The 57,671-nt window shown below is 68.9% G+C and carries 44 protein-coding genes (1 of these 44 running past the window's edge); 16 read left to right on the forward strand and 28 right to left on the reverse strand.

From position 1 onward, the window contains the following. From JJL56_RS25880 to JJL56_RS25900, 5 genes are all read left to right on the forward strand, one after another. Nucleotides 1-4,289 (forward strand): beta strand repeat-containing protein (locus JJL56_RS25880; protein ID WP_247891259.1); only part of this gene is annotated, 4,289 nt, incomplete at its 5' end. A gap of 69 nt (nt 4,290-4,358) precedes the next feature. Beyond that, nucleotides 4,359-6,209, forward strand: coding sequence for a TolC family protein (locus JJL56_RS25885; protein WP_145624240.1), 1,851 nt, complete (start codon nt 4,359-4,361; stop codon nt 6,207-6,209). A 139-nt stretch (nt 6,210-6,348) separates the two neighbouring features. Then, nucleotides 6,349-7,137, forward strand: coding sequence for an efflux RND transporter periplasmic adaptor subunit (locus JJL56_RS25890; protein ID WP_247889339.1), 789 nt, complete (start codon nt 6,349-6,351; stop codon nt 7,135-7,137). Continuing rightward, nucleotides 7,127-8,491, forward strand: coding sequence for an efflux RND transporter periplasmic adaptor subunit (locus JJL56_RS25895; RefSeq protein ID WP_247889338.1), 1,365 nt, complete (start codon nt 7,127-7,129; stop codon nt 8,489-8,491). Before JJL56_RS25890 ends, JJL56_RS25895 begins: the two co-directional genes overlap by 11 nt. Before the next feature lie 3 nt (nt 8,492-8,494). After that, nucleotides 8,495-10,696 carry a site-2 protease family protein gene (locus JJL56_RS25900; RefSeq protein WP_200486842.1) on the forward strand — a complete coding sequence of 734 codons (2,202 nt, stop codon included), beginning with the start codon at nt 8,495-8,497 and terminating at the stop codon, nt 10,694-10,696. 68 nt (nt 10,697-10,764) lie between these two features. On the opposite strand, the gene JJL56_RS25905 is transcribed toward JJL56_RS25900, so the two are convergent. Then, the gene (locus tag JJL56_RS25905) at nt 10,765-11,139 is read right to left on the reverse strand and encodes an RT0821/Lpp0805 family surface protein (RefSeq protein ID WP_145624235.1); all 375 of its coding nucleotides are present in this window, start codon (nt 11,137-11,139) and stop codon (nt 10,765-10,767) included. Nucleotides 11,140-11,420: 281 nt separating this feature from the next. On the opposite strand from JJL56_RS25905, the gene JJL56_RS25910 reads away from it, so the two are divergent. Further along, nucleotides 11,421-13,484, forward strand: coding sequence for a mechanosensitive ion channel family protein (locus JJL56_RS25910; protein ID WP_186452848.1), 2,064 nt, complete (start codon nt 11,421-11,423; stop codon nt 13,482-13,484). Nucleotides 13,485-13,490: 6 nt separating this feature from the next. Here the strand turns inward: JJL56_RS25910 and JJL56_RS25915 are convergent, their stop codons facing one another. Next, nucleotides 13,491-13,943 (reverse strand): hypothetical protein, encoded by a 453-nt coding sequence (locus JJL56_RS25915; protein ID WP_145624231.1) that lies wholly within the window; start codon nt 13,941-13,943, stop codon nt 13,491-13,493. Between the two features lie 140 nt (nt 13,944-14,083). Between JJL56_RS25915 and JJL56_RS25920 the strand changes: the two genes are divergently transcribed. Further along, nucleotides 14,084-14,872 (forward strand): DUF3750 domain-containing protein, encoded by a 789-nt coding sequence (locus JJL56_RS25920; protein WP_145624229.1) that lies wholly within the window; start codon nt 14,084-14,086, stop codon nt 14,870-14,872. A 3-nt stretch (nt 14,873-14,875) separates the two neighbouring features. Here JJL56_RS25920 and JJL56_RS25925 read toward each other — a convergent pair whose 3' ends face one another. Next, nucleotides 14,876-15,739 (reverse strand): LOG family protein, encoded by an 864-nt coding sequence (locus JJL56_RS25925; protein WP_145624227.1) that lies wholly within the window; start codon nt 15,737-15,739, stop codon nt 14,876-14,878. A gap of 230 nt (nt 15,740-15,969) precedes the next feature. On the opposite strand from JJL56_RS25925, the gene JJL56_RS25930 reads away from it, so the two are divergent. Together JJL56_RS25930 and JJL56_RS25935 are read left to right on the forward strand one after the other, a co-directional pair. Then, nucleotides 15,970-18,384: a PAS domain S-box protein gene (locus JJL56_RS25930; RefSeq protein WP_200486843.1), complete on the forward strand. Its 2,415-nt coding sequence runs from the start codon at nt 15,970-15,972 to the stop codon at nt 18,382-18,384. A gap of 66 nt (nt 18,385-18,450) precedes the next feature. Beyond that, complete coding sequence (locus JJL56_RS25935) at nt 18,451-18,945, forward strand: substrate-binding domain-containing protein (protein WP_200486844.1); 495 nt, start codon at nt 18,451-18,453, stop codon at nt 18,943-18,945. On the opposite strand, the gene JJL56_RS25940 is transcribed toward JJL56_RS25935, so the two are convergent. Beyond that, on the reverse strand, nt 18,946-19,386 hold the full coding sequence (locus JJL56_RS25940; RefSeq protein WP_247891260.1) for a group III truncated hemoglobin: 441 nt from the start codon (nt 19,384-19,386) through the stop codon (nt 18,946-18,948). A 273-nt stretch (nt 19,387-19,659) separates the two neighbouring features. Beyond that, entirely contained in the window at nt 19,660-20,094 is a 435-nt protein-coding gene (locus JJL56_RS25945) for a transposase (RefSeq protein ID WP_200486845.1), read from the reverse strand. A gap of 216 nt (nt 20,095-20,310) precedes the next feature. Between JJL56_RS25945 and JJL56_RS25950 the strand changes: the two genes are divergently transcribed. Both JJL56_RS25950 and JJL56_RS25955 read left to right on the forward strand, forming a co-directional pair. Next, nucleotides 20,311-22,122, forward strand: coding sequence for a carbon starvation CstA family protein (locus JJL56_RS25950; RefSeq protein WP_200486846.1), 1,812 nt, complete (start codon nt 20,311-20,313; stop codon nt 22,120-22,122). A 228-nt stretch (nt 22,123-22,350) separates the two neighbouring features. After that, complete coding sequence (locus JJL56_RS25955) at nt 22,351-23,604, forward strand: MFS transporter (RefSeq protein ID WP_200486847.1); 1,254 nt, start codon at nt 22,351-22,353, stop codon at nt 23,602-23,604. 6 nt (nt 23,605-23,610) lie between these two features. Here JJL56_RS25955 and JJL56_RS25960 read toward each other — a convergent pair whose 3' ends face one another. The 4 genes from JJL56_RS25960 to pdxR all read right to left on the reverse strand — a co-directional run bounded on the left by JJL56_RS25960 (nt 23,611) and on the right by pdxR (nt 30,095). Then, the gene (locus tag JJL56_RS25960; RefSeq protein WP_345772647.1) at nt 23,611-24,756 is read right to left on the reverse strand and encodes an osmoprotectant NAGGN system M42 family peptidase; all 1,146 of its coding nucleotides are present in this window, start codon (nt 24,754-24,756) and stop codon (nt 23,611-23,613) included. Between the two features lie 31 nt (nt 24,757-24,787). Further along, nucleotides 24,788-26,554, reverse strand: coding sequence for an N-acetylglutaminylglutamine synthetase (ngg, locus tag JJL56_RS25965; protein ID WP_145624212.1), 1,767 nt, complete (start codon nt 26,552-26,554; stop codon nt 24,788-24,790). Nucleotides 26,555-26,563: 9 nt separating this feature from the next. Next, a complete protein-coding gene (locus JJL56_RS25970) occupies nt 26,564-28,339 on the reverse strand; it encodes an N-acetylglutaminylglutamine amidotransferase (RefSeq protein WP_200486848.1) in 1,776 nt (591 codons plus the stop codon). Between the two features lie 313 nt (nt 28,340-28,652). Then, nucleotides 28,653-30,095: a MocR-like pyridoxine biosynthesis transcription factor PdxR gene (gene pdxR / locus JJL56_RS25975; protein WP_200486849.1), complete on the reverse strand. Its 1,443-nt coding sequence runs from the start codon at nt 30,093-30,095 to the stop codon at nt 28,653-28,655. 100 nt (nt 30,096-30,195) lie between these two features. On the opposite strand from pdxR, the gene JJL56_RS25980 reads away from it, so the two are divergent. After that, the gene (locus JJL56_RS25980) at nt 30,196-30,921 is read left to right on the forward strand and encodes a pyridoxamine 5'-phosphate oxidase family protein (protein WP_145624206.1); all 726 of its coding nucleotides are present in this window, start codon (nt 30,196-30,198) and stop codon (nt 30,919-30,921) included. A 9-nt stretch (nt 30,922-30,930) separates the two neighbouring features. Here the strand turns inward: JJL56_RS25980 and JJL56_RS25985 are convergent, their stop codons facing one another. The 3 genes from JJL56_RS25985 to JJL56_RS25995 all read right to left on the reverse strand — a co-directional run bounded on the left by JJL56_RS25985 (nt 30,931) and on the right by JJL56_RS25995 (nt 33,184). Next, nucleotides 30,931-31,398 carry a DUF4112 domain-containing protein gene (locus tag JJL56_RS25985; RefSeq protein ID WP_200486850.1) on the reverse strand — a complete coding sequence of 156 codons (468 nt, stop codon included), beginning with the start codon at nt 31,396-31,398 and terminating at the stop codon, nt 30,931-30,933. Nucleotides 31,399-31,596: 198 nt separating this feature from the next. Further along, nucleotides 31,597-32,157, reverse strand: a complete 561-nt coding sequence (locus JJL56_RS25990; protein WP_145624202.1) for a hypothetical protein — start codon at nt 32,155-32,157, stop codon at nt 31,597-31,599. Nucleotides 32,158-32,236: 79 nt separating this feature from the next. Further along, nucleotides 32,237-33,184, reverse strand: coding sequence for a LysR family transcriptional regulator (locus JJL56_RS25995; protein WP_200486851.1), 948 nt, complete (start codon nt 33,182-33,184; stop codon nt 32,237-32,239). 125 nt (nt 33,185-33,309) lie between these two features. On the opposite strand from JJL56_RS25995, the gene aptA reads away from it, so the two are divergent. Continuing rightward, nucleotides 33,310-34,671 (forward strand): omega-aminotransferase AptA, encoded by a 1,362-nt coding sequence (aptA, locus tag JJL56_RS26000; RefSeq protein WP_200486852.1) that lies wholly within the window; start codon nt 33,310-33,312, stop codon nt 34,669-34,671. 28 nt (nt 34,672-34,699) lie between these two features. Then, entirely contained in the window at nt 34,700-36,199 is a 1,500-nt protein-coding gene (locus JJL56_RS26005; RefSeq protein WP_200486853.1) for a CoA-acylating methylmalonate-semialdehyde dehydrogenase, read from the forward strand. Between the two features lie 154 nt (nt 36,200-36,353). On the opposite strand, the gene JJL56_RS26010 is transcribed toward JJL56_RS26005, so the two are convergent. Together JJL56_RS26010 and JJL56_RS26015 are read right to left on the reverse strand one after the other, a co-directional pair. Further along, nucleotides 36,354-37,112 carry a GntR family transcriptional regulator gene (locus JJL56_RS26010; RefSeq protein WP_145624194.1) on the reverse strand — a complete coding sequence of 253 codons (759 nt, stop codon included), beginning with the start codon at nt 37,110-37,112 and terminating at the stop codon, nt 36,354-36,356. 35 nt (nt 37,113-37,147) lie between these two features. Beyond that, nucleotides 37,148-37,834, reverse strand: coding sequence for a CBS domain-containing protein (locus JJL56_RS26015; protein ID WP_145624192.1), 687 nt, complete (start codon nt 37,832-37,834; stop codon nt 37,148-37,150). Between the two features lie 161 nt (nt 37,835-37,995). Here JJL56_RS26015 and JJL56_RS26020 point away from each other — a divergent pair, with 161 nt between their 5' ends. Beyond that, nucleotides 37,996-38,184 carry a hypothetical protein gene (locus JJL56_RS26020; RefSeq protein ID WP_145624190.1) on the forward strand — a complete coding sequence of 63 codons (189 nt, stop codon included), beginning with the start codon at nt 37,996-37,998 and terminating at the stop codon, nt 38,182-38,184. A gap of 7 nt (nt 38,185-38,191) precedes the next feature. Here the strand turns inward: JJL56_RS26020 and JJL56_RS26025 are convergent, their stop codons facing one another. From JJL56_RS26025 to JJL56_RS26040, 4 genes are all read right to left on the reverse strand, one after another. Continuing rightward, nucleotides 38,192-38,896: a TerC family protein gene (locus JJL56_RS26025; protein WP_200486854.1), complete on the reverse strand. Its 705-nt coding sequence runs from the start codon at nt 38,894-38,896 to the stop codon at nt 38,192-38,194. A 115-nt stretch (nt 38,897-39,011) separates the two neighbouring features. Next, nucleotides 39,012-40,502, reverse strand: a complete 1,491-nt coding sequence (locus tag JJL56_RS26030) for a tripartite tricarboxylate transporter permease (protein WP_247889337.1) — start codon at nt 40,500-40,502, stop codon at nt 39,012-39,014. A 241-nt stretch (nt 40,503-40,743) separates the two neighbouring features. After that, complete coding sequence (locus JJL56_RS26035) at nt 40,744-41,250, reverse strand: tripartite tricarboxylate transporter TctB family protein (RefSeq protein WP_149163878.1); 507 nt, start codon at nt 41,248-41,250, stop codon at nt 40,744-40,746. An 83-nt stretch (nt 41,251-41,333) separates the two neighbouring features. Beyond that, nucleotides 41,334-42,308, reverse strand: a complete 975-nt coding sequence (locus JJL56_RS26040; protein WP_247891261.1) for a Bug family tripartite tricarboxylate transporter substrate binding protein — start codon at nt 42,306-42,308, stop codon at nt 41,334-41,336. Nucleotides 42,309-42,917: 609 nt separating this feature from the next. Between JJL56_RS26040 and JJL56_RS26045 the strand changes: the two genes are divergently transcribed. Next, nucleotides 42,918-44,621, forward strand: coding sequence for a right-handed parallel beta-helix repeat-containing protein (locus JJL56_RS26045; RefSeq protein WP_425599148.1), 1,704 nt, complete (start codon nt 42,918-42,920; stop codon nt 44,619-44,621). Between the two features lie 160 nt (nt 44,622-44,781). Here JJL56_RS26045 and JJL56_RS26050 read toward each other — a convergent pair whose 3' ends face one another. The 10 genes from JJL56_RS26050 to JJL56_RS26095 all read right to left on the reverse strand — a co-directional run. Next, a complete protein-coding gene (locus JJL56_RS26050; RefSeq protein WP_200486856.1) occupies nt 44,782-45,111 on the reverse strand; it encodes a hypothetical protein in 330 nt (109 codons plus the stop codon). A gap of 250 nt (nt 45,112-45,361) precedes the next feature. Further along, complete coding sequence (locus JJL56_RS26055) at nt 45,362-46,135, reverse strand: hypothetical protein (protein ID WP_200486857.1); 774 nt, start codon at nt 46,133-46,135, stop codon at nt 45,362-45,364. Nucleotides 46,136-46,234: 99 nt separating this feature from the next. Beyond that, nucleotides 46,235-47,422: a polysaccharide pyruvyl transferase family protein gene (locus JJL56_RS26060; protein ID WP_145624174.1), complete on the reverse strand. Its 1,188-nt coding sequence runs from the start codon at nt 47,420-47,422 to the stop codon at nt 46,235-46,237. A gap of 63 nt (nt 47,423-47,485) precedes the next feature. Beyond that, nucleotides 47,486-48,511, reverse strand: a complete 1,026-nt coding sequence (locus JJL56_RS26065; protein WP_200486858.1) for a hypothetical protein — start codon at nt 48,509-48,511, stop codon at nt 47,486-47,488. 278 nt (nt 48,512-48,789) lie between these two features. Continuing rightward, nucleotides 48,790-50,103 (reverse strand): glycosyltransferase family 4 protein, encoded by a 1,314-nt coding sequence (locus tag JJL56_RS26070; RefSeq protein WP_119508187.1) that lies wholly within the window; start codon nt 50,101-50,103, stop codon nt 48,790-48,792. 47 nt (nt 50,104-50,150) lie between these two features. Next, nucleotides 50,151-52,325: a hypothetical protein gene (locus JJL56_RS26075; protein ID WP_200486859.1), complete on the reverse strand. Its 2,175-nt coding sequence runs from the start codon at nt 52,323-52,325 to the stop codon at nt 50,151-50,153. Further along, complete coding sequence (locus tag JJL56_RS26080) at nt 52,322-53,623, reverse strand: glycosyltransferase family 4 protein (RefSeq protein WP_200486860.1); 1,302 nt, start codon at nt 53,621-53,623, stop codon at nt 52,322-52,324. The genes JJL56_RS26075 and JJL56_RS26080 overlap by 4 nt, the downstream gene beginning before the upstream one ends. Beyond that, nucleotides 53,620-54,447, reverse strand: a complete 828-nt coding sequence (locus JJL56_RS26085; RefSeq protein WP_200486861.1) for a class I SAM-dependent methyltransferase — start codon at nt 54,445-54,447, stop codon at nt 53,620-53,622. The genes JJL56_RS26080 and JJL56_RS26085 overlap by 4 nt, the downstream gene beginning before the upstream one ends. Before the next feature lie 4 nt (nt 54,448-54,451). Beyond that, the gene (locus JJL56_RS26090) at nt 54,452-56,803 is read right to left on the reverse strand and encodes a glycosyltransferase family 2 protein (RefSeq protein WP_200486862.1); all 2,352 of its coding nucleotides are present in this window, start codon (nt 56,801-56,803) and stop codon (nt 54,452-54,454) included. A gap of 74 nt (nt 56,804-56,877) precedes the next feature. After that, nucleotides 56,878-57,671, reverse strand: the 3' portion of a protein-coding gene (locus JJL56_RS26095) for a calcium-binding protein (RefSeq protein WP_200486863.1). Its footprint extends 28 nt past the window's final position; 794 of the gene's 822 nt are visible here — the last part of the coding sequence; its start codon lies off the right edge, out of view; it ends in the stop codon at nt 56,878-56,880.

The raw sequence follows: 57,671 nt of genomic DNA on the forward strand, positions 1-57,671 counted from the left end.
ACACGCTGACCACGTCGGACGCCCACAAATACTTGCGGGTGGTGGTGACGGCCAACGACGGCCGTGGCGGCACGCAGACGGCGACCTCGACCTACACGGCGATCACCAACAGCGCCCCGGTGCTGAGCACGGACGCGCGCAGCCTGACCGCCATCGACGAGGACGCCACCGGCAACAACGGCGACACCGTGGCGGCCATCCTGGCCTCCGCCGGTTCGGCCACCGACGCCGATGGCAACGCGCTGGGCATCGCGATCACCGCGATCGACAGCAGCAACGGCACGTGGCAGTACAAGACCGGGGCCGGAACCTGGACCACCATCACTGGCGTCTCGGGGGCGTCGGCCCTGCTGCTCGCCAGCACTGACCTTGTGCGCTTCGTGCCGAACGCCGACTACAACGGCTCGGTCGTCAACGGCATCACCTTCAAGGCGTGGGATCAGACCGCCGGGACGGCGGGCACCACGGTCGGCAATGACACCACCGCGAACGGCGGGCTGGGGGCCAACGGCCAGTTCAGCACCGCCAGTGCGACGGCGGGCATCGCCGTGACCGCGGTGAACGACGCCCCGGTGCTGACCGACACCGTCCTGACCCTGCCCAGCGTCGCCCAGGCCACGGGAGCGCCGGACGGAGCGGTCGGCGTTGCCGTGTCGTCCCTGGTGGGGTTCGGCACGAACGTGTCCGATGTGGACAGCGGCGCCGTCACGGGCATCGCGCTGGTCGGCGTGGATACGTCGGAAGGCGGTACTTGGTTCTACAGCACCGACGGCGGTACCAGCTGGACTGCGGTCGGGACGGTGAATGACAGCGGAAACGCGCTGCTGCTGCGGACGACGGACCGGCTCTACTACCAGCCGACGGGCGCCAACGCGGGCATCCTCAGCGCCGCGATCACCTTCCGCGCCTGGGATCAGACCAGCGGCACCGCCGGGACCAAGGTGGCTACCGCGAGCGGTGGCGGGATTTCCGCCTTCTCCGCGGCGACGGACACCGCCAGCCTGTCGATCACCCCGGCTGTCCTGGGGAGCGCCGTGGCCCTCGCGCCCGCGTCGGACACGGGCAACAGCAACACGGACAACATCACCAAGGCGAGCAGCGTCACCTTCAACGGCAGTGGCGCCAACGCCAACGCCAACACGACGGTGCGGCTCTACGCCAACGGCTCGCTCGTGGCGACGACCACGGCCGACGCGTCTGGCGCCTACAGCTTCGCCGGCGTCGATGTGTCCGGCCTCAGCGGTGCGGTCGACTTCACGGTCCGTCAGGTCATCGCCGGGATGGAGAGCGCCGACTCCGCCATCCGGACCGTCACCTTCGACCGCACGGCGCCGACCGTCGCGATCACCATGGTGACCGGCGACAATGTGCTGAACTTGGCGGAAAGCGCCGTGGCCCAGACGGTGGCCGGCACCACGACGGGTGTCGAGGACGGCCAGACGGTCACGGTGACGCTGAATGGCAAGACCTACAGCGCAACGGTGACCAACAACGCCTGGAGCCTGTCCATCCCCTCCGCCGATCTGGGGGCGCTGACGGATGGCGGCCACTATACCATCACCGCCGACCTGGCGGACGTGGCGGGCAACGCGGCGATCCAGGCGACGCGCGACGTCTCGGTCGACCGCAAGCCGCCGACCCTCGCCATCGCCACGGTGGCGGGCGACAATGTGCTGAACGCGGCGGACAGTGCCACGGGGCAGACGGTGTCGGGCGTCACCAACGGCGTCGAGAACGGGCAGACGGTCACAGTGACGCTAAACGGCAAGACCTACAGCACGACGGTGACCAACAACACCTGGAGCCTGACCGTCCCGTCCACCGACCTGCTGGCGTTGACCGACGGCACCAGCTACACCGTCACCGCCAGCCTCACCGACGCGGCGGGCAACCCCACCCAGGCGACCCGCAACCTGTCGGTGGACCGCACGCCGCCCTCGGTGGTCACCGTCACGCCTCCCTCGGCGGGGACCTATCTGCCGGGCGAGACGGTCAGCTTCTTCGTGCAACTCAGCGAAGCGTCGATCATCAGCGGAGGCAGTCCGGTACTGGAACTGGCGGTCGGAAGCGACATCCGGAACGCCGTGTACAACGCGGCGGGCAGCACCGGCACGCTGCTGCGGTTCGACTATGTCGTTACGGTCGGCGACCGCGCGCCGCAGGGCGTTTCCGTCCTGGGGCTGGCGCTGAACGGCTCCATCGTGATGGACGCGGCCCAGGGGCCGCTGGTGACGACCCTGAAGGGCGTTGGCGACACCAGCCAGGTGCATATCGACACCCCGATCCCGGCGAAGCCGGTCGGGACGGCGCTGAGCGGCCTGTCCGACTCCGGTGCCTCGGCAACGGATCGGCTGACCAAAGTGACGAGGCCGACGCTGTCCGGCACCGCGGAGGCGAACGCCACGGTGACCGTGCTGGTGGACGGCACGGCGGTGGGAACCACGGTGGCCGACGAGAACGGCTTCTGGGTCCATCGCCTCCAGACGGCGCTGACCGACGGGACGCACAGCATCACGACCACGGCGACCAACCGGTTCGGCATCGTCAGCGATCCGTCCGACGCGCTGGCCGTGGTGATCGACACCGCGGTGCCGGTCGCGCCCGCGCCATCGGTGACCAGTGCCACCGTCGCCGGCGCCACGGCGGGCGAGCGGATTTCCGGGATTGCCACGCCGTCCCTGGCCGGCACGACGGAGGCCGGCAGCACGGTGAACGTGCTGGTCGACGGCAAGGTCGCCGGAACGGCGGTTGCCGACGCCAACGGCGCCTGGACCTTCCCGTTCACGGCGGCGCTGGCCGACGGCACGCACAGCGTCCAGGTGCAGGCCACCGACAGGGCCGGCAACGTCAGCAGCCTGTCGGCGGTCACCACCCTGACCATCGACACCACGCCGCCGGTCGCCCCGACCGTGACGCTGAACACCACCGCCGGCAGCACGCCGGTCGTGCAGGGCACCGCCGAGGCGAACAGCCTGGTCACCGTGACGGTCAACGGCCAGCCGGTCGGCACGGCGCGCGCCAGCGCGACCGGCATCTGGCAATTGGCCCTGGCCTCCGACCTGAGCGTCGGCAGCTACGTCATCGCGGCCAAGGCGAGCGACGCGGTGGGCAACACCGGCAACGCCGGCACGACGACCTACACGGTGGCTCCGCCTCCGCCACCGCCGGTCGTGGTGGCGGCTGCCTCCACAGGGAACACCACGACGGCGGCGTCCTCGTCCAATTCTGGGGTCGCAACGGCCGCCGGGACCGGGACAACGCAGACGGTCGGGCCGACGCTGGGCACCGCGCCGACCCTGCCCAGCCTGCAGACGAGCAGCGATGCGGGCCGCGTCATCACCAGCTCGTCGATCGGCAACGGCGGCGGCAGCGGCAACGGGAACAGCAGCACGGACGCCGGGCGCTCGATCACCATCGGCAACATCGGCAATTCGACCAGCAGCGACGCCGGGCGCTCGATCACGATCTCCGCCATGGGCGGTGCGCCGTCCGGCGGCGGCACGGCCAGCTCGTCGAGCGGGGTTCTGGGCGGTGGCACCGGCGGGTCCAGTGGCTCCGGGTTGAGCGGTGTCGTCAGTGGCGGCAGCGGCCTGGGCAATGGCGGCCTTGGGAGCGGCGGTCTCGGGAGCGGCGGCCTCGGCGGCGGTGTCGGCGGTGGCTCCGGCTTGGGCGGCGCCGCTTCGGGCGGCATTGGTGCCGGGCTGGGGGCCACGGGCGCCGGCTCCGGTCTCGGCGGCGGTTCAGGCGCTGGCCTCGGCACGGGCGGACCGGCGACGGGTGGGCCGGCAGCCGGCGGACCGACGGCAGGCGCCGGAACGGGCAATGGCGGCCTGAACGGCGTCGTCGGCAGCCCGGTCGGCGCGTCCGGGACGGCGTCCGGCGGCACGCCGGGCGGCAGCGCGGCTCCCGGCGGCCCCGGCACCCCCGCCGGCGGGCTTGTTGGCGCACCGGGCAACCGGCCCGGCGGCCAGACGGGACCCGGTTCCACGATCGAGAGTGCGCCGGCCAATCGGCCTGCGGGTCTAACTGGACCGCAAGGACAGCCGCAGGGGCAAGGACCGTCGCCGACCGGCGACGTGCCCGCGGACGGCGATCCGAGCAACGCTCCGACCGCGCCGGACGGTTCGGGGCAGGCCCCCGGCCCGCGCGCCGATCTCGATGGGTCCGCGCCGGCCCGGCCGGCCTTCTCCCGCCAGGTGGCTCAAATCCATGGCGCGGCCGATGCCCAGACGGCGGCACTGCTCGCCGCACTCACCTCGCATGTCCCGCCGGGAAGCCGGGCGGCCTAGCGCCGCCCGCGCCTTCCGCCGCCGTCTTCCCCGCTTAAGCTTTTCTTTCCAAATGGATTGCCGACGAGAATGACCCGGTTCGCTTCCTCCCCCCGGCCGCGGGGCCACAAGGTCCGCGCGTCCTTCGCCCTGGCCGCCGCCGCGCTGCTCGCCAGCGGATGTTCCGTGAGCCCGAAGCCTCTGACCGATGACGAGAATGTGTCCCGCCTGCGCGAGGACATGTCGGTCATCATGGCGCCGCAGGAGCCGATCACCGGCCCGGTGTCGATGCACGAGGCCATGGCGCGGGCCATCAAGTACAACCTCGACGAACGTGTGAAGCTGATGGAAATGGCGGTCGCCAACCAGCAGCTCGACCTGTCGCGGTTTGACATGCTGCCGCGTCTCGTGGCGGGGGCCGGCTACACCGGGCGCAACAACGAATCCGGGTCGGAGAGCCTCAACCTCGCCACCGGCCGGCGCACCGGCGAGAGCACCACGGCCACGGACCGGCACCGCCGGACCGCCGACCTGGGCTTCACCTGGAACGTTCTCGACTTCGGCGTCAGCTACCTGCGCGCCCGCCAGAACTCCAACCTCGTCCTGATCGCCGACGAACGCCGCCGCCGCGTCGTCCAGGGCATCCTGCAGGACGTGCGCACCTCCTACTGGCGCGCCGTCGCGGCGGAGCGGTTGCTGAAGCGGATCGAACCGCTGGAGAAGCGCATCGAGGCGGCGCGCAAGAACGCGAACGCCATGGAGGCCCAGCGCGTCCAGGCCCCGCTGCAAACCCTGTCCTACCAGCGCGCGCTGGTCGACACGCTGCGCCAGCTCCAGACGCTGCGGCGCGAGCTGGTGGCCGCCAAGTCGCAGCTCGGCGCGCTTATGGGCCTGCCGCCGGGTGAGAACTTCACCATCCAGATGCCGCCGGACGTCACCGGCAAGGACGTCCCGGCGATCACGACCTCGGTCGACTCCCTGGAAACCTACGCGCTCCTCAACCGTCCGGAGTTGCTGGAGGAATCCTACAACGCCCGCATCACCGCCGACGAGACGCGCCGCGCTCTGCTGAAGCTGCTTCCGGGCATCGACCTGAACGCCGGCCTGCATTACGACAGCAACAGCTACCTGCTGAACCAGCGCTGGGCGGATTACGGGGCGCGGGTGTCGTGGAACATCCTGTCCCTGGCCTCGGCCCCGGACACCCACGCCTTCTCGAAGGCGCAGGAGGAACTGGTCGCCTTCCGCCGTCAGGCGCTCAGCGTGGCGGTGCTGAGCCAGGTGCGCGTGGCGATGGTGCAGTTCCGCGAACTGTCGCAGGAATTCTCGCTCAACGCCGATCAGGCGGCGATCGACCGCCGCATCCGGCAGCAGTATGTCAACAGCAGCACGGTCGGCCAGCAGGGCGACATGAGCGTGATCCAGGCCGAGGTGTCGGAACTCGTCTCCGACCTGCGGCGCGATCTCGTCTACGCCGATCTGCAGAACGCCTACGCCCGCGTCATGGTGTCGGCGGGCGTCGATCCGATGCCGGAGGCGGTCCCGTCCCAGGATCTGACGACGCTGCGTCAGGCGGTGTCCGACGGGTTGGGCGCCTGGCAGCAGAAGGCCGGCGGCACGGCACGGCTCCAGGATCTGCTGGTTCCCGCCGCCACGACCTCCGAAAAAGCACCGTCGGAGAAGGCTCCGGTCGAGAAGGCTGCCGATCCGAAGACCGATCCTAAGGCCGCCCCGGTCGCCGCGCGCGGCGAGGAGCCGGCGGAACGCAAGGCCGCGGTGCCGGAGCGCATGACGGTGGCCGAGCTGCCGCAGCAACCGACCGCCTCCATGACCGCACCGATGACGGTGTCCTACAGCCCGTCCACCCGGTCGGAGCCGGTGAAGGTCTACTCGGTGCCGCTGAGCGCGCTGGCTCCGGTGGGGCGCTCCACCGTGCGTTGATACCGACGGGGCGGTGCCGGGTCGCCGCCCCCTTTCAGCTGTGCCGGTCCGCCAGTGCTGAAACAAATAAGCGTACAGGACCGCTCGCCGATCCTGGATCGTTGCGCTTCCGGAGCTAAGGGTGCAGAAAATCTCTGCCATGATGTGCCGCTTTCGCCCCTCACGCTTCCTCGCCGCGCTGTCTATCGCGCTGCTTCCCTTGCCGCTTGCCGCCGCTGACCCGGCGCCGGTCCCCGATGGCGCGGTGCGCGCGCTGATTGAGGCACGGCAGCACGCCGTCCTTTCCAGCGAGATCGCCGGACGCATCGGCCGGATCACCGTGGAGGCGGGCCAGTCCTTCAAGGCGGGGCAGACGCTCATCGCGTTCGATTGCAGCCATTATCAGGCGGCGGTCGACGCGGCCCGCGCCAACCTGCGCGCCGCCGACGTCACGGTGCGGCAGAGCCGCCGGCTGGAGCAGTTGAAGTCCATCGGTGGGGCCGAGGTCGAGATGGCCGAGGTCAAGGCCGAGGCCGCCCGTGCCGATCTGCGCAAGGCGGAGATCGAGGTCCGCCGCTGCGACGTCAAGGCGCCCTTCGACGGCAAGGTGGTGGAGCAGCGGATTCGCGAGCATGAGTCCGTTCCCGCCGGCACGGCTCTGCTTGAAGTGCTTTCGGACCGCGATCTGCGGGTGGAGCTGATCGTCCCGTCTTCCTGGCTGGTCTGGCTGAAGCCCGGCCAGCGGTTCGAGTTGCGCATTGACGAGACGGGTGAGGTTCTGGATGGCGAGGTCACCCTGATCGGTGCCCGCGTCGATCCGGTCAGCCAGTCGCTGAAGGTGACGGGCAAACTGCAGGCCGACAAGCCGGGCAACGCCCCGAATCTGGTCGCCGGCATGAGCGGAACCGCCCGCTTCACCCCGCCGGAGGAGGCCAAAGGTGCCAGATGACGTCAAATCCGTCCGGATGGATGCGGCCAACCCGCTGAACAGCCTCCTGCTTCTCCTGAATCTGCAGCAGGAGGCCCGGCAGGCCCAGAACCCGGAGGCGTTGCGTTTCCTCATCGTCAACCAGACGCGGCGGATGATCGCCTACCAGCAGGCGGTTTTCCTGACCGTCGCGCCGTCGGGCAAGGCCCGGCTGGAAGCCGTGTCCAACGTCGCCGTCCCGGAGCGCGACGCTCCCTTCACCCGCTGGCTGGAGGCCGCAGCCTCGGCCATTGCTGCGGGAGCGGAGGCGCGCAACCTACACGGCATCGCCCCCACGGAGGTGCCGCCCGCGCTGGCCCGCGACTGGGGGCAGTGGGGGCCGGCGCAGGCGCTGTGGGTGCCCTTGCCGGGGCCGGACGACACCGTCACGGCGGTGTTGTGGCTCGCCCGCGACGACGCCTGGACGGACGGCGAGAAGGTGCTTCTCGGGCAGCTCTCCGGCGGCTATGGGCACGCCTGGTGGGCGCTGACCCGGGCCGGGCGCCGCTCCGGTGTGCGGGCGCGCAAAGGGGTTTGGGCGTTGGCGGTGGTGGCGGTCCTGGCGGCGGTTCTGGCTATCCCGGTGCCGCAATCGACGCTGGCCCCGGCGGAGGTGGCGCCGCGCGACCCGCTGATCGTCAGCGCGCCGTTGGAAGGCGTGATCGAACGTTTCCACGTCCAGCCGAACGAGCCGGTCAGCACCGGGCAGCCTTTGTTCAGCTTCGAATCGTCGGTTCTCAAAAGCCGGCTGGAGGTGGCGCGCAAGGCGCTGGCTTCGGCGGAGGCGGAACTGCTGACGGCGTCCCAGGGTGCCTTCACCGATCCGCTGAGCAAGGCGCGCATCGCCCAGTTGAAGACCCAGGTGGAGCTGCGCCGGGCGGAGATGGACTTCGCCCGCGATCTGATGGACCGCGTCACGGTGAAGGCGGAGCGGACGGGAATCGCGGTCTTCACCGACGCCAACGACTGGCTGGGCAAGCCGGTGGCGGTGGGCGAGCGCATCCTGACCCTGGCCGATCCGCAGGCCGCGGAGGTGGACGTGCATGTGCCGGTCAACGACGCGATCGTGCTTCAGGAGGGCGCGCAGGTCAGCCTCTATCTGAACGTCGATCCGCTGCGTCCGCTGCGCGCCACGGTGTCGCACGCCAGTTATGAGCCGGGGCTGACACCGGGCGGGGTCCTGGCCTACCGGGTCCGCGCCGATCTGGCGCCGGACCAGCCGACGCCGCGCATCGGGCTGCGCGGCACCGCCAAGATCCAGGGCGAGCGGGTGCCGCTGGCCTTCTATCTCTTCCGCCGCCCTTTGGCGGCGCTGCGCCAGACCGTGGGGCTCTGAGCCATGGGCGCCGCCGCCATCGGCATGACGACGGGTCCGGCGGTCGTCACCCCGGTGGACCCGCTGGACAGCGTGCGGCTGCCGCCGCTGCGCGAGGAACTTCAACTGCTGCCGGCCCCTCCGGCGGTGGACGGCTCGCCCTGCTGGACGATCCACGATCCGGTGCGCAACCGCTATTTCCGCATCGGCCACGGCGCCTTCGAGGTCATCGCCCGCTGGCATCACGGATCGCCCCGCGCCATCGCCGCCGCGGTGGCCGCCGAAACGGTCCTGGAACCGGATGCGGAGGAGGTCGTCGGCCTCTACAAATTCCTGGCCTCAAGCAATCTGACCCAGGGCGCCGACGTCGACTTCCTGGCGAAGCAGACGGCGGCGCGGCGCACGTCCTGGTGGATGTGGCTGCTGCACAACTACCTGTTCTTCCGCATCCCGCTGGTCCGGCCCGACGCCTTTCTGAACGCCACGGTGCGCTACGTCGCGCCCTTCTACGGCCGCGCCTGGTTGTGGACGGTGATCGGCGCGGGAATTCTGGGGCTCATTCTGGTGATGCGCCAGTGGGACAGCTTCGCCCACACCTTCCTGCACTTCTTCTCGCTGGAGGGCATGGCGCTCTATGGCCTGACACTGCTGGTGACGAAGACGCTGCATGAGCTGGGGCATGCCTACACCGCGAAACGCTTCGGCTGCCGGGTGCCGACCATGGGGGCGGCCTTCCTGGTGATGTGGCCGGTGCTCTACACCGACACCAGCGACGCTTGGCGGCTCGTCTCCCGCCGCGCACGGCTGCACATCGCCGCGGCGGGCATGCTGACGGAGCTGGCGCTGGCCGCCTTCGCCACGCTGGCCTGGAGCTTCCTGCCCGACGGGCCGCTGCGCAGCGCCGCCTTTTTCGTGGCGACGGTGAGCTGGGTGACCACCCTGACCATCAACCTCAGCCCCTTCATGCGCTTCGACGGCTATTACCTGCTCGCCGACGCGCTGGACGTGCCGAATCTGCAGGACCGCGCCTTCGCGCTGGCCCGCTGGCGGCTGCGGGAATGGCTGTTCGGCCTGGGCGACGAGGTGCCGGAGCGGTTCGATCCGTGGCTGCACCGGGTGATGCTGGCCTATGCCTTCGCCACCTGGGTCTACCGGCTGGTGCTGTTCATCGGCATCGCGGTGCTGGTTTATCACGTCTTCATCAAGGTGTTGGGCATCGTGCTGTTCGCGGTGGAAGTCGGCTGGTTCATCCTGCGCCCGCTGGTCAACGAGGCGAAGGAATGGTGGGAGCGGCGGGGCAGCCTGCGGCCCAACCGGAACCTGCTGATGACCCTGGGCGGTCTGGCCGCGCTGGTCTGGCTGGCCTTCGTCCCGGTCACCGGCACCATCGCCGTGCCGGCGGTGTGGCGGGCGGAGGGCTTCTCGACCCTGTTCGCTCCGGTCCCGTCGCGCATCGCGGAGGTGCTGGTCCAGCCCGGCCAGCGCGTGGCGGCGGGTGACCCGCTGTTCCGCCTGGAGGCACCCGAACTGACGAGCAGGCTGCAGCAATCGGAGCTGCGCATCGCCCTGGCCCAGGACCGCATCGACCGCATGCTGGCCGCCCGCGACGGGCTGGACCGGGTGCGCGTGATGGAGGAGGATCTGGCCGCCGGGCTGGCCGACCGGCAGGGCCTGCTCGACGGCCTGGCGCGGCTGGAGATCCGTGCGCCCATCGCCGGAACGGTGGTGGATGTGGCCGACGCGCTGCGCCCCGGCCGCTGGGTGGGGCCGTCGCTGGCGCTCGGCCAGATCGTCGCCGACGGCGGCGGCGAACTGGTCGGCTATGTGGCCGAGAACGACCTCACGCGCGTCATGGTGGGTGCCGGCGCGGTGTTTCATGCCGATGACCCGCTGCGCCCCCGCATGGAAGCACGGGTGACGGCGGTGGACCGGGTGGGGGTGAAGGGGCTGGATGTTCCCGCCCTGGCCTCGATCCATGGTGGCCCGATCGCGGTGGAAAGCCAGACCGGACCGTCGATGGGGCGGACGAACGCCGAGGCCGCGCGTTTCAACCTGAAGCCTGTGGAGGCCGTCTATCGGGTGACCCTGGCGCCGCTGGACCGGACGCAGGCGGGACCCGCCCACCAGATGCGCGGCGTGGCCCGCGTGGACGGCGAGGCGCGCAGCCTGGCCGACCGTTTCTGGCGCACCGCGCTGGCCGTGCTGATCCGCGAAACCGGATTCTGACGCCGAAGGTTCCCCGTCAGGGCGTGATGCTCCCGGCGCCCGTCAGGGCGCGATGGCCCCAGCGCCCGTCAGGGCGCGATGGCCCAACGCCCGTCGGGCATCTTGCAAAAGGTCAGCCTGTAGGGTTGGACGGTGCGCCGGATGAAATTGGCCTGAACGTCCCCGCAGGGCACACCGTCGCGCTCGTGCACCTTCTGCACGACCACATCGCCGCGCACTCCGGTCTTCGGGTTGTTCCATTCGGTGCGCCGCCCCGCCTCCATGGGGGTCAGGGCGTCGCTGAGCGCCTTGCGGAACAGGTCCCAATCCTCGTCCGTCAGATCCACCCCGCCGCGGCCACCGAGGAACAGGCCGAACTGCGCCTGTGCCGGGGAAGCGACGGCCAGCGTCGCGATCAACGTGGCTGCGTGAAGCCCAAGGGACGCGATGGATAACAGGCGCATGCGGCGGTTCCTTATGACCGTTGGCGAAGCCGGGCATTTTAGGAACGATTGAGGAAGTCTGTCCGTGAAGGGAGGTCACGAACCGGCTTCTTACCGTAACATACGCCGCCCGGAACATCCGTTGCGCACCAGCGGGAAACACACCGGGTATCGCTTCCCCCGATAGGCAACCGTAACGTACTGGCCCCATGGTGGGGGTGGGGACGAGCGTCCCAAGGCATGGGCGTGGCCTTTCAGTCCGATGGGCCGCCGCTCCGTCGCACTCCGGCTGGATGGCCCCTATGGACGACGATTCGGGGATGCGCCTCTCCCGTCTGCGGAAGGCGACCCTTCCCTTGCTCGCCACTCTGCTGCTCGCGGCCCTGCTGTTCGCCACATTGCCACTTGGACGCGCAGCGGGACAAACACCGGATGGTCATGCTTCCGCGGCGGGAGCGCCGGCGACGGCACTGGAAGTGTATGCGGCACGGCTGGAGGCGGTCGCCGCCACCTATCCTCAGATTCCCTCCATCCTGTCGGATGCCTTCGCGCGCCCCAACGGGCGGGAGGCGGCGGTGCACCCGTTGCGCCTGCTGCGCGGCCTGCTGATCCTCTTCGCTGCGGGAACGGCGGCCCTGCTGTTGACGAACCGGGTCCTGGCGGGGCCACTCCGGAAGCTGGAGGCGGACGGCGGGGCGCCGCTGCTGACGGGCGCTCTGCGCTTCGTGCTGGGGCTGGTTCCGGTGGGCGCCTTCGCGCTCGGGGTGCTGGTTGTCTATGCGATCGTGCGTCCGGCGCATCCTGCTGCCCCGGCCGTTCTTCTCGCTTTGCTCCAGGCGGCGCTGACCGTTCTGCTGACCGACCGGCTGATCCGCTTCCTCTGCGCGCCGAGGCATCCAGGGCTGCGCCTGATCCCGCTGGAAGACGCCGACGCGCGCGCTCTGCACCGCACGGGCGTGGTCACCGTGACATTGGCCGCGACGGTGCTCGGGCTGGTCGATCTGCTGCTGGCGCTGGGGGTCGGCGGCAACGCGATCGTCGCCATCGGACTGCCGCTGAGCACCGTGCCTTTTCTGTATCTGCTGTACCGCGTGTGGCGCGGGCGTGCTCCGGTGGCGCGGGCCATCGCCCGTCCGCTGGGCGTCGAGGCAAAGGACCACCCGACGCTGGGATTGTGGTCGGTGGTGGCCTCGGTCTATCTCGTCGCCCTGTGGCTGGTCGTCGCGGCGGCGGCGGTGCGGCTGGAGCCGGCGACGGGGCCGCGGATGCTCGCCAGCCTGTTGGTGGCGTTGGCGGTGCCGGCCATCGCCCTGATGGCCCAGCGCCCGCTCGCCCGCTTCTACCGGGGGGAGGAGACGGAGGCGGGGAAGGCTGCGGTGGCGCGGGTGATGCGGGCGCTGTGGTCGGCCCTGTTCGTTGTCGGAGTCTTCGCCACGGCGGCCATCTGGGGCTTCCGGGTGGAGCAGGCCAGCGGGGCAACCGGCATCGCCCTGCGGTTGCTGTTCAACGTGACGGTCGTGCTGCTGCTGGGCTACGTTGCCTGGACGATGGTGGTGCGGGCCATCGACCGGGCGCTGGAAGGGGCGCGGCACGATGGAGTCTCCTCCCGCGGGCAACGGCTGGCGACCCTGCTGCCTCTGCTGCGGAAGTTCCTTCAGGTCGTGCTGGTCGTCATCCTGGTCATGATCGTGCTGTCCTCGCTGGGCATCGAGATCGGGCCGTTGCTGGCCGGGGCAGGGGTGGTTGGCATCGCCATCGGTCTGGGCGCGCAGTCGACCATCGCCGACATCCTGGCCGGCGTCTTTTTCCTGCTGGAGGACGCCTTCCACATGGGAGACTATGTGGAGGTGGGCAACCTGCGCGGCACGGTGGAGGGCATTTCCCTGCGCTCGCTGAAGCTGCGCCATCACCGCGGCGCGGTGCACACGCTGCCGTTCGGCCAGATCAAGGCGCTGACCAACTACAGCCGCGACTGGGCGCTGATGCGCCTGGAGTTTCGTGTCCCGCCGGAGACCGACATGGGGCTGGTCAAGAAGCTGGTGAAGGAGGTCGGCAAGGACCTGTCCGCCGACCCGGAGATGGGGCCGAGCTTCATCGAACCGCTGAAGTCGCAGGGCGTGCGGCGGGTGGAGGACGACGCGGTGATCATCGGCGTCAAGTTCATCACCAAGCCCAACGAGCAATTCGTCATCAGGCGCGAGGCCTACCACCGCCTGATCCACGCCTTCCAGGCCCACGGCATCCATCTGGTCGGGCGCGGCGTGGTCGTGCGGGTGGACGACCCGGAGGCGGCCAACCGGATCATCGGCTTCGCCGCCGCCCAGGCCATGAACGGTGGGCCGAAGGAAACCGGGACGGGGGGCTGAAACCCGTCAATCCGGCGTTTCGGAATCCGTCTTCACGGACAGCCATGCGGCGACGACGAAAGCCGGCAGGCGGCCGAGCGCCGCGTCGTTCCGCCCCGTTTCCTCCTGCCATGCCCGGTGACGGTCCAGCGCGCCCCGCAGGGTGGCCGAGCGCTCCGCCGCGGGGACGGCGGACAGGGCGGTGTCCAGGCTGGTCAGGTAGGGCGGAAACTCCGCGTTGGGGCCGGCCAGACCGCGTTCCGTCCCCTCGGGGTCGAACCACACCTCCGCGGCGGCGGTGTCGGCGCTCGGCGGGATGACCATGCCGCCGACATAGCCGGTTGGCTGGACCACCTTCCACCCCTTGCGGCTCGGCCCCGTGGTCCAGCCAAGCGCACGGGCGACCTCCATCGTCGCGGCGCGGGTCGGCGCCTGCCGGGTGATGCGGTCCAGAAGGGCTATCAGATCGGCGGCGGGCATCGGTGCGCTCCTTCGGTGAGCAGCCATCCGGCGATGAACCAGCCGGACGGTCCTCAACGTACAACATCGGTGGTGGGCGGGACGATGATAGCCTATCTGGGGAACGGCCCACGAGGCGAGAGGGAGCGGTGCGGAAAAGAATGGCGGCCACCATCCTGGTGATTTTGATGACGCTGGTCCTGCTGCTGGCCGGTCCGGCCTTCGTGATCGCGTCGGGCACGGCGACGCTGGGCGTGGACTGGAGCCGGGCGGACCGTACGTCCGTCGGTCTCGCCCCCGATCCCGCGATGACGCCGGAGGCGGTGGTGCAGGTCTATGCCGCCCGTGCCCTGTCCTGGCGCGGCGCCTTCGGCACGCACCCGTGGTTCGCGGTGAAGCCGGCGGGGGCGTCGGCCTACACCGTCTACGAAGTGATCGGCTGGCGGGTCTACCGCGGCCTGCCGGCGGTGGCGGTCAGCAACCGCGATCCGGACGGGCGCTGGTTCGGCTCCGCCCCCGCCGTGCTGGCCGAGTTGCGCGGCCCCGCCGCCGAGGCCGCCATCCCCAAGATCGCCGAGGCCGCCCGGAGCTATCCCTACGCCGGGGAATACCGCATCTGGCCCGGTCCCAACAGCAACACCTTCGCCGCCTGGGTGGGGCGGGCGGTGCCGGACCTGCGGCTCGACCTGCCCTCCACGGCGCTGGGCAAGGACTATCTGGGCACCGGCCTGATCGCGCGGGCGCCCAGCGGCACCGGCTGGCAGGTCAGCCTGTTCGGCCTCGCCGGTCTGCTCCTGGCCAAGGAGGAGGGGTTCGAGGTGAACCTGCTGGGCATGACCTTCGGGGTCGATCCCTTCGATCTCGCGGTCAAGATTCCGGGCGTCGGGCGGGTGGCGCTGAACGCCCCCGCGCCGACGGCTCCGGCTGTCGACAGTCCGCCGCCGGGCTGAGCCTCAGGCCTCCTCGTCGGCCGCCGACAGGCCGGTGCCGGCGGGACCCAGCGGCGGGTTGCCGCGCTTGAGGCCGAGCCGGGTCATGCAGTCCCACGCCTCCTCCGCCGTGTCGGCGATGTCGAACAGCTCCAGATCGGCGGCGCTGACCATGCCGTGGTCGGCGAGCGCCCGGAAATTCACCACCTCGTTCCAGTAGTCGCGCCCGACGAAGACGATGGGCAGGCGGGACGCCTTGTTGGTGTTGAGCAGGTTCAGGATCTCGAACGCCTCGTCGAAGGTGCCGAAGCCGCCGGGGAAGATGGCCAGCCCGTTGGCGCGCATCGCCAGATGCATTTTCCGGATGGCGAAATAATGGAAACGGAAGGTCAGCTCCGGCGTGCTGTAGGGGTTGGGGTGCGGCTCCTGGGGCAGGCTGATGTTGAATCCGATGCTCGGCGCCCCGGCCTCCTGCGCGCCGCGGTTGGCGGCCTCCATCAGGCCGGGACCGCCGCCGGTGGCGATCACGTTGTCCCGCTGCCCGTCCTCGGTCGGCGCCAGGGCGCCGCCGCGCTCCGACACGATGCGCCCGAAGGTCCGCGCCTCCTCGTACCAGGCCGCCTGCTTGGCCCGCCGCTCGGCCAGCTGCCGCTCCTCCGGCGTCCGGGCGTCGCTGAGAAGCCGCTCCGCCCGCTCCGGCGAGGGCACCCGCGCGCTGCCGTAGACCACGATGGTGGACCGGATGCCCCAGGCCTTCAGCTCCGCTTCCGGCTTGGCGTATTCGAGCATGAAGCGCACCCCGCGCATCGGCTCGCTCAACAGGAAATCGCGGTCCTCGAAAGCGATGCGGTAGGCGGCGGATTCGTGGTTCGGCCTGCTGTCCTTCATGCTGTGCTCCGAGTGGGGACGGGGAACGGCTTCTGGTCATGTGGGGTCGCGGGCGGCTCTCTGCCCGGGCTCAAAGGGTTTGCATTCAAAGCAATTGTGCCGAAGACCGGAGGGGGGCGGAAGGGAAACCTGCTCCGCGTCTTTCCATAAGCCTCGGCCCTGCCCACATCATGGTTCAGGCGCGTCTGCGCCCGACCATCAGCGTCTTGTCCGCGTCTTGTTCGTAAGGGGTGACGTTGAGCAGCATCGAGCCGACATGGCCATCGGATGAGCGCGCCCGGCTCGACCGGCTGAAGAGCTACGGCGTGCTGGACACGCCGCCGGAAGCAGCCTTCGACCGGCTGGCCCGGCTGGGTGCGCGCCATTTCCGCATGCCCATCGTGATGGTCAATCTGGTGGACGAGACGCGGCAATGGTCCAAGGCTGGCTATGGCCTGGAGACGATGGTCCTTGAGCGGCGGCTGTCCTTCTGCGCCCACACCATCCTCGGCGACGCGGTGCTGGTCGCGCGCGACACGCGGGAGGACGAGCGCTTCGCCGACCATGACATGGTGGTCGGGCCGCCGCACCTGCGTTTCTACGCCGGGGCGCCGCTGATCGCGCCGGACGGGCTGCGGATCGGAACCTTTTCCCTGCTCGATCACCAGCCCCATCCGGAATTTAGTGCGGAGGACGAGCGGGATCTGGAGGAGTTCGCCCGCCTCGCCATGCACGAGATGGAAACCCAGGCCGCCCACCGCGCCGCCCAGGCGGCGGAGACGCTGCTGCGGGACAAGAACGCCCTGTTGGAGAGCCTTCTGGAGAGCGTCACCGACCCGATCTTCGCCAAGGACCGGGAACGCCGCTTCACCCTGGTCAACTCGGCGACCGCGCGCCTGTTCGGACGGACGCGGGAGGCGGTGGTCGGCCTGACCGACGAGGACCTGTTCCCGCCGGAAGAGGCCGAGCGGCTCGACGACCTGTGCGGGCGTGTGATCGCCACCGGGCGGGAGGAGACGGTGGAGGACGAGCTGCCTTTCCCCATCGAGGAGGGCACGCGCGTCCTGATGATCAGCGTCATGCCTCTGCGCGACGCCTGGGGAGCCGCCATCGGCGTCGTCGGGGTGGCCCGCGACATCACCGCCCGCAAGCGCGCGGAGGAGGCGCTGCGGTCGAGCGAGGCGCGGTTCCGCACATTGGTGGACAACACGCCGCTGCTGATGTGGATCAACCGCCCGGACGGCACCCCCGAATATTACAATGTCGAGCTGCGCGCCTACACCGGCCAGGACGTGGAAACCATGTCCAACTGGAAGGCCATCCATCCGGACGACCGTTCCGCCTTCATCGAGCTGAGGACGCGCTCGATCGCCGCCGGTTCGCCTTATCAGAGCAACATCCGGGTTCGGCGCGCCGACGGGGCGTGGCGCTGGCACCAGTGCCGCGTGGTGCCGGTGCGGGAAAGAAGCGCCATCGTTTCCTGGATCGGCACCGCGGTGGACATCCATGACATCCGGCGCGCCCAGCAGGCGGCGGAGGAGGCCGACCGCTCGAAGGGCCGCTTCCTGGCGGCGGCCAGCCACGACCTGCGCCAGCCCATGCAGTCGATCCTGCTGTTCGCCGGGGCGCTGGGCCCCCATGTCGCCGGCGAGGCCGGAAAGCGGGCGCTCGACCGGCTCCAGCAAGGGTTGGATACGCTGAAGGACCTGCTGGACAGCCTGCTCGACGTGTCGCGCCTCGACGCCGGGGTGGTGGCGCCGCAAATCGAGGAATTCCCGGTCGCCGACCTGCTCGGCCCGCTGTCCGCCGCCTACGCCCCGCTGGCCGAGGCCAAGGGGCTGGACTGGCGGGTGGTTCCCTTCACCGGGACGGTGCGCAGCGACCGCGTCCTGCTGGGGCGGATGCTGCGCAATCTGGTCGACAACGCCATCCGCTACACCGACCGGGGCCGCGTGATGGTCGACTGCCGTCCCCAGGGAACGCGCCTGTGCGTCGAGGTGCATGACACCGGCCTGGGCATCCCGCCCGAGCAGCGGGAGCGTATTTTCGAGGAGTTCCACCAGATCGGCAATCCAGAGCGCGACCGTGACCAGGGCCTCGGCCTCGGCCTCGCCATCGTACGCCGGCTGTCGCGGCTGCTCGACCATCCGGTGGATCTGGTGTCGCGTCCGGGGCGCGGCTCGATCTTCTCGGTCAGTGTTCCTCTGATCCGTCAGGACGCGCCGCGTCCCCCGACGAGCGCCACCCGGACGGAACGGGCCGATGCCATGACCGCGACCGGGGGCGGACGGCTGGCCGTGGTCGTGGAGGACGACGCCATCGTTTTGATGGGGCTGACGGCGATGTTGGGCGAGTGGGGGTTCGAGGTGCTGTCCGCCGGGAGCACTGGCGAAGCGCTGGACCGCCTGCGCACCAACGGGCGGCGGCCCGACATCGTGCTGGCCGACTACCGGCTGCGCCAGGGCCGCGTCGGCACCGAGGCCATCCTGCGCGTCCGCGACCTGTTCGGCGCCGACGTGCCGGGCCTCATCGTCACCGGAGAAATCGGACCGGAACCGCAGCGCGATGCCGCCCGGCACGGTCTTGGCCTGATGCACAAGCCGGTGACCCCGCGCCTTCTCGAAGCCGCTCTCGCGCGTCATCTTGGAGCCATCGGGCCGGCTTGAGCGTTGCTATCACCAGCGGCGTCTGAGGGCGTCGCGCCGTGCAAGGGTTAAGGAGGAGACAACAGCGTGCCATCCCTGTCGAAAGGCCTTGCCATGGTCGCCGTCGCGGCGGCGCTGGCCGGTTGCCAGTTCCCCGGATTCCAACCGCCGCAGCAGACGGCCACCCTGCCGCCCCCGACCGTGCCGAAGCCACCGCCGGAGGAGCGCGGAATCTGGATCGTCGGCAGCCCGTCGATGCGGGGGGCGGTCGGCACTGCGGCCAGCCGATTCAACAGCACGCCCGACACCCAGCCGCGCCTCGTCGCCGAGGGCACCAACAGCGGTTTCCGCAGCTTCTGCGCCGGGGTCGGGCTGGAGCATCCCGACATGGTGGTCTCCGACCGCCGCATCGGGGCCGAGGAGCAGAAGCGCTGCCGGGCCAAGGGCATCACGATGATGGAGTACGAGCTTGGCCCCAAGCAGTTCATCTACGTCAAGGACGCCCATATGATGACCATCCCCGGCGTGCGCGACTTCACGGACAGTTGGGGCGTGAAGGGCAAACCGGTGCGCGGGGCCTGATCAGCGGCCGGCGTCGGCGGCGGCCTGCTTGCGAAAGAAATCCACTCCCATCTGGATGCTGCGCCCGATGTTGGCCGCGCGGTCCTCGAAGAAGGCGGCGGCCTCGGGCGTGCAGACCTCGGCCGTCGTCTCGCGGAAAAGCTCCAGCCAGCGCTCGAAATGCGCCGGCCCGATGTCGAAGCGGACATGGGCGGGCAGGGGGCGCCCGTCGTAGCGGTGGGTCAGCAGGGCGACGGAGGACCAGAAGTCGATCATCTTCACAAGATGCGGCTCCCAGTCGGTGATCGCCGCGCCGAACACGGGACCGAGCAGGGCATCGTCGCGGATCTTGCCGTAGAAGGTGCGGACGAGGGCTTCGATCATCGCCTCGTCAATGCCGGTCTTGGCGACCCGCTCGGCGATGGTGGCGGACTGGGGGGTGGGAACGGCGGTCTGGTCCAAGGCGGTGGGGTCCTGAAAAAGCATGAGGCGAACAAGACCCCACACTATACCCGTCCCGGCGGCACACCGCCACCCATGCGGGGCTGTAAATTCCCTCTCCCCTCCTGAGAGCTTTTTGATAGAGCCGAAAATTGGGTGTTATGAGCGTATTCCGCGGCGAAGCAGGATCACATTCCTGTTTGGCCGCGGATTTCCCGTGCCAAAGCGGCCCAATGGCGCCCGAAGTCGGGGTTTTTTTCCGCCGCTCGGCGGCCTGCGGGCGGATCTCGCCCATCAGTCCGCCCCGACGCCGGCGGCCCGGCGCAGGGTGTAGGCGCAGCAGGCGAGCAGGACCTGCACGTGATTGCGCGCTTGGGTGAAAAGGCGCAGGCGGCGCAAGCCGTACCGCTCCTTGAACACGGCGAACGGCTGCTCCACGGCGAAGCGGACCTGGGCAAGACGGCGGTTGCGTCGCTTGGGCCGGGGCGCCAAGACCGGATGGTGCGTCCGACAGCCCGCCGTGCCACAGCCCCAGCAGCAGGCAGCGCAGCAGCACCGGCGGTTATCGCGGAGCCCCCCGGCGTGCGAGCGTCGGTTGCGCAGGGACCGCGGCACCACCTCCAGCGCCGCCCAGTCCACCGCACCGGCGATCTGGTCCAGAACCCCGTTCTCCGGAGCCCGGACCAGACCGTCCGCCAACCTCAGCTGACCGCACACCCCAACACGCATGATCGCCCCCGTCCCGAGAAGCAAGGAAGGGAATCACGACTGAAGGCGTTCGGCGATTTCGCAAAGCCCTCCAGAGGGGAGAGGGATTATAACCCCCCACCGCTCATCCCCGCATTCCGACCGCTCGCCACGCCATGGCGCCGCTCCGGGGAGCGCACCACACGAGCGGCGCAACCGCTCCTACAGTGACGGCAGTTCCTTCCAAGGAGAGCTGTCATGGATCACGCCCTAACATTTGTGATCGCGACACTCTGCATCCTCGCCCTCTGCTACCGCTTCTACGGCGTGTTCTTTGTGCGCAAGGTGCTCCGTGCCGATGATTCCGAGGTGACGCCGTCCCACATCCTGGCCGACGGGCGAAACTATGTTCCCACCAAGAAGTGGGTGAACGCCGGCCAGCATTTCGCGGCGATCGCCGCCGCCGGCCCGCTGGTCGGCCCCGTGCTGGCCGCGCAGTTCGGCTATCTGCCGAGCTTCCTGTGGCTGCTGATCGGCTGCGTCATCGGCGGCGCGGTGCACGACACGGTCGTGCTGTTCGCCTCGATGAAGCACAAGGGCCAGTCCCTGTCGGAGGTCGCGAAGGCCGAACTCGGCCCGGTCGCCGGCTGGTGCACCGGTCTGGCGATGCTGTTCATCATCACCATCACCATGGCCGGCCTGTCGATGGTCGTCGTCCATGCGCTGGAGCGCAACGCCTGGGGCGCCTTCGCGGTCTTCATGACGATCCCGATCGCCGTGGCGCTCGGCCTCTACGAGAAGATCACCGGCTCGTCCAAGGGCGCCACGCAGGTCGGCATCGCCGCCATCGCCGCCTCCGTCTTCGCCGGCCCCTACATCCAGGGCACGGTGCTGGGCAACTGGCTGACGCTGCACGCCGAGACGGTCGCGCTGATCCTGCCGATCTACGCCTTCTTCGCCACCGCGCTGCCGGTGTGGATGCTGCTGACCCCGCGCGGCTACCTGTCGAGCTTCATGAAGATCGGCGTGTTCGGCGCGCTCGTCGTCGGCGTCGTCTTCATCAACCCGGAAATCCGTTTCCCGGCGCTCACCGACTTCATCCATGGCGGCGGCCCGGTGCTGGCCGGCCCGGTGTGGCCGTTCATCTCGATCACCATCGCCTGCGGCGCCATCTCCGGCTTCCACGCCTTCATCGGCTCGGGCACCACGCCGAAGCTGATCGACAAATGGAGCGACATCCGCACCGTGGCCTTCGGCGGCATGCTGGCGGAATGCGTGGTCGGCGTCATGGCGCTGATCGCCGCCACCTCCCTGCACCCGGCCGACTATTTCGCCATCAACTCCACGCCCGCCGCCTTCCAGGCCCTGAACATGCAGGTCGTCGATCTGCCGCGGCTCAGCCAGGAAATCGGCCTCGACCTCTACGGACGGACCGGCGGTGCGGTGACGCTTGCGGTCGGCATGACGGAAATCTTCACCCGCATCCCGTGGTTCGGCACGCTGGCCTCCTATTTCTTCCAGTTCGTCGTGATGTTCGAGGCGGTGTTCATCCTGACCGCCGTTGACAGCGGCACCCGCGTGGCCCGCTACCTGATCCAGGACCTGGGCGGCGACCTCTATGCCCCGCTGAAGCGTCTCGACTGGGTGCCCGGTTCGATCGCCGCGAGCGTGCTGGCCTGCGTGGCCTGGGGCTACCTGCTGACATCGGGCGACATCAACTCGGTGTGGGCGCTGTTTGGGGTGTCGAACCAGCTCATGGCCTCGGTCGGCCTGATCATCGGCGCCACGATCATCCTGCGCCTGGGCCAGAAGCGGGTCTACATGCTGACCTGCCTCGTCCCGCTGGCCTACCTGTTCGTGACGGTGAACTACGCCGGCTACTGGATGGTCACCAACGTCTACCTGAACCCGCTGGCCAAGGGCTACAACGTCTTCAACGCCGGCATCTCGATCATCATGCTGTCGCTCGGCTTCGTGATCCTGATCGCCGCGCTCAAGAAGTGGAAGGAACTCCTGCGCATCCGCAAGGACACCCTGCCTGAGACGCTGATCGCCACCCCGGCGGAATAGCCGGACACCGGGCAAGCCGCCCGGAGACGATCGGACGCTCAACCGGAAGAGGTATCGCTGCTCCCCCAGCGGTACCTCTTCTGTTATTCTGTGGAATGGCTGGGACGCCATCGAATCCGCGAATTACAAGGGTTGATTCGCCATTCGGCGGGTGCCATCCAAGTGCCGGCGCCGTGGCCTCCGGGCTGCGGCGCCGGTTTTTCGTGAAAGGAACAGGTGGTCGGACACATGCCGCAGGTTGCACGGTCGGTACTCTCGCTCCTGCTCGGGGTCGCATTCCTGATGCTGGGCAACGGCGCGCTCAGCACGCTCATCGGCCTGCGGCTGGCCGGCACGGACTCCGGCGCGGTCGCGGTGGGCCTGATCACCGCGGCCTTCTACACCGGGCTGACCGGCGGCTCCCTGTTCGCCCACCGGGTCATCACGCGGGTCGGCCACATCCGCGCCTTCGCCGCCTTCGCCTCCGTCCTGTCGGCGGCGGCGCTGTCGCACGCCCTGTTCGCCGCCGTGCCGCTGTGGACCCTGCTGCGGCTGGTCGAGGGCTTCTGCATGGCCGGCCTCTACATCTGCATCGAAAGCTGGCTGAACGGCACGGCCAACAACGAGACGCGCGGGCAGATCCTGTCGCTCTACATGGTCACCCTTTATGCCGCCTCGGCGGTGGGCCAGCAGCTTCTGCAGCTGGACGACGAGGCGGGCGTGCGCATCTTCATGATGATCGCCATCCTGCTGACGCTCGCCCTGGTGCCGGTGGCGCTGACCCGGACCACGCCGCCGACCCTGCCCAACGTCGAATCCTACGGCCTGCGGCGGCTGTACGAGGCGTCGCCGCTCGGCGTCGTCGGCGTCTTCATCAGCGGGACGGTGACCGGTTCCATCTACGGCCTCGCCCCGGTGTTCGGCGCGACCTCCGGCTTCGGGGTGTCGGGGACGGCGCTGTTCATGACGACCCTCATTCTGGGCGGCGTGGCGCTGCAATGGCCGCTGGGGCGGCTGTCGGACCGCTTCGACCGGCGCGCCGTCATCATCGGCCTGTCGGCGGCGCTGGCGCTCGTCAGCGTCGGCATGATCCTGGCGGAAGGAAGCGGGCGGCAGGAGACGCTGCTTCTGGTGGCGCCGCTGTTCGGCGGGCTGGCCTTCACGCTCTATCCGGTCTGCGCCGCCCACACCAACGACCACGCCGGGCCGGACAATGTGGTGTCGGTCAGCGGCGGCCTGATCCTCGCCAATTCGGTGGGGGCGATCATCGGGCCGCCGCTGGCCTCGGCCGCGATGAGTTTTGCCGGTCCGGAGGCGCTGTTCGGCTTCATCGCGGCGGGGTCGGGGTCGGCGACGCTCTACGGCCTGTGGCGCACGCGGATGCGTCCGCCGCCGCCCGCCGAGGCGCAGGCCAGCTTCCGCCCGCTGCCCCAAACGACGCCGACCGTCACCCCGCTCGACCCGCTGGGGCCGCCCCGGCCGGAGCCGGCGCCGGGGGATTGAGGCAGCTTACTCTTCGACCTTCGCCGGTGCGGTGGGTTGCCAGGGGAAGGCGCCCATCGGTCCCATGCCGACGCGGTCGCGCGGGATCGCCACGTCGCTCTGCATGTAGAGCGCGATCAACTCGGCCAGCGAGCGCAGCGAGTCCGCGTGGATGCGCTCATAGCCGTGGGAGCTGTCGATGCCGAAACAGACCAGCGCCGTACGGATGTCGTTGCCCGCCTCGATGGCGGCGGCGCTGTCGCAGCGGTAATAGCGGAAGACGTCGCGCTGGTGCTCGATGTCGTGCTGCTGGCACAGCGACAGCAGCTTGTGCGTCAGGTGATAGTCGAAGGGGCCGGTGCTGTCGGCCATGGCGACGGTCACGCCGAACTCGCGGCTGTTCTGTCCCATGGCGGTGGTGCCGTTGTCGATGGTCACCATCTCCGCCACGTCCTTGTGCAGGACCGACGAGGCGCCGGACCCGACCTCCTCCGAGATGGTCAGCAGCAGGTGGCAGTCCACCGGCAGCGGCAGCTTGGCGTCCAGGACCGCCTTGGCGGCGGCGAAGATCACCGCCACGCCCGCCTTGTCGTCGAGATGGCGGGAGTTGATGAAGCCGCTGGCGTCGAACTCCGCCTGCGGGTCGATCGCCACGAAGTCGCCGACGTTGAAGCCGTGGACCTGCAATTCCGCCAGGGTTTCGCAGCGGGCGTCCACCCGGATCTCCAGGTTGGTCCAGGCCACCGGCTGGGTGTCGATCTCCTCGTTGAAGGTGTGGCCGGACGCCTTCAGCGGCAGGATGGTGCCGCGGTAGCTGCCCTTGTCGGTGTAGACGGTGCAGCGCGCCCCTTCGGCGAAGCGCGCCGACCATGTGCCGATGGGAACGACCTCCAGCCGGCCGTTCGCCTTCAGCATCTTCACCTGGGCGCCCAGCGTGTCGAGATGGGCGACCACGGCGCGGTCGGGGCTGTACTGCCGCCCCGCCAGATCGGCGCGGATCGCGCCGCGCCGGGTCAGCTCGAAGGGAATGCCCAGACGGTGCAACTCGTCGCCGCAGAAATGCACGATCTGGTCGGTGTATCCGGTCGGGCTCGGGATCTCCAGCAGGCGGCGGAGAAGGCCCGTCAGATAGTCCATGTCGATGACCGGCCGGACGATTCCGGTCCGCGTCAAGGCTGCCTGCTCCATACCACCTCCTGAACGGTCACGCCCGCGGATCGACCGCGGAGTAGGGGAAGAGAAGATCGAGGAAGCGTTCGGCGGTCGGTTGCGGTTCGTGGTTGGCAAGGCCGGGCCGCTCGTTCGCCTCGATGATCGCGTAGTCGGACCCCAGCAGGTCGGGGATCAGAAGATCCAGGCCGACCACCGGAATGTCGAGCGCGCGCGCCGCCTCCACCGCCGCCTCCACCACGCGGTGGTGCAGGCGGTCTGTGATGTCGTGCAGCGTGCCGCCCGTGTGCAGGTTGGCCGTCTTGCGAACGGCCAGCGTCTGCCCCTCCGGAAGGACCGAGTCCATGGAGAAACCGGCGTCCCGCACGCAGCGTTCCGTCTCCTCGTCCATCGGAATGCGGCTTTCCCCGCCGGTGGCGGCGGCGCGGCGGCGGCTCTGCGCCTCGATCAGCTGTGAGATCTTGCGGTCGCCGGTGCCGACGATCTCCGCCGGGCGGCGCACCGCGGCGGCGACGACGCGGTAGTCGATGACCAGGATGCGCACATCCTGGCCCTGCACGAACTGCTCCAGCAGCACCGTGTCGCAGATCTTCTTGGCCTTGCCGATGGCCCAGGCCAGAGTCTCCGCGTCGCGCACGTCCACGGTGATGCCCTGGCCCTGCTCGCCGCGGGCGGGCTTCACCACGACGCTGCCGTGGCGCTCCAGGAAGGCGGCGTTGTCGTCCATGCCGTCAGCGGTCATCTGGTCCGGCACCGACAGGCCGGCCCGCAGCAGCGTGCGCCGGGTCACCGCCTTGTCGTCGCAGCGGAACAGCGCCACGGCCGAGGTCAGCTCGCTGAGGCTTTCGCGGCACAGGATGCTGCGCCCGCCGAAGCTGAGGCGGAACAGGTTGGACTCCGCGTCCACCACCTCCACCGCGATGCCGCGGCGCCGGGCCTCGTTGATGATGATCATGGCGTAGGGGTTGAGGCTGGCCTCCACCGCCGGGCCGGCGAACAGCTTCTCGTTGATCGGGTTCTTGGTCTTCAGCGCGAAGACCGGCACCCGCCGGAAGCCCAGCTTCTCGTACAGCGCGATGGCGTTCGCGTTGTCGTGCAGGACCGACAGGTCCATGAAGCTGCGCCCGCGCTCCTTGAAATGCTCGGCCAGCGCGCGGACCAGCGCCTCGCCGATGCCGGGATAGGCCGCCTGCGGATCGACCGCCAGGCACCACAGGGAGGAACCGTTCTGCGGGTCCTTGAAGGCGCGGGCGTGGTCTACCCCGGTGACCGATCCGATCACCGCCCCGCTGACCGGATCGGTGGCGATCAGGTGGGTCAACACGCGGCTGTCACGCTCTCCCCACCAGAATTCCGGGTCCATCGTGACCATGCCACGCGCGCCGTAGATGCGGTTCACGGCGTCGGCGTCCTGGCGGCCGCGTGGCGGCTCGATGGTGAAGCCGCGGGTCTCCATGCCGGGCCGGAAGCCGGCCAGCCGCAGACGGTAGGTGTGCGAGGGGTCGAGGAACAGCTCGTTCGGCGCCTGGGAGAGCGCGACATGCGGGTCCTCCAGGTACAGCGCGATGTCGCGCCGTCCCGGTCCCTCCTGCCGCATGGCCTCGATCAGCTTTCCGACATCGGGAAAGGTGTTGGCGAACAGCAGGCGTCCCCAGCCGCAATTCACCACTGCGCACGGTATCGGCCCGGTTCCCGCCCCCGTCCGGCGGCTCGGGCGCGGCGCGTCCTCGTCCATCAGGGCGGACACCAGGGCGCGTTCGATGCGGAAGGCCGTTTCGTTGCGGTTCTGTATCATCGTCATCTTGCTGTGTCAGATCCCGTGGGTTTGCAGCCAGAATTCCAGCAGGGCGGCCTGCCAGAGCTTCGAGCCGCGAAGCGGCGTGATGTGGGTTTCCGGATCGCTGAAAAGGCGATCCAGATAAGCCGGCTGGAACAGCGCACGTTCCCGCGCGGCGGGCTGGTTCAGCACGTCGCGCACCAGCTCCAGATAAGGGCCGCGGAGATACTTCAGCGCCGGAACCGGGAAATAGCCCTTGGGCCGGTCGATGACCTCGGAGGGGACCACCCGGCGGGCCGACTCCTTCAGCACGTATTTGCCGCCGTCACGCAGCTTCAGCTCCGGTGGGACGCGGGCGGCGAGTTCGACCAGATCGTGGTCGAGGAAGGGCACGCGCCCCTCCAACCCCCAGGCCATGGTCATGTTGTCCACCCGCTTCACCGGGTCGTCCACCAGCATGACCGTGGTGTCGAGGCGCAGCGCCTTGTCCACCGGGCGGTCGGCACCGGGCCGGGCGAAGTGGGCGGCGACAAAAGCGCTGGCCGCGTCCTCGTCGGTGAGATATTGCGGGTTCAGCGCCTCGGCCATTTCCGCGCGGTTGCGGTCGAAGAAGACGCGGGCGTAGGTGGACAGCGGATCGATCGCCTCCATCATTGGCGGGTACCAATGGTAGCCCGCGAAGATCTCGTCGGCGCCCTGGCCGCTCTGTACCACCTTCACATGCTTGGACACCTCCTGCGACAGCAGGAAGAAGCCGATGGCGTCGTGGCTGACCATCGGCTCCGACATCGCCCGCACGCAGTCCTGAAGGGCGGGCAGGGCGCGGCTGCTGTCGATGAACAGCTTGTGATGGTCGGTCTGGAAGCGCTGGGCGATCAGGTCTGAATACTGGAACTCGTCGCCCTTCTCCTGCCCCACCGTCTCGAAGCCGATGGAGAAGGTCTGCAGGCCGGTCTGTCCGGCTTCCGCCAGCAGGGCGACGATGACGGAGCTGTCCAGCCCGCCCGAGAGCAGCACGCCGACCGGCACGTCGGCGACCAGACGCCGCTCCACCGCCTTGCGCAGCGTGGACAGAACGGCGTCCTGCCAGTCGTTCTCCGACATGCGCTCGTCGCCGGGCTGCGGGCCGAAGACCGGCTCCCAATAGGTTTCCTCGGTGCGGCGCCCGTCCGGCTCCAGCGTCAGCAGCGTGGCCGGCGGCAGCTTGCGCACGCCCTTCAGGATGGTCCCCGGCGCCGGAACGACGGCGTGGAAACTCATGTATTGGTAGAGCCCCACCGGATCGATCGCGGTGTCGATGTCGCCGCCGGCCAGCAGGGCGGGCAGGGTGGAGGCGAAGCGCAGCCGCCCCGCCGTCTCCGACAGGTAGAGCGGCTTGATGCCCAGCCGGTCGCGGCCCAGCGTGACGCGCCCGCTGTCGCGCTCCCAGATGGCGAAGGCGAACATGCCGTAGAGCCGCTCGACGAAGCGGCGACCCCAGGCGTGATAGGCTTTCAGCAGGACTTCGGTGTCGCCGTGCGAGAAGAAGCGGTAGCCCTTGGCTTCCAGCTCCGCCCGCAGTTCCGGGTAATTGTAGATGCAGCCGTTGAAGACGATGCCGAGGCCCAGTTCGGGGTCGGTCATCGGCTGCTGCGCCGCTTCGGACAGGTCGATGATGCTCAGCCGCCGGTGGCCGAAGGCCATCCGGCCATGGGCGAAGACGCCTTGCCCGTCGGGGCCGCGCAACGCCAGGGCTTCGGTCATCGAGCCGACCGCGGACGCGGAGGCCGGGCGAGAATCGAAGCGGATTTCCCCGCTGATGCCGCACATTGTAAGAAAAATCTCCGTATTCGAATGGACTGGACGCCGGCAAAAAACGCCTGGAGACGGCGAAGGACCGGCGCCACCCCTCAACAGGCGTGCAGCTTGATCGTCGCAAGGTTGGGGCCTGCCTTGCACAGGGTATCGGGAGTAGGGCGCGCCGAACGACGGGAGGGGAGTGGGCCGAAAACGGGGTATCCGGGTTACCCCATAGGGACGGGATTGCCGCGCGGCCGGGGAAAGCCAGGGGGTGTGGCGCCGGGCGGCGCATTGGCGGATGTAGGCTTTTCGGGATTAACTCGTCTGCGTCCGAAAATGAGGATTAGACGTCTAATCGTGCAGCCGCCAACGCGGCGGCCAGTTCGCGGGCGGCGTGGCGCAGGGCTCCCGGCTCGTGGCCGGTGAATCCCAGCATCAGCGCCTGCAACGGTGGGACGGCGATGTGCATCGGGCTGACCGGGCGGACGGCAATGCCGCGCCGGGCCGCCACCGCCTCGACGTCGCGGTCCGACAGGCCGGGGCGCAGCCTCGCGATCAGCTTCATACCTTGCTCCGGCACCTCCGCCTCCATCCAGGGAGAGAGGTGGCCGCGGATGGCGTCGGCCAGCGCGTCCCGCGCGGTCGTGTAGCGGCGGCGCATGCGCCGCAGGTGCGGACCGAAGTGCCCTTCCTCCAGGAAATCCGTCACCACACCCGTATAGAGCGTTGCCGGGTGCCAGTCGGTCAGGCGGCGCATCGTGAGCACCGGGTCCAGCAGTTCGGGCGGCAGGACGGCGTAGCCCAGCCTGAGACCGGGAAACAGGACCTTGCTGAAGGTGCCGACGTAGATGACCCGCCCGCCGCCGTCGATCCCCTGGAGCGAGGCGAGCGGGCGGCCCGCGTAGCGGAACTCGCTGTCGTAATCGTCCTCCAGCACCCAGGCGCCGGCCGCGCGCGCCCAGGCCAGAAGCTCCATCCGCCGGGCCATCGACAGCACGACCCCCAGCGGGTAGTGGGAGGACGGGGTGACATAGGCCAGCCGGGCGTCCGGCGCCGCGGCGACGCCCGCCGCCACCTCCAGCCCCTGCCCATCGACGGGCACCGGCACGACGCGCGCCCGCGCGGCCTCCAGGGCGGCGCGCACCGCGGGGTAGCAGGGGTCCTCCAGCCACACCGGATCGCCGGGCCGCAGCAGAACGCGCAGCACGAGGTCGATGGCCTGTTGGGCGCCGGCGGTGATCACCACCTGCTCCGGCTCGCAGCGAACCGCCCGCGCGGTTTTCAGATAGCGGGCAATGGCCTGCCGCAGCGCCGCCGGGCCGCCGGGCTCGCCGTAGCCGAGCATCTCCGGGTCTGGCCGTTGCAGGTGCCGCAGGGTCAGGCTGCGCCAGATTCGCAAACTGCGCTCGTCCAGCGCGCAGCGCCCCGTGCTGAAGGGAAGGGTGCCGAAGGGGTTGGCCGGTGGCGGCGGGGAGGGCATTTGGCGGGGCGGTTCCGGCGGCGAAATCTCCAGCCCGTCCGGCAGGTCGCAGGACACGAAGCTGCCCGCCCCGACGCGCCCTTCGATGAAGCCCTCGGCCAGAAGCTGCTCATAGGCGGCGACCACCGTGTTGCGGGCGACGCCGAGCCGTTCGGCCAGGGCGCGCGTCGGTGGCAACTTCCCGCCGGGCGGCAGGGCGCCGGACAGGATGGCCCGGCGCAGCTCCCGGTAGACTTGCCGCAGCAGCGGCTCGCCGCCCGTCCGGTCAATGGGCAGGAGCATGAGGTCGGACAGATCGGCGGGCATCGGATTGGTCCGGTCGACAAGGTCGCAATTGGCTCTCACGCCGGACCAATGGCTAGGCTCTAATGGTGCCGTTGTCCACCGCCGCGAAGAGAGTTCCGCGATGTCCGAGGCCGTTCCGTCCGACAGCTATCCCGTCACCGACCGCAACCGGGTGAAGCGCCTGCACGAGCGGGGGCGCTATGATCGGGAGTCCGTTCACGCTATCCTCGACGCCGCGATGATCGCGCACATCGCCTACGTCGTCGACGGCCAGCCCTACTGCACTCCCACGGCCTTCTGGCGGGAGGGCGAACATCTCTATTGGCACGGCTCCTCGGCCAGCCGGATGCTGCGGTCGCAGCGCGACGGCCTGCCGGTCTGCCTGACCGTGACGCATCTCGACAGCCTCGTGTTGGCCCGCTGCGGGTTCAACCATTCGGCGGATTACCGGTCGGCCATGTGCTTCGGCACCGCGCGCATCGTGGAGGAGCCGGAGGCCAAGGCCCGCGCGCTCGACGCCATGGTCGACCGCTTCTATCCGGGGCGCAGCGCCGAGTTGCGGGCCAGCACGGTGCAGGAAATCAAGGCGACCATGGTCGTCGGCATGGAGATCGAGGAGGCGAGCGCCAAGGTCCGGAGCAAAGGCCTGTCCGACGAGGGGGAGGACATGCGTCTGCCCGTCTACACCGCCCGCTACCCGGTGGTTCAGGTGATCGGCGCTGCCGAGCCCTGCCCGCGGCTTCCCGCCGATACGCCGGTCCCGCCGGGGCTGGCGGGATTCACCGCCGGCCGCCGGCTGGACGAGTTGATGGTGGAGAACCACCGCATCAGGTTCGGCGGGGAGTAGCGCGCTCCGTCACCGCGTCCGGCGCCACTCGCCATCGATGGTGTAGGGCGCCGAGCGGCGGCGATGATGGGGCCGGTCGCCCTGCGGGGGCTGGCGGTCCAGATGTTCGGCCAGGATCGCCATGTTCTTGCGGTTGGCCTTCCAGAACACGTCGGCGATGTTGCCGGCGACCGGGACGGCGCTGATCAGGCTGTCCATCGCCACGTTGCCGACCATGCGCAGCAGCTTGCCGCGCGGCACGCCGAGCCTCCAGGCCTCGCGGATGAGATAGCCGGACACCGCCGTGGTGGCGAGATTGCCGAAGCCGGGCACCAGACCCAGCATCGCGTCGGCGCCGAAGGTGATGTTGGTGCCCGGCACGCGGACGGCGCTGTCCATCATCCGCGCCAGCCATTCCAACCGCCGGCGCGCCGCAAAATGCGCCGTCTCACCGTAAGCGGAACCGTACTGGAAAGAGGAAAAAGACGTATCGGTCATACGGACCCTCCAGAAGGGGACGGCTGCACCGTCCGCTCAAGTGAAGGGCTCCGACATCGCGGTCCGTACCATGTGGACCGCCAGAGGGGCCCGGAGCCAGTCCCGCACAGATGGCCCGGTTCTTCCGCCCGCGCAAGACCCGCCCGGTATATTTTCGTATGAGTACGATGGAATCATCCCCAATTTATCGGGGCTCCGTCACAGCAGCATTAGGAACGCCGGCAGGCCGCCCAGAACCGCCCCTTGGGAGCCACCCCACAAAACGTCGCCCTGCTCCACCGACCGGCGCAGCGCCGGGTTGGTGCCGCGCAACTGGCACAGGGCGAAGATGGCGGCGTTCATCGCTCCGGCCAGCGCGAACCACAAGATCCAGGGCGGCATGCCGCCGAGCCAAACGGCGGGGGCGAGCATCAGGGCGGTGCGCCCGGTCCAGGACAGACCGCGGAAGACCAGCGCGTCCCATGACCAGCAGCCGGCTTGGCCGACCGGACCGAAGGGGAGGAGATGCTGCCCGATGAGCGTCGCTCCGGCGGTGGCGGCACCGACGACCAGCGCCCGGTCTATCGGCATGGCCAGCGACCACAGGGCGGTGCTGAGCAGGGTCGCCGGAACGCCCCAAAGCAGCAGGCGGGACAGGGCTCCCGTCTGGCGGCTGAGCGCGCTGAGAAAGAAGCTGCCGAGCAGGGAACAGGTGACGGTGAGAAGGACGGCGGCGAACAGCAGGTAGTCGATGATGAACTGTTCGGTCAGCATCACCATGGCCGCGCTCCCCCATCGGTTCTTTGTTCGTATTCCCCTCAATTACGGTGGGGCGTGAGGGGGCCGGCGTCAATGAAAATCACCCTTGTTTTTGGGGTCCGCCTTCTCCCTCCAGCCCCGTCCGTCTCAGCAGGTCGAGAAACCGTTCCAGCACCAGATTGGGCTGCGCGCCCTTCTTGGTGACCGCCTGGAACTCCTGGGCGTAATGGAAGCGCTCCGGCAGCAGGGCGCGCATCGCGCCGCGCTCGACCCATTGCCGCGCGTAATGGGTGGGCAGGAAGCCGACGTAGCAGCCGGTCAGGATCAGGAAGGCCACGCCCTCGCGGTCGGTCGCGGTGGCGGTGGCGGTCAGCGCCTGCTGCACCCCCGCCGCCTCCGGCACCTGCTGCGCCTCGGTCGGGGCCACGGCGTCGGCGGCCTCCACCGCGGCGTCAGGCACCGTCTGCGCATCGAACAGCGAATGGCCGCGCCCGCAGTAAAGGTGTGACTCCTCCTGGTACAGCGGCAGACGGTCCAAGCCGGGCAGGGCGCGGCGCGCGGGCACGACGCCGACATGCAGGCGCCCGTCCAGCACGCCGCGCTCGATCTCGTTGGGCGGGATCATGCGGATGTTCACCCGCACCTCCGGCCCCTGCTGCTTCAGGCCGCGCAGCGCGTCGGTAACGCGCATCTTCGGCATGGTGACGAGGTTGTCGGTGATGCCGATGTTCAATTCGCCGCGCAGCCGCCCGTGCGCCGCGTTGATCTCGCTGCGGAAGCTCTCCAGCCCGGCGAACAGGCGCAGCGCCGCCTCGTAGGCCATGCGCCCATCGTCGGTCAGCAGGAAGCCCGCCCGCCCGCGCCGGCACAGCCGCAGCCCCAGCCGCCGTTCCAGATCGGCCATGTGCAGGCTGATGGCGGCGCGGCTGATGTTCAGCTCCACCTCCGCCGCGGAAAAGCCGCCGCACTCCACCACCGTCTTGAAGACGCGCAGCAGGCGCAGGTCGGCGTCGTTGAGGCCGCTCAAGGGGCGGGCGGGCTTGGTCATGGATAGGTAAGTGGATGTTTGCGTAAGGTTTGAATGGTTTGGATTTAACCGCAACCAAGCCTCCGCGCACACTGTTTTCCGGAACGATCCCCGACGCCCACCCGAACCAGCAGGAGTGCCGCCCGATGCCGCCGTTGGACGAGAGCCAGAAAGCCGGAACCGCCCCGACCGTCGGGCTGACGCGCGAGGAGCTGGACGCCCACTGGATGCCCTTCACGGCGAACCGCGAGTTCAAGGCGAACCCGCGCCTGATCGCCCGCGCCGAGGGGGCTTGGTATTGGGACGCCGAGGGGCGGAAGATCTACGACAGCCTCTCCGGCCTGTGGTGCTGCGGCGCCGGGCACAGCCGCCGCGAGATCAGCGAGGCGGTGGCCCGCCAGATCGGAGAGCTGGACTACAGCCCGGCCTTCCAGTTCGGCCACCCCGCCGCCTTCAAGCTGGCGCACAAGCTGGCCTCGATGACGCCGGCCGGGCTCGACCATGTGTTCTTCGTCAATTCGGGGTCGGAAGCGACCGATACGTCGCTGAAGATGGCGCGGGCCTATTGGCGGCTGAAGGGCCAGCCGACCAAGACCAAGCTGATCGGCCGGTCGAAGGGCTATCACGGCGTCAATTTCGGCGGCATCAGCCTGGGCGGCATCGGCGGCAACCGCAAACTGTTCGGCTCGGGCGTCGAGGCCGACCATCTGCCGCACACGCTGCTGCCGCAGAACGCCTTCACCAAGGGCCTGCCGGAGCAGGGCGCCGAACTGGCCGACGCGCTGGAGGAGCTGGTTGCCCTGCACGACGCCTCCAACATCGCCGCGGTGATCGTGGAGCCGCTGGCCGGCTCGGCGGGCGTGCTGCCGCCGCCCAAGGGCTATCTGAAGCGGCTGCGGGAGCTGTGCGACAAGCACAACATCCTGCTGATCTTCGACGAGGTGATCACCGGCTTCGGCCGCATGGGGGCCGCCTTCGGCGCCGACGCCTTCGGCGTGGTCCCCGACATCATGAACGTCGCCAAGGGCCTGACCAACGGCGCGGTGCCGATGGGGGCGGTCGTCGCCAGCCAGGAGATCTACCGGACCTTCATGGACAACGGCGGCGCCGACTACATGGTCGAGTTCCCGCACGGCTACACCTACTCCGCCCACCCCGTTGCCTGCGCCGCCGGCCTCGCCGCGCTGGAGCTGTTCGAACGGGACCGGCTGGCCGAGAAGGCGGCGGCGCTCGCCCCGCATTTCGAGACGGTGCTGCACGGGCTGAAGGGGCTGAAACACGTCACCGACATCCGCAACTACGGGCTATGCGGCGCGGTGCAGATCGCGGCCCTGCCGGGCGAGCCCGCCCGCCGCCCCTACGAAATCGCCATGCAGTGCTGGAAGGCGGGCTTCTACGTCCGCTTCGGCGGCGACACGCTGCAGTTCGGCCCGCATTTCATCAGCGAGCGCGAAGACCTCGACCGGCTGATGAACGCCGTTTCCGACGCCATCCAGGCGACCGCCTGAGCCATCGACGGAGGACAATGGAAGAGCCATGACTCTCGTTCCGCACCTCATCGGCGGCAGGGCCGACGCCCCCGCCGAGACCCGCAGCGCCGCCATCGTGAACCCGGCGACGGGCGAGACCGTCGGCCGCGTCCCGCTGGCCAGCCGCGCCACCGTGGAATCGGCCATTGCCGCCGCAGAGGCCGCATTCCCGGCGTGGCGGGCAACGCCGCCGGCCAAGCGGGCGCGGGTGATGTTCCGCTTCCGCCAATTGCTGGAGGACAACGCCGACCGCATCTGCGCGGCGATCACGCGGGAGCACGGCAAGACGTTGGAGGACGCCCGCGGCGAGCTGACCCGCGGCATCGAGAACGTCGAATATGCCTGCGGCATCGCCGATCTGCTGAAGGGTAAGCATTCCAAGAATGTCGGACCGGGCATCGACAGCTGGTCGGAGTTCCAGCCGCTGGGCGTCGTGGCGGGCATCACGCCCTTCAACTTCCCGGCGATGGTCCCGCTGTGGATGTTTCCGGTCGCCGTGGCCTGCGGCAACAGCTTCATCCTGAAGCCGTCGGAGCGCGACCCCAGCGCCTCCCTGCTCGTCGCGCAACTTGCCCAGGAGGCGGGCCTGCCGCCGGGAGTGCTGAACGTCGTCCACGGCGACAAGGAGGCGGTCGACACGCTGCTGACCGACCCGCGCGTCCAGGCGGTCAGCTTTGTCGGCTCCACCCCGGTCGCCGAGTATGTCTACGCCACCGGCACCGCCCATGGGAAACGGGTGCAGGCATTGGGCGGGGCCAAGAACCACGCCATCGTCATGCCCGACGCCGACCTCGACAACGCGGTCAGCGCGATCATGGGGGCGGCCTACGGCTCCTGCGGGGAGCGTTGCATGGCGATCTCCGTGGTCGTCGCGGTGGGCGATGAAACCGCCGACCGCGTGGTGGTGATGCTGGCGGAGCAGGTGCGCGCCCTCAAAGTCGGGGCGGGGACCGGCGCCGGCTGCGACATGGGTCCTCTGGTCACCCGCGCCCATTTTGAGAAGGTGAAGGGCTTTGTCGACCAGGGCGTCGCCGAAGGGGCGGAGTTGGTGGTCGACGGCCGCGGGCTGGTGGTGCCGGGGAACGAGGGCGGCTTCTTCCTCGGCGGCTGCCTGTTCGACCGGGTGACGCCGGACATGAGAATCTACCGGGAGGAGATCTTCGGCCCGGTCCTCTGCGTCGTGCGCGTGGCGACGATGCAGGAGGGCATGGATCTGATCGACGCCCACGAGTACGGCAACGGCACCTGCCTGTTCACCCGCGACGGCGAGGCCGCGCGCTACTTCACCGACGCGATCAAGGTCGGCATGGTCGGGGTGAATGTGCCGTTGCCGGTGCCGGTGTCCTACCACAGCTTCGGCGGCTGGAAGCGGTCGCTGTTCGGCGATCTGGCGGCCTACGGGCCGGACGGCGTGCGCTTCTACACCCGGCGCAAGACGATCACCCAGCGCTGGCCGGCGGGCGGCGTGCGCGAAGGTGCGCAGTTTTCCTTCCCGTCGATGAAGTGAGCGGAGCGTGTTTCCCCTCTCCCCTCTGGGGAGAGGGGCAGGGTGAGGGGGTGCGCGTGTCGGGGCGTTCGGCACAAGCGCAACCCCCTCACCGGCCCTCCGGGCCACCCTCTCCCCAAAGGGGAGAGGATTAAAGCACGGTCTTTCAGCCGCTCTACATCAACGGCAAACCATCCTTGAACGCGGCCTTGACATCGGCGCCCCGGACCTCGGCCAGCCGCAGCCAGTCGAGGAAATCGCCGTGCCGCTCGACATGGGCGGCCAGACCCAGCGTGTGCTCGCGCGCCAGACGCTCGGCCAGTTCGCCGTCGCGCCGCTCCAGCGCCCGGATGATGTCGCGGTGCTCGTGCATCGACTGTTCGGCCCGGTTGTCCTGCCGGATCGACAGCTTGCGGATGGCCCGCATGTGGATGAACAGGTTGTCGGTCAGCGTTTCCAGGATGCGCGCCCGGCTGAGGCGGATGATCGCCTTGTGGAACTCGATGTTGGCGTCGGAATATTCCTGGATGTTGTCGGAGGGCGCCTGCTCCTCGAAGCTGCGGAAGATGTCCCACAGCGTGCCGATGTCCTCCTCGGTGGCGCGTTCGGCGGCGAGGCGGGTCGCCATGCTCTCCAGCGCCGCCCAGGCGATGATCATCTCGATGATCTCGGTCTTGGTCTTGCGGACGATGTAGATCCCCCGCCGCGGCTCCAGCCGCACCAGCCCCTCCTGCTCCAGCAGGGTCAGGGCCTCGCGGATCGGGGTCCGGCTGACGCCCAGCAGGCCGCTTAGCTGGCGTTCGTCCAGCCGGACGTCGCCGGGGTGGTCGTAGATGTCCATCTGGATGATGGCTTGCTTCAATCGTCGATAAACCTGGTTGCGAAAGGTGGCGCCGGAATCCAGGGGCTGGACGGACAGTTCGGGTGGCGGCATCGGGCTGCTCCTTCGATGGGGCGGGTGGGCGGGGATCACCCGACGAAGCGGTTCCGGTTCAAATGCTCCTCCACGCGCTTCACGCCGCTCACGCCGCTCGCCGCGGTGTGGAGGGCGCGGCGCTGCTCCTCGCTATCCACCACACCCCAGAGCTGCACGACCCCGTCGTTGACGACGATGTTGACCTGATTGAGGTCCACCCAGGACTGGCTGCCCAGTTCCTCCAGCAGGGCGGCGCGGATCGCCTCGTCGCCGGACGCGCCGACACCGGCGGCACCCCGCCGGTTGCGGAGCAGCCCGTGCAGCAGGTTGGCCCGGCTGATGATGCCGACCGGGCGCCCGTCCACCAGGACGGGGGCGCGCTTGATCCGCTTGTCCTCCATCAGGTCAGCGATCTCCGCGATCTCGGTGTCGGGCGAGACGGCCTGGACCGGGCGCGACATGACGTCGCGCGCGCAGCGCCCATGGGTCTTCAGGAAGTCGGCGGCCTGCACGTTGCGGCCCACCAGCATCTCCAGCCAGCGGGCGCGCGGACGGTCGGTTCCCGTCTCCACCCGGCGCAGAAGGTCCCCCTCGCTTATGATGCCGACGGCGCGGCCGTCCTGGTCGACGACCGGCAAGCCGCTGATCCGATGGGTCAAAAGCAGTTCGGCGATGTCCGGCACGGGGGTGTCCAGCGCCACCGTGATGACCGGCGATGTCATGACATCCTTCGCTTGCATCTCGACGTTCCTCCCTGAACTGGCGGTGCGGAGCCTGTGTCCGGCTCCTGCTGCGTGTCTGGTATACGAAATGCTCGTTTTCTTATCCCTTGCTCCCCAACGGACTTTGCGTCATCTCTGCTGCAACGCAGCATGAGTGTGGTCAGAGTCCGGAGTTCCCCATGTTGGAGAGCCTTGCCGTCGTGTTCGCCCTGGCCGGCTTGGCCGCCGTGGTGACGGAGATTTTGCGGAACGATCCGGGGCTCATCTCCGAGATCACCACCGATGTGCGCGCCATGGCCCTGCCGAGCCGTTTCCGGGCGGTCCGGGGCGGTCGCTGCCGCGAGCCCCGTCGCCCGTCCTCCTGCTGAGAAGTTCTCAGGCCGGATCGGTTTCCACCACGGCGCGGCGGCGATTGATGTTGCGGGCCATCAGGAAACCGGCCGTCATCACCCCCAGCGCCGCGACGAAGGGCGCCGTCCCGGTCAGCACCGGCAGGCTTTCCGTCACGTGGGAATGGATGCTCGGGTCGGTGAGGATGACCTCCGCCGCGATGTAGCCGAGCAGCCCGGCGCCGGCATAGACCAGGGCCGGCAGCCGTTCGATGGCCTTCAGGATCAGGGTGCTGCCGAACACGATCAGCGGAATGCTGATGGCGAGCCCCAGGATCAGAAGCACCGTGTTGCCGTGCGAGGCGGCGGCGATGGCGATGACGTTGTCCAGGCTCATCACCGCGTCGGCGATCACGATGGTGCGGACCACCCCCCACAGCCCGGCGGAGGTGCCGGCATGCTCCGCCTGCTCCTCCTCCTCGGTCGGCAGCATCAGCTTGATGGCGATCCAGAACAGCAGCGCCCCGCCGATGATCTTCAGATACGGAATGGCCAGCAGATAGGCGATGATGACGGCGAACAGCACGCGCAGCACGATGGCGGCGGCGGTGCCGAGGAAGACGCCGATCTTCTGTTGCTTCGGCGGCAGCGAGCGGCAGGCCAGCGCGATGACGAGCGCGTTGTCGCCGCTCAGCAGGATGTCGATCCAGATGATCTGGAGCAGAGCGATCATGAAATCGGACGTGTCCATCGTCCCGAACCCCCCGATGTGAGAAGAAGGTCCCCCGCCGGGCTTCCCGTCCCGGACGCCGGCGGAGGATTGGGTGGAGCTATGTCACGGGGATGACCTATTTCACGGGGATGACCTATTTCACGGGGATGACCTGGGTCCCGCCGTCCTGCCGGGACTGGCGCTTGCGCAGCAGGGCGGAGAACACCGGCCAGAACAGCATGACCAGCGCCAGCGTGACGATGCTGCCGACCAGCGGGTTGGACCAGAAGATCGCCAGATCGCCCTGCGACACCAGCATGGCCTGCCGGAAGGAGCTTTCGGCCATGTCGCCCAGCACCAGGGCCAGCACCAGCGGGGCCAGCGGGTAGGACAGCTTCTTGAAGACGTAGCCGACGACGCCGAACACCAGCATCATGACGATGTCGAGGAAGGCGTTGTGCACCGTGTAGGCACCGACCGCGCAGATCACCACGATCACCGGCGCGATGATGCTGAAGGGAATGCGCAGGATCGAGGCGAAGACCGGAACCGTGGTCAGCACCACGATCAGGCCGGCGATGTTGCCCAGATACATGCTGGCGATCAGGCCCCAGACGAACTCCTTCTGCTCCACGAAGAGCAGCGGGCCGGGCTGGAGCCCCCAGATCAGCAGGCCGCCCAGCAGCACCGCCGCGGTGGGCGAGCCGGGGATGCCCAGAGTCAGCATGGGCAGAAGCGCGCTGGTGCCGGCGGCGTGGGCCGCGGTTTCCGGAGCGACCACCCCCTCCATCTCGCCGTTGCCGAAATTCTGGCGGTTCTTGGAGAAGCGCTTGGCGAGGCCGTAGCTCATGAAGGAGGCCGGCGTGGCGCCGCCGGGTGTGATGCCCATCCAGCAGCCGACGATGGAGCCGCGGATGGCGGTCATCCAGTAGCGGGGCAGGCTCTTCCAGGTCTCCCACACGACCTTGGCGTTGATTTTGGCGCTCTTGCCCTTGAAGGCCAGACCTTCCTCCATGGTCAGGAGGATCTCGCCGATGCCGAACAGGCCGATGACCGCGATCAGGAAGTCGAAGCCGCGCAGCAGTTCCACCGAGCCGAAGGTCATGCGCAACTCGCCGGTCACGCTGTCCAGGCCGACCGCGGCCAAGGCGAAGCCCAGCATCATGGCGCACAGCACCTTGAAGGGGGATTCGCTGCCCATGCCGACGAAACTGCAGAATGTCAGGAGCTGGACCGCGAAGAACTCCGCCGGGCCGAAGCGCAGGGCGAAGCCGGCGATCACCGGGGCCAGGAAGGTGATGAGCAGGACCGCGACGAACGCCCCGAAGAAGGACGAGGTGAAGGCCGCTGTCAGCGCCTCGCCCGCATGGCCCTTCTGCGCCATGGGGTGACCGTCGAAGGTGGTCGCCACCGACCACGGCTCGCCCGGTATGTTGAAGAGGACCGAGGTGATGGCCCCGCCGAACAACGCCCCCCAGTAGATGCAGGAGAGCATGATGATGGCCGAGGTCGGCGACATGCTGAAGGTCAGGGGCAGCAGGATCGCCACCCCGTTCGCCCCGCCCAGCCCCGGCAGCACGCCGATCAGGACGCCCAGCGTGATGCCGATGAACATGTAGGCGATGTTCATGGGATCGGCGAGCACGCCGAACCCCTGTATGAGTGACCCGAGCGCTTCCAAGTTTCCCTCCCTTTCCGGCATCCGCGCCCGTTCCATCTGGAAACGTCGCGTCTTGAGCGCGCAGGACAGGGTTCGTCCCTGCCGCATGGGCTGGTTCGTCGCGGATGCCCGCCGCTGCTTCGGTGTGCGCGGCCGTTCCCGCGGCCGCCCCGGCTTTTAAAAAACTGGATTGGTAAAAACTGGACCCGTCAGAACCCGAACCCCGTTAGAACCCGAACATCGTCTCCACCGGCCCCTTGGGAAGCGGAACCAGGAACCAGATCTCGAACATCACGAAGAGGCCCGCGGGCACGAGGATGGCGACGGGCAGGATCGTCTTGAGCGGATACTTGCCCACCCAATGCATGAAGAAGGCGATGAACAGCACCGCCGACAGATAGATGCCCAGGAAGGCGGTCAGGATCACGAAGACGGCGCTGGGGACCAGCACCTTGAGAACCAGGGCGAGCTGGTGTTTCTCGACGAAGGCGGTGCGTTCGCCGCTGTGGCGCCAGATGTTGACGGCCAGCGTGGCCAGACTGCTGACCAGCATGATGAGGCCGACATAGAAGGGGAAATAGCCGGCCTTCGGTCCGTCGGACCCCCAGCCGTTGCCGACGCGGACGCTGTCGGCCATCACCACGAGGGCGACCAGGGCGAACAGACCGGCGACGACGATTTCCATGGTCCGGTTCGAGACGACCGGATCACTGTTCTGCGTTCCATGCTCCATGGCTCACTCCCACAAGAAACCTGAACGGTGGGGGAGGGCGCCCGGGGCGCGATGCCCCGGGGGCCGCGCGTCGGACGGGAGGGCTATTGTTTGGTGAAGCCCGCCTTGTCCATCAGGGTCTTGTGCTGGGTTTCCGCCGCGGTCAACCAGGTCTTGAAGTCGTCGCCGGTCTTGAAGCTGACGTTGAAGGCCCCCTTCGCCATGAAGTCCTTCCACTCCTCCGTCTCGCGGACCTTCTTGAAGAGATCCACGTAATAGGCGATCTGGTCCGGCGTGACGCCCGGTCCCATGAAGATGCCGCGCAGCATGGTGTATTCGACGTCCAGCCCGGATTCCTTGCAGGTCGGGATGCTGTTCCACGACTTGCCGTCGGCCACCGGCTCTTTCAGCGGGATGCGCTCCTTGTCGAAAACGCACAAGGGCCGCAGCGCGCCGGCCCGCCATTGCGACACCGCCTCGATCGGGTTGTTGACGCTGGCGTTGATGTGGTTGCCGACGAGCTGGGCCGCCACGTCGCCGCCGCCCTTGTAGGGGACGTAGGTGAAGGTTACGCCCGCCGACTGCTCGATGGCGGCGGTGATGATCTGGTCCTCCTGCTTGGACCCGGTGCCGCCCATCTTGAAGCGGTTGGCGCCGCCCTCTTTGGCGGCCTCGACGAACTCCTTGGGCGATTTCTGCGGAGCCTCGCTGTTCACCCACAGGACGAAGTTGTCCAGCGCCAGCATCGCCACCGGGGTCATGTCCTTCCAGGAGAAGGGAACGCCGGTCGCCAGGGGCGTGGTGAACAGGTTGGACAGGGTGATGATGATCTTGTGCGGGTTGCGGTTCGACGATTTGACATCGAGGAAGCCTTCCGCACCGGCGCCGCCCGACTTGTTGATGACGACGATGGGCTGGCCCATCAGGTTGTTCTTCTGAATGATGCCCTGGATCATCCGCGCCATCTGGTCGGCGCCGCCGCCGGTTCCCGCCGGGACGACGAATTCGACCGATTTGGTCGGTTCCCAAGCGGCCTGGGCCGCGTTCGGAATCAGCAGAAGGCCGAGCGCGCCGGCCAAGGCCGTGCCGCTTGCGAGCGATCTTCCATAGGGCTTTTTAAAAGCGAAGGAGTCAAAAGGGGTCTTCCGCGCGCAACGCGGGCGCTGTACGTCCTTCATGCCTCATTCCTTCCCTTTATGGGTGGCCGGGCTTCCGTCGGCACGGCTCATCATTTTTGGATTGTCTGGCGAGACGGATTGTTCGTTCATCGAACTGTCCGTGTGGCGTATGGTATGTGGCATCCCAGCTTTCTTCAACAGGAATGTCACAAGACGACGGGGCCAATCACTGGGTGCAGCGCAGGAATCCATCGGAAATCGGCGGCTAAATTCTTGTAGTTCGCTGCAATTTCAAGAATTTGCCGAAAGCGTTACCTCGTTCGTGTTAGCGCTTAAATTCGAGGAACTACCTCCTTCGTTAGGGAAGTTCCTGTGATGGATTTGGCGCATTTCAAAAACTAATTATCCTAAAATCGAACCATTTAAGGCCACACGGGGCTGGTTAGGCTCCGGTCCTGTCGAAAACGATTGAGCGCACAGCAAGCGGGACGGCGCGATCCGCGCACATTCCCGCCCACCGCCACAAACGTGGCGCTGTAAAAAAGGAAAGAGTGAAAGACCATGGAACATATGGCCATTGAGCTTGATCATCAGAACCACGCCGACACGACCGGTTTTGTCGGTGATTCTGCTGCCGATCCGTTCCAGGCTGTTGTCGACAGCATCACCCCGGTGACCGCCGACAGCACCGCAACGCCGGACTCAATTCTCCATCTCCAGGCACTCCAGACCACCGCACAGCCTCTGGCGCTGGCCGACGCCACGGCCGCTGCCGCCGCCACTGCCAAGATCGTCGTGAACGCCTCCGGCACAGCCGCGGGCGGCGTGTCGCCCCATTTCAAGCTGCTGGTGGACGGCGCCGTGGTCGGCGAAGGCACCGCGGGCGGCGATGCCAAGGATTTTTCCTTCGACGCCAACGTGACCGCCGATCAGGCGCACAAGATTCAGATCCAGTACGACAACGACGGCGCCGTCGATGGGCAGGACCGCAACCTGACGGTCAACGCCATCTCCATCAACGGCCACAAGGTCGCCCCGACCGATCCGTCCGTCACCTATGACAAGGGCGCGCTCGACGGCAAGGACGTCGTTCCGGGTCAGGCCAACATGTGGTGGAACGGCACGCTGGCCGTCGCCGCTCCCAAGGAGTTCTTCGCGACGACCGCCGCCGCGGCCCCGGCCGCCCCCACGGCGCCATCCTCGGGCACGTCGGACTACCCGTCCACCCCGGCCTCGCAGATCTACTACGTCGATGCGACCAACGGCAGCGACAGCAACTCCGGCCATGACGCGAACCAGGCCTGGAAGTCGCTGGACAAGGTGAACGCCACCAACTTCGCCGCCGGCTCGCTGGTCCTGTTCGAGCGTGGCGAGACCTGGCACGACAGCCTGCTGGCCTCGACCTCCGGCACCTCCGACAAGCCGATCATCTACGGCGCCTACGGCACCGGCGCCAACCCGGTGATCGAGGCGGCCAGCGGCTCCAGCTACGCCGTCAGCCTGAACAACAAGGACAACATCACCTTCGACAGCCTGACCATGAAGGGCTCGGGCGATGCCGGCCTGCTGCTCAACGGCGGCGCCGACAACGTGAAGGTCACCAACTCGCAGATCGTCGACAACCAGGGCTCGGGCGTCGTCATCAGCGGCACGTCCCACGGGTTGCGGATCGACCATTCCACCATCGACGGCAACGGCGCCTACGGCATCGTGCATTACTCCGCCGACAACACCGACCAGTACTTCACCAACAACACCATCAGCGACAACGGCTGGCGGACCGACGGTGTGTATTCGGGCTGGAACGGCCGCATCCTGAGCGGAGAGATCGCCGACAACACGATCTTCAACAACGGCGCCGGCGGCGGCGACGGCCGGTCGCACGGGCTGTACCACGACCACAGCCAGGCCAACAGCACGCTGAAGATCCACGGCAACACCATCTACGACAACCCGCGCGGCGCCGGCATCCTCGCCAAGTCGAGCACCGAGATCTACGACAACACGATCTACGGCAACGCCAACGTCGGCATCTCGGTCGGCCAGAACCAGGGCACCAGCGTCACCTACAAGATCTACGGCAACGAGATCTTCAACAACAACGGCGGCATCATGGAGCACCTGAAGGGCGCCGGGTCGATCACGCTCGACGTGCACGACAACATCTTCAACAACAACAACGGCCGCTCCGCCGTGTCCATCGCCGACAGCATCAGCCAGAACGTCGCCAACAACACCATCTCCTCGGCTAACAAGGCCAGCCCGACCGCGTAAGGATGGGGTATCTCTCCACATTTTCGGCGACGACCGCGCCCGGCCATTCCTTGGCCGGGCGTCGGTGCGTTCGGATGCCGGCGATCACCAGTGCAGGAAGACGCCGACATCGCCCGCAACTGTCGTAGACCTCCCGCACGAAGCCGGTGAGGCTGTCCGGCTAGGTCGGGCTCGACATATTGTTGATCGCCCGGCCGCCGTCGCTGCAATAGCCGCTGGGAAAGCGCACGATCTCGATTTCGGTCTCCCCGCGTTCCGCCGCCGCGCGGACGGCACGGGTGAAGCGCTCCTTGGCGTCCGGGCGGACGTGCTGGTGCATGAAGGCGTCGTGGATCGCGCTCTGCTCCTCCTGCCTTTTCTTCTCAAGCTCCTGGGCCTCCTTCCGCCGCGCCATCTCCTGAGCTTCGGTGATCGCGTGGAGATCCTTGGGCGTGATGAGGTCGCCGCCAAGCGGGGAGGTCGGAGGGATGGAAGGACCATCTGCGGGCATGTCGCATGTCTCCCGGTAAAGGCCGCCGGCCTTGTCGGTCTGGAATGCGGATCGCTTCAGGGGCATTCTGGACGCCGCCGCGGCCCGCAATCCCGCCGGGACGCGGTCATACAGGGTGGCACCCGGAACGGCGGCGCGTCCACCACCAGCGCACGGCAAAGCCGCCGCCGGTTTCGGCGGCGGCTGAAGCGCCTGGAAAGACGAGGAAACGGAGTCTGGGTGTAGGAGCCGGGAGGGCGGCGGGCCGCCGTTACCCGAAGATCGCCAGCCCGATCACCGTCGCGGCGAAGGCCCCGACGGCCGAGGCCAGGGCGGCTATGATCGTGGGGGCGTGCGACTTGGCCGACTTCACCTTCAGCGCGTCGTCGAAGCCGCGCAGCGTCGTGTCCATGCGGACGAGGAAGACCTCCAGCCCGGCGACCCGCTCCTGAAGGCTGTTGAGCGCGTCCGACAGGGCGGCCTGCTGCGCCGCGGCGGCACCACCGGCTCCGGCCTGGCCGGTGGCGATGCGCTCCTGCGTCTCGCGCAGCAGCCGGGCGATGCCCTGCTGGCCGGCGGCGATCTGCTGGTGGTCGCGGCGGGCGGCGTCCAGCCCGGCGCCGATGCGCACGAGATGCGGGGCGAGTGTGCGCTCTAGCAGCTTCTCCTCGGCGCTCGGCTGGGCGAAGGTGGCGATGGTGCCGGTGCTTGGGGCGACGACCACGGCGACGACGCGCGTGGGGTCGAGCCCGTCCGGAATTGCGAGGTCGGCCTCGAAGGCGTGGTGCCCGTCGCCGAAATTGCCGCCGACCAGATCCTCGCGCGGGCGGTCGGCCAGCGTGCGCCCCAGGACGACGCTGCGGCCGTCCGGCATCTCGGCGCGGAACTCGACTTGCAACCGGTCGGTAGGGTAGGAGCGGTCCCAGGCCCAGCCGTAGATCCGTCCGGCCTGGACGGCGTCCACCCGGCCTTCGATGACGGACGCCGCAGGCTCCGCCGCGACGGGAGTGGAGGACATGGAGTCGGGCGTGGCGACATCGGGCATGGCGGGCACTCGCGAGTAAGCGGAAGAAAGAACGGGAACGGGGCGCCGGCCCCGGAGAACGCCCTCCGGGACCGGCGCCCCTCTTTGCGGCAACCGCCGTCAGGCCGCCTTGCGCTGCGGGGACTTGCGCGCGGTCGGGCTGGGCATGCGGTGCGGGATGTAGTTCTCGTCCAGGAACTCCCGCATGTCGCGGTAGCGCTGGTAGAAGGTGCGGTTGAACTTCTCGAACAGGCTCTGGTCCCAGTATTCCTCAAGGACGAAGGGCTTGTCGGAATAGACGTCGTAGCAGGGGATCGCGAAGGTCTCCGCGAACTCCGCCGTACGGCTGTCATAGCTGAAATAGACCGACGGCGTGCCGTTCGACAGCGCCATCAGGTTGCCGTGCAGGCGGTAGCCCAGCACGAGGTCCTTCGAGCGCACGATGTTCTCGTAGTCGGCAACGACGTCCGAGTACCACAGGCGCGAGCGGTACAGCTCGTCCAACTCCTCGTCGAAGTACCAGTTCTTCAGCCAGTTGTTGTTGTGCAGCTCGTCCCAGGCCTCGGCCTTCTGCTCGTCGGTGCCCCAGAGCAGCTTCTTCTCCTCGACCTCGCCCTGCATCATCAGGACGGTGTCGAAGCGGCGGCTCATGTCCTTGACGAAGTCGCGGTGGCGGGTGAGGTAGGTCTTCACGTCCGGCGAATAGTGGCTGGACACCTCGCGACGCATGGTGATGCCGACGTTGCGCACGCTGTCCAGCGACGGCAGGTCGATGCGCAGCTCCGGATCGCGGTTGCGGAAGGCGGTCGGGCAGCCGACGATGCGCACGTTCTTGATGCCGAGGTCCCACAGCACTTCGGCGGTGTAGGTGCCGCGCACGCCGAGCGTCGTCGACTTGTCGGCGAACATCTGCCAGATGCGCTTGCTCTCGTCCGACAGCGTCAGCTTGCCGGTGGCCGGGGCCTGGGCGCCGACGCCGAAGGCGATGACCGGGATGCGCAGCTTGGACAGCACCTGCTCGGTGCCTTCCGGCCAGGTCATGTGGTCGTGGATGTAGTTCGACCCGCGCAGGAACACGTAATCGTATTCGGCGTTGGCCCGGTCCACCACCTCCTGCTTGAACTCGCGGATCTCCACGACGTCGAGACGGTCAAAGGTCAGCAGCTTCAGCGAGGAATCATAGACGAAGGCGTCGCCGATGTTGTGGTAATGATTGATGCTACGCTGAATGTTCTGGTAGCTGTACCACCGCACGCAGTCATGGTCATAGACTTCGCCGGAGGGAATCATGACTAGGATGTTAGCCAATTTAATTCTCCTGGGGTCGGGGTGGTGGAAGGTTGCGGGGTTCGGGTTTTATCTTGATTAATTTTAGCCGCCTTGGGACGGCTCAACCCGGATCATTATTCGGACCAGATCGCGATCCCTGGTCGGCTTGCAATTTTTCTGGGCAAGCCGGGTCAGATAGAGCTGGGCGTTTCCATCCGTGTCCTCGAAATTCCGGCTTCTGGCGTCCGGATCGAGAATGGCCGGGTAGTAGAAGGTCTCGTCCACGGCGCAATTCTTGTCGGTGAGCAGCGGTGCCGCCCAGGCGAGGCGGGGGGCGGACCAGCCGATCAGGTCGGCGGAGGTCGATACCCACACGCCGGACACCGGCTCCGCCCCTTTGCGTTCCGCCCGCCGCCCGGCCATCACCGCGACGTAGAGGCCGCTCGGCGTGTGGCGGACGAGGCTGGTGACCGTGAAGGGCAGCCGGTCGGGCGGCAGCGGCGCGCAGACCGACGCCTCGGGATCGGCCTCGCCCTGGGTGTAGGGATCGCGGAAGCGGACGGTGAAGTCCCGCCCGTCCCACGCCCGCCAGGACGCCGGATCGGCGAGGTCGCGGGTGCGCATCAGGCAGACGCCGCGCTTCTGCGCGCCGATGCCCTCGGCGAAGGCCATGGCGTAGTACCAGCCGTCGCGCTCGACGATGTTGCTCGGCGCGAACAACCCGGCCCGCTTCCCCAGATCGCCGCGGAAGCGGTAGGGCACCCCGGCGACGTAGCGCGCCGGCCCGAAGCTCTGCCCGCCGTCGTGCGAGACGGTGAGGGTCAGCGTGTTCCACCAGCAGGCCATGTAGTCGCCCGTCGGGCAGAGGTCGCGGCGCTTGTGGCCGTGGTACTCGTTGTGAACCAGCCCGTAGACGGTCGTGCCGTCGAGCGTGTAGGGCGAGGTCAGCCAGCCCATGTCGTCGAAGCGCGCCGGGTCGTCGCGCTTGGCCGATTGGAAGACGATGCTGCAGGCGTGGTGCAGCTCGTTCAGCGACGGGCCACTCAAGGTCCGCGCGCGGGTGTGCGCGGCGAGCAGCCGGACGCTGCCGTCCGCCGCCTTCCAGGCGCGCGCCGGGGCGTCCGGCACGTCCCAATCCTCACAGGCCTGGGTGCGATGGTCGTAGACGGTCTCCAGCGTAGCGCCCTGGGGGACGCTGACGCGGAGGTCCGCGGCGTGCGAGGGGGTGGCGAGGAGGAGGGTGGTGAGGAGGATGCCGGCGTATTGCCCCCACCCTAACCCTCCCCCGCTGGGCGGGGGAGGGGATTGAAGGGCATGCGGCGGAGTTCCCTCCCCTGCGCAGCGGGGGAGGGTTAGGGTGGGGGCCCGTGTGCCGGACGTGGGGCCCCGTCTCCCGAACATCCCCATCACGGCTTCTGCGCCACCGCCCGCTCGGGCATCGACACGGCACCACCACCCACATTCGCGATCAGCGCGTCGAACACGTCGGCGTGACGGCGTGCGCATTCCGCGCGGTCGATGGGACGGCGGATGCGCATGCGCAGCCGGTCCCACAGGTCCGGCGTGGTCAGCGCCTCGGTCAGGCGGTCCACCAGATCCTCGACGCTGGCGTTGCGGAAATGCAGGCCGTCCACGCCGTGGGTCACCTTCTCGCCCATGCCGCCTATGTTGCTGGAGATGATCGGGCGGCCGTGCAGGAACGCCTCCTGGATCACCACCGGCGAATTCTCCCACCAGATGGACGGCATCACCACCCAGTCCACGTCCTTCATCAGGCCGGGCAGCTCGGCGGAGCGGTAGCTGCCGTAGAAGCGCACGCGGTCGCCGGCGCGCTCCACCGCCTCGTTGAACTTCTTCTGGTAGGCCTCGGGCTGGCGCTCCAGGTTGCCGCCGAAGATCATCAGCGCGCCGTCCTCGCCCCACGCCTTTTCGGAGACCCGGCCGATCGCCTCGACCAGCACATGGGCGCCCTTGAACTCGGTCAGCTGGCCGAAGAAGGCGAAGCGGTTGCGCTTGCCGCCGCGGGCGAGCGGGCGGGGCGGGGCGATGCCTTCGACGGTCAGGCCGTTCTCGATCATCCGGAACTTCTCGCGGGGCAGGCCCCAGTCGACGTAGCGGTCGATCAGGAAGTTCGACGGGCTGACGTAGAAGTCCGCCTGCTCCAGGAAGGTCTTCAGGAACAGCTCGCGCTTGAAGAACTGGGCCTCGCCGATGTGCGGGAAGCAGCCGGCGCAGTCCGCCGGGCTGGCGCGGTAGCACAGTGTGTTGCGGCTGGTCTTCACCATCTGGCCGTGGTGGTGGCAGATGGACAGATACTCGTGGAAGGTCACCACGATTGGCACGCGGGGCAGCGCCTGCCGGATCGCCTGGATCGTCTCGATACCCAGCCCCAGGAAATGGTGAAAGTTCACCACGTCCGGCTGGAGGTCGCGGACGTAGCGCACGAAATCCTTCTCCAGCCCCGGCAGGTTGCGGTTCGACAGCCGGAAATGGTCGTAGTCGTTTGCGTGGTAGAGGACCTCCCGCTCTTTCTGGCGCAGCGCCATCAGGGCGGAGCTGCCGTGCGGCGTGACCGGCGGGGAGGTGCGGGCCAGGTAATGGCTTTCCCAACCGGGCAGGTCGTGAAGCCCCTGGTGCAGGTTGTAGGAGGCCACCTCCGCGCCGCCCAGCGAGAAGGCGGGATGGCCGTGGCTGATGATCAGGACGCGCTTGTTGCTCATGGTCGGGCCGATCTCGAATGGGGCTGCTGGGGGAGGCTTCAGGGGACTCAGGCGGCGGCGCGGGCGGACCAGATGTCCTCGAAGCTCCAGCGGTCCACCATGGAGCCGGCGCGGCGCCAGCGGTCGGCGTGCGCGTCGCGCGGCTGCTCGTCCAGCGCCACCAGCGTGACGCGGGGCAGCCAGACGCAGGCCCCGCCCAGCGCGCGCAGGCGCAGGCAGAGATCCAGCCCCTTGTGGTCGGCCCCCATGTAGGACCCCATGGTGGCCAGCGCCCGGATCAGCGCGTCCTTGGGCAGCAGCGCGCATTCCGGGGCGGCGGCGTCCACCGTCGCCGCGTCCTGCTCCTTCAGCCAGTCACGCGGATAGCCGGCGAAGCGGCGCTCGAAGGTCTTGGTGCCGTCAGTACCCTCCACCGCCATGATGCCGGCGAAGCGGATCGAATGGTCCTCGTAGAGCAGGGTCGGGCTGACCATCACCGGCCCGCCGGACTTGCGCGACACCCGCTCCAGCGCCGACAGCCAGCCCTTCTCGGTCGGCAGGACCGAGGGGGAGAGCGTCAGCACCCTCTCGCCGCGGGCGTGGGGCAGGGCGGCGGCCATCGCCTCGAACGCGTCGGTGGCGTCCGGAGCGGCCACGAAGGTGACGGCCATGCGGTAGAAGGCGGCGGCCTGACGGACCGCCCCGCCCAGCCGCTCGTGCGTGCCGGCGGCGGCGACCACCAGCAGCTCGGTCTCGGCGAAGTCCGGGTCGATGGCGAGGCGGGCGATGTTGAGGTCCACGTCCTCCCGCGCGTCGGTCACCGGCAGGATCACCGAGACGCGCGGCGCCTTCACCGGGCGGCCCATCGGGTGCACGCCCGCCGACGGCGCGACACCGGAGCGGGCGCGGGCGGTGCGCAGCATCGGCCCGACATGGCGGGCGATCAGCGTGTCGATGGACGGGCTGTCCAGATTGACCAGCGACAGCATCCGACGCAGCGCTTCCGGCGCGGGGGGCAGGCAGCTCAGCGGCAGGAAGGCGAAGCGGTCGTCGGCCAGTTCCAGTTCCAGATGGAACTCGGCGCCCGGGGGCAGGCCCGACGGTTCGGCGGCGAAAGCGGTGAAGCCGTGCTGGTCCTGGCCGGGGATCATGCGCCCGGCGAACAGGCCGTCATGCTGGAAGGCCTCCGTCACGTCGCGGCGGGCGAGCCGCGACCAGCCCTCGTCCAGCCGGACGGCGACGCCCGGTCCCTTCAGCGTGACGGCGCGGACCTGCCGCGTCGGGTCGAGCAGCCAGCCGGCGACGAACAGCCCGGCCCCCGGCACGCGCAGCGCCATGTCCAGCCCGGTCCGCACCGGGATGTCGAGCCGCGACACCGTTTCCGCACCGTCGTAGCGCGACGCGGCGATGCGCGTCATCCGCTGGCGCGTCTCGGCGTCCTGGATGTTGCCCAGCATGTCGCGCACATGGGCGGAGGCCACACCGTCGGGTAGGATGGTGCGGTGCTCGAAGATCTCCAGATGACGCCAGCCTTCGGCGGCGCGGTAGTGGATGCGGCGGATGGAGGTGGGGAGCGGAGTCTGGTCGGTCAGCACCGCCATCACGCCCGACGCCTCCGGCGGCAGGTCGGGACGGGCGAAGGCCCCGGCGGTGGCGCGGTAGGCGGCGGTCTCCTCGGCCTCGATCAGGATCTTCTGTGCGCCGTTGCGGAAGCTGCGCGCCCAGCCCTGGAGCATCAGGCTGCCGTCGCGGAAGCGGCCGAACACCTCGGCGAAGCCGTCCGGCTGCGACACCTCCTGGGCGAGGCCCGAGAGCAGGCGCCCGATGCGGTCGGACTCGTTGTCCGCCCCCTCCTTCGAGGAGGCGGCGAGCTGGATTGCGAAGTCCAGCGCCAGGGCCAGCGCGCCGGGCTGGAAGCCCTTCAGCGCCGAGACGAGGTGCGACGGGTTGGTGCGGACGTTGGACAGGCGGGGCAGAACGAGACGTTCCCCCTTCTCGTCCGCCAGTTCGACGCGCGACGGGCGCATCTGGGCCAGCCCCGGCACGCGGATGCCGCCGAGGAACCAACGCTCGCCCTCCGCGTCGGCCCAGGAGCGTCCGGCGTAGCGGCCCTCCACCGACCCGTCGAGATGAACGGCGCCCTGCGCGGGCAGCGCCCGGTCGATGGCGCCGAACAGGACGAGCGTGTCGTCGTCAAGAAGAATGGCCGCCGTGATGTCGGCCTTGGTGATCGGTTCCTTCATACCGCGATGCTCCCCGCAATCGAGCCCTGCCCATGCGTTCCCCCCGGACCGTTCATTATGTCGTCATAGAGAATGACGTGTCTTTCAGCGGACTCCTCGGTCGTCGGAACCGCCGGCATGTTGGAGACGAGCCGGTCCCAGAGCCCCGGCTCGGTCATCGCGCGCGTCATCACGCGCGCCAGATCCGCGGCGTCCCCCGCCCGGAAATGCAGCCCGTCCACCCCGTCGGTCACCGATTCCGCCATGCCGCCGATGCCGCTGCAGATGACCGGGCGGCGGTGCTGGAAGGCTTCGCGGATGACCAGCGGGGCGTTCTCCCACCAGATCGACGGCATCACCACCCAATCGGCGGCGGCCATCAGTTCGGGCATCTCCTCGCGCCGGTAGGGACCGTGACGGACGGCGGTGCCGCGAGCGCCCTTGAAGCCCTGCTCGACCTTGTCCTTGAAGGCGTCGGTCTGGAACGGCGCGCCGCCATGGACGGCCAGAGTCAGGTCCTGCCCCTGCTTCTCCAGCCGGGCGGCGGCGTCCAGCGCGACCGTGATTCCCTTGAAGGGATTCAGGTTGCCGAAATAGGCGAAGGCGTTGCGCGGCGCACCCGTGGGCAGCGGCCGGTGCGGCGCCGGACGGACCGCCGGGCGCCCGTTCTCCATGACGGAGATGCTGTCCGGGTCGATGCCCCAGGCGATGTAGCGGTCGCGCAGGAAGGCGCTGGGCGCCAGGAAATGGTCGACCAGCCCGAACATTGCCTTGATGTGCTTCTCGCGCAGGACGAACTGGTCGGCCGGCCGGTCGGGGAAGCAGCGGTGGCAGGCGTCGGGCGAGGCCATGCGGCACAGGGCGTGGCCGTTCGTCGTCACCATCTGCCCGTCGTTGGCGCAGATCGGGTAGTAGTCGTGCAGCGTGTAGACGATCCGCGCCCGCGGGCAGACGTGGCGGATCAGGAACAGCATCTCCACACCCAGCAGCAGCGTGTGGTGGATGTGCACGATGTCCGGCTGAAAGGCGCGCAGCAGGTTCGACAGGTCCGGCACGATGCCGTGCAGGTCGATCTGGCTCTGGAAGAAGTGATCGAAATGCCCGGCCCACAGCACCACCTCGTCGGCGCTGCGGCCCAGCGTCTGGAGGTTGGTGCCGGGCTTGCGGTCGCGGTGGACGCCGTTGGTGCAGGCGAGGAACAGGGACTCCGCCCCCTTGGCCTTCAGGCTGCCGAACAGCTCGTGCGCGAAGATCTCCGTGCCGCCGGGGTGCAGGCTGGGGTGGTTGTGGGCGACGACGAGGACGCGGGGCAGGCTCATCGCGCGCCCTCCTTTTCCAGAACCAGGAGATCCTGGAAATTCTCGGCGTTGCGCTGCCCGCTCCAGTGGCCGCGCAGAATTGGGCGCGCCGGGCGCAGCCCCTGCGCCGCGAAGGTGTCCAGCAGGAAGGACTCGCTGTAGGCGACGGCGGCGTTCGGGTTGGCCTCGTCGGCGATGAACTCCGGCCCGGCGGCCTCAAGGAAGGCCGGGCGGGCGGTCTTCTTGGCGATGCCATCCCGCGCACGGGCGTCCACCAGGAACAGGCTGAGGAAGCAGCGCCCTCCCGGCTTCAGCACGCGGGCGATCTCCGCCGCGTAGCGCACCGTCTCCGCCGTCCGCAGATGGGTGATGACCGAGGTCAGGATCACGAAGTCGTGTCCGCCGTCCGGGAAGGGCAGGCGGGTCTGCGCCGCATCCTCCGCCCCGCCGGGGTTGTAGAGCGCGTTCGCCACGTCGAGCGTCCGGAAGTGGAACTCCGGATAGACCGGGGTGATCGTCTCCGCGCACCAGCGGATGCCGTCCTCGACGATGTCCACGCCGTCGTAGCTGGAATCGAGGTACTGGGTCAGCGGCACGGCCATGCGCCCGATGCCGCAGCCGATCTCCAGCACGCGGTGCTTCGGCTTCAGCCCGCCGACGCGCACGAAGTGGCGCAAGAACTCCGCCCCGATGGCCCGGAAGTCGCCGTCGCCGATGAACACGCGGTCCGGCGGCGGCACGGGCAGGAAGCGGTTGCGGGCGATCTGCGCGCACAGCCATTCCAGCCGCGGGTCGGTGTTGCGACGCAGGACGGCGAGGCGGCGCCCGGTCAGGATCTCGTTCATCAGGTCAGCTCCGGTTCCGGGTCGCGCGCCCGAACAGGCGGGATTTGCCCGGAACGGCAACGGGAAGGGCGGTGTCCGTGGGGGCGCCCGCCGACAGGGGGCGCATCAGGCTGTCCTCCAGCGCGGGCGGCGGCGGCGGCTCGTTCCAGTCGCGGGCGGCCAGCTCCTCCATCATCGCGGCCCAGCGGCGGGCGTGGAGCCAGCCGTTGTATTCGGAGGCGACGCCGCGGGTGTAGCCCTGGTGCCGGCTGATCGAGCGGCGCTCCAGATGGTACAGCTCGACCGAGGGGACGTAGCGGATGTCCAGCCCGGCCTTGCGGATGCGCAGGCAGAGGTCGGAATCCTCGTAGTCGCCGATGACGTAGTCCTCGCAGAAGCCGCCCACGGCGTCGAAGGTCTCGCGGGTCATCATCAGGCAGGCGCCGGTCACGCCGGGCACGCTGCGCTCCCGCCGGGCGGGCAGGAAGTCGCGCGGCAGGCCCTTGAAGAAGTGATGGTTATACCAGCGCCCGCGGACGTCGCGGTCGAAGTAGAGGCCGGCGTGCTGCAGGCTGTCGTCGTCGAACAGCAGCTTCGGCCCGACCGCCCCGGCCCCCGGCGCGCGCTCCAGCGCGGCGAGCAGGGCGGGCAGCCAGCCGGGCTGGTCGGGAATCACGTCGGAGTTCAGGAACAGGAGGGTCCGCCCGGCGGAGGCCGCGACGCCCGCGTTGTTGGCCGCCGAGTAGCCGTAGTTGGCCGGCTGCACCAGCACCCGCATCGGCAGGCCGTAGAGCGCGTGGAAGCCGTGCAGCATGTGCACCAGCTCGTCGCGCTGCTCCGGGCTGTCGAGTACGAAGATAAGCTCCGCCCCGGCCATGCCGGGATCGGTGGCGAAGCTGGAGAGCTGGAAGCGCAGGAACTCCAGCGCCTTGTAGAGCGGGATGATGACCGAGACGGCGGGCGTCTCCGGACCGCGCCCGAAGCCGACGGTTTCCGGCTCGCCGCGGCTCGCCATGTGGGCGGCGTGGAGCGGTGCCACGGCCGGGGCGATCACCGTTTCCAGAACCAGCGGAGTCGCGTGCTGCGGCGGCAGGCTGCCGAGCACCGCGGCGCGGGCGTCGGCGGGGGACAGCGGGCGCAGCGGCGGCACCAGCCAGATCGACCCGCCGGAGCCGAGGCGAAGTTCCGCGTGGACCTGAAGCGCCGCGGCGGGCTCGGGCGCGCCGGGCAGATAGGCGACGAAGCCGCTGCGGTCGGTGGACGGGGCGGTGCCGAACAGCTTCGCCACGTCCTCGCGCGGGAAACGGTGCTCCAGCACCTCCAGCCGACGCTCGCCGCCGAAGGGCGTGTGCACGGTGAGGCCGCCCGACAGGCCGTGCGGATCGTGCACCCAGCCGGCCAGGAACAGCCCGCCGTCACCGGTCGGCACCGCGAGGTCGAGGGCGGCGCCGATCGAGCGCTTGGCGTCGGCGACCTGCCGCTTGGGCAGCGGGGCGAGCACCTGGAGCTCGCGCACCGCCGCCGCCGCCGTGGCGTCCGACCGCCCGCGCCGGGCGAGCGCGTTCAGAATGTACTGGCGCAGCTCCAGCGGCGTGTCGCGGCGGGTGGACAGCCGCTCGGTCAGGCTCGGCAGGTTGGGTGCCACGGCCGAGAAGGCGCGGCAGGCCAGCCCGTTGCGGCCCAGCACCACCAGCAGGTTGCCCGGCGCGCACAGCGCCTTGTCGACCAGCAGCGACATTGCGGCGCGCCCGCGCCGGTCCAGAGCGGAGCCGACGCAGACGTCGAAGGGGGAGGGGCCGACGGCGCCCGGAGTGATGATGACCGCCCCCGTCACCTCGCCGAAGCCCGACGAGAGCGAACCGCCGCAGAGCAGAAGCTCGTCGGTCGCCAGGGCGCGGGCGACGAGCGGGGAGGGGGTGGGCGACAGCTCCAGCACCATGCGGCGGCAGACCGTGGCGAAGCCGCCGTCGCTGCGCAGCGCCGGGGTGGAGCGCGCGAAATCGAAGAGGAAACGGACCACTCGCAGCCGCGACGGCGCGTCGAGGCTGCCGAGCAGGAAGGCGGGGTCGGGGTCGGGAACCTGTGGTTCGGCCAGGACCTCCGCGACGACGCGGCCCTGGGCGACGAAACGGACGGGCGCACCGGAGGTCCGGGGCGCCCGCAGGATCGACAGCACCCGCTGCCCACCCCAGCTCGTCCGGACGGACAAGGTGGTGTAGGGGGGCCGGACCTCCTCGCCGTCGAGGGTGGGAACGACCCGGCCGGAGGGCTCCGGTCCGTCGCTCTCCCACGAGGCGAGCACGAAATCGTCGCCGAGCGCATGGAGCTGGGCGGACGCGATGGAGGCGGAGGCCGGCAGGACGGCGAGCACGGTCATGCGTTCCTTAGCCGGACCCATCGGCGGCGTGCATTCAGCACGCCGCCGGTCCGGTACCTGAGTGGGTTACGGCTTTAGTGAATGACGAAGAAGTCGTTCGGGTTGTTGTGAACTTCGTCGGCCGAAACGCCCTTCAGCATGATGCTGTCGCCGTTGCCGAGATCGATCATGGCGTTGCCGCCCATGTCGGTGACGCGGGCCGCCAGATCGGAGGCGTCGTTGATCTCCAGACCGTTGATGTTGCGCTCGATCTGCAGGACGTCCTCGCCCGCGCGGAAATCGAGAACCACGTCCTGGCCGCCGCCGCCGGAGAAGACGAAGATGTCGTTGCCGGCGCCGCCGACCAGCAGGTCGTTGCCCGCACCGCCGTCCAGAATGTCGTTGCCGTCGCCGCCGGACAGGAAGTCGTCGCCCTCGCCACCCTTCAGGATGTCGTCGCCGGTGCCGCCCATCAGGATGTCGTTGCCCGCACCGCCGTCCAGGTAATCGTTGTGGCCGCCGCCCGTCAGGACGTCGTCGCCGTTGCCGCCCTTCAGAATGTCGGCGCCGTCGCCGCCATTCAGGACGTCGTCACCATTGCCGCCGTCGAGGATGTCGTTGCCGCGGCCGCCGATCAGCACATCGTCGCCGTTGCCGCCGGACAGGTAATCGTCGCCGTCCCCGCCATCCAGCGTGTCGTTGCCGTTGGCGCCGTCGAGGACATCGGCCCCGCTGCCGCCGCCCAGAACATCGGCGCCGTTGCCGCCGAACAGGGCATCGCGCCCGTCGCCGCCCAGGATCGTGTCGGCGCCGTTGCCACCCATCAGGATGTCATCACCGTTGCCGCCGTCGATGAAGTCGCTGCCGTTGGTGCCGGTGACGATGTCGT

Origin of the sequence: Azospirillum aestuarii (assembly GCF_016632405.1) — a bacterium.
GTDB classification, from domain to species: Bacteria; Pseudomonadota; Alphaproteobacteria; order Azospirillales; family Azospirillaceae; genus Azospirillum; species Azospirillum aestuarii.

Excerpts from the sequence above, each read along its gene's own strand:
- JJL56_RS25885 (WP_145624240.1), top strand. The coding sequence starts at position 4,359 with ATGACCCGGTTCGCTTCCTCCCCCCGGCCGCGGGGCCACAAGGTCCGC.
- JJL56_RS25890 (WP_247889339.1), top strand. The coding sequence starts at position 6,349 with ATGATGTGCCGCTTTCGCCCCTCACGCTTCCTCGCCGCGCTGTCTATC.
- JJL56_RS25900 (WP_200486842.1), top strand. The coding sequence starts at position 8,495 with ATGGGCGCCGCCGCCATCGGCATGACGACGGGTCCGGCGGTCGTCACC.
- JJL56_RS25905 (WP_145624235.1), bottom strand. The coding sequence starts at position 11,139 with ATGCGCCTGTTATCCATCGCGTCCCTTGGGCTTCACGCAGCCACGTTG.
- JJL56_RS25910 (WP_186452848.1), top strand. The coding sequence starts at position 11,421 with ATGGACGACGATTCGGGGATGCGCCTCTCCCGTCTGCGGAAGGCGACC.
- JJL56_RS25915 (WP_145624231.1), bottom strand. The coding sequence starts at position 13,943 with ATGCCCGCCGCCGATCTGATAGCCCTTCTGGACCGCATCACCCGGCAG.
- JJL56_RS25920 (WP_145624229.1), top strand. The coding sequence starts at position 14,084 with ATGGCGGCCACCATCCTGGTGATTTTGATGACGCTGGTCCTGCTGCTG.
- JJL56_RS25925 (WP_145624227.1), bottom strand. The coding sequence starts at position 15,739 with ATGAAGGACAGCAGGCCGAACCACGAATCCGCCGCCTACCGCATCGCT.
- JJL56_RS25945 (WP_200486845.1), bottom strand. The coding sequence starts at position 20,094 with ATGCGTGTTGGGGTGTGCGGTCAGCTGAGGTTGGCGGACGGTCTGGTC.
- JJL56_RS25950 (WP_200486846.1), top strand. The coding sequence starts at position 20,311 with ATGGATCACGCCCTAACATTTGTGATCGCGACACTCTGCATCCTCGCC.
- JJL56_RS25955 (WP_200486847.1), top strand. The coding sequence starts at position 22,351 with ATGCCGCAGGTTGCACGGTCGGTACTCTCGCTCCTGCTCGGGGTCGCA.
- ngg (WP_145624212.1), bottom strand. The coding sequence starts at position 26,554 with ATGACGATGATACAGAACCGCAACGAAACGGCCTTCCGCATCGAACGC.
- JJL56_RS25970 (WP_200486848.1), bottom strand. The coding sequence starts at position 28,339 with ATGTGCGGCATCAGCGGGGAAATCCGCTTCGATTCTCGCCCGGCCTCC.
- pdxR (WP_200486849.1), bottom strand. The coding sequence starts at position 30,095 with ATGCCCGCCGATCTGTCCGACCTCATGCTCCTGCCCATTGACCGGACG.
- JJL56_RS25980 (WP_145624206.1), top strand. The coding sequence starts at position 30,196 with ATGTCCGAGGCCGTTCCGTCCGACAGCTATCCCGTCACCGACCGCAAC.
- JJL56_RS25985 (WP_200486850.1), bottom strand. The coding sequence starts at position 31,398 with ATGACCGATACGTCTTTTTCCTCTTTCCAGTACGGTTCCGCTTACGGT.
- JJL56_RS25990 (WP_145624202.1), bottom strand. The coding sequence starts at position 32,157 with ATGGTGATGCTGACCGAACAGTTCATCATCGACTACCTGCTGTTCGCC.
- JJL56_RS25995 (WP_200486851.1), bottom strand. The coding sequence starts at position 33,184 with ATGACCAAGCCCGCCCGCCCCTTGAGCGGCCTCAACGACGCCGACCTG.
- aptA (WP_200486852.1), top strand. The coding sequence starts at position 33,310 with ATGCCGCCGTTGGACGAGAGCCAGAAAGCCGGAACCGCCCCGACCGTC.
- JJL56_RS26005 (WP_200486853.1), top strand. The coding sequence starts at position 34,700 with ATGACTCTCGTTCCGCACCTCATCGGCGGCAGGGCCGACGCCCCCGCC.
- JJL56_RS26010 (WP_145624194.1), bottom strand. The coding sequence starts at position 37,112 with ATGCCGCCACCCGAACTGTCCGTCCAGCCCCTGGATTCCGGCGCCACC.
- JJL56_RS26015 (WP_145624192.1), bottom strand. The coding sequence starts at position 37,834 with ATGCAAGCGAAGGATGTCATGACATCGCCGGTCATCACGGTGGCGCTG.
- JJL56_RS26020 (WP_145624190.1), top strand. The coding sequence starts at position 37,996 with ATGTTGGAGAGCCTTGCCGTCGTGTTCGCCCTGGCCGGCTTGGCCGCC.
- JJL56_RS26025 (WP_200486854.1), bottom strand. The coding sequence starts at position 38,896 with ATGGACACGTCCGATTTCATGATCGCTCTGCTCCAGATCATCTGGATC.
- JJL56_RS26035 (WP_149163878.1), bottom strand. The coding sequence starts at position 41,250 with ATGGAGCATGGAACGCAGAACAGTGATCCGGTCGTCTCGAACCGGACC.
- JJL56_RS26045 (WP_425599148.1), top strand. The coding sequence starts at position 42,918 with ATGGCCATTGAGCTTGATCATCAGAACCACGCCGACACGACCGGTTTT.
- JJL56_RS26050 (WP_200486856.1), bottom strand. The coding sequence starts at position 45,111 with ATGCCCGCAGATGGTCCTTCCATCCCTCCGACCTCCCCGCTTGGCGGC.
- JJL56_RS26055 (WP_200486857.1), bottom strand. The coding sequence starts at position 46,135 with ATGCCCGATGTCGCCACGCCCGACTCCATGTCCTCCACTCCCGTCGCG.
- JJL56_RS26070 (WP_119508187.1), bottom strand. The coding sequence starts at position 50,103 with ATGAGCAACAAGCGCGTCCTGATCATCAGCCACGGCCATCCCGCCTTC.
- JJL56_RS26075 (WP_200486859.1), bottom strand. The coding sequence starts at position 52,325 with ATGAAGGAACCGATCACCAAGGCCGACATCACGGCGGCCATTCTTCTT.
- JJL56_RS26080 (WP_200486860.1), bottom strand. The coding sequence starts at position 53,623 with ATGAGCCTGCCCCGCGTCCTCGTCGTCGCCCACAACCACCCCAGCCTG.
- JJL56_RS26085 (WP_200486861.1), bottom strand. The coding sequence starts at position 54,447 with ATGAACGAGATCCTGACCGGGCGCCGCCTCGCCGTCCTGCGTCGCAAC.
- JJL56_RS26090 (WP_200486862.1), bottom strand. The coding sequence starts at position 56,803 with ATGACCGTGCTCGCCGTCCTGCCGGCCTCCGCCTCCATCGCGTCCGCC.